The sequence below is a fragment of the Leptolyngbya sp. Heron Island J genome, assembly GCF_000482245.1.
Taxonomy (GTDB): Bacteria; Cyanobacteriota; Cyanobacteriia; order Phormidesmidales; family Phormidesmidaceae; genus Leptothoe.
On record NZ_AWNH01000049.1, the window covers coordinates 1 to 57,671 of the forward strand.

44 protein-coding genes (1 of these 44 running past the window's edge) are annotated in these 57,671 nt (G+C 49.1%); 27 read left to right on the forward strand and 17 right to left on the reverse strand.

Annotation, left to right across the window (positions count from 1 at the left end; genetic code table 11):
• The first annotated feature begins 71 nt into the window (after positions 1 to 71).
• Positions 72 to 1,721 (forward strand): IS1634 family transposase, encoded by a 1,650-nt coding sequence (locus N836_RS54045; RefSeq protein ID WP_031292849.1) that lies wholly within the window; start codon positions 72 to 74, stop codon positions 1,719 to 1,721.
• Here the strand turns inward: N836_RS54045 and N836_RS0138240 are convergent.
• The 3 genes from N836_RS0138240 to N836_RS54055 all read right to left on the reverse strand — a co-directional run bounded on the left by N836_RS0138240 (position 1,706) and on the right by N836_RS54055 (position 5,437).
• Positions 1,706 to 3,790: a tetratricopeptide repeat protein gene (locus tag N836_RS0138240; RefSeq protein ID WP_023073185.1), complete on the reverse strand. Its 2,085-nt coding sequence runs from the start codon at positions 3,788 to 3,790 to the stop codon at positions 1,706 to 1,708. The genes N836_RS54045 and N836_RS0138240 overlap by 16 nt on opposite strands.
• Before the next feature lie 113 nt (positions 3,791 to 3,903).
• Positions 3,904 to 4,473, reverse strand: a complete 570-nt coding sequence (locus tag N836_RS54050; protein WP_023073186.1) for a hypothetical protein — start codon at positions 4,471 to 4,473, stop codon at positions 3,904 to 3,906.
• 529 nt (positions 4,474 to 5,002) lie between these two features.
• On the reverse strand, positions 5,003 to 5,437 hold the full coding sequence (locus N836_RS54055; protein WP_023073187.1) for a ferritin-like domain-containing protein: 435 nt from the start codon (positions 5,435 to 5,437) through the stop codon (positions 5,003 to 5,005).
• Positions 5,438 to 5,896: 459 nt separating this feature from the next.
• On the opposite strand from N836_RS54055, the gene N836_RS54060 reads away from it, so the two are divergent.
• The 5 genes from N836_RS54060 to N836_RS0138245 all read left to right on the forward strand — a co-directional run bounded on the left by N836_RS54060 (position 5,897) and on the right by N836_RS0138245 (position 10,612).
• Positions 5,897 to 6,625: a phycobilisome rod-core linker polypeptide gene (locus N836_RS54060; protein ID WP_327058707.1), complete on the forward strand. Its 729-nt coding sequence runs from the start codon at positions 5,897 to 5,899 to the stop codon at positions 6,623 to 6,625.
• Between the two features lie 129 nt (positions 6,626 to 6,754).
• Positions 6,755 to 6,907 (forward strand): hypothetical protein, encoded by a 153-nt coding sequence (locus N836_RS76540; protein WP_161634974.1) that lies wholly within the window; start codon positions 6,755 to 6,757, stop codon positions 6,905 to 6,907.
• 65 nt (positions 6,908 to 6,972) lie between these two features.
• Complete coding sequence (locus tag N836_RS54065; protein WP_023073189.1) at positions 6,973 to 8,436, forward strand: chlorophyll a/b binding light-harvesting protein; 1,464 nt, start codon at positions 6,973 to 6,975, stop codon at positions 8,434 to 8,436.
• A 321-nt stretch (positions 8,437 to 8,757) separates the two neighbouring features.
• Positions 8,758 to 9,267: a flavodoxin FldA gene (gene fldA / locus N836_RS54070; RefSeq protein ID WP_023073190.1), complete on the forward strand. Its 510-nt coding sequence runs from the start codon at positions 8,758 to 8,760 to the stop codon at positions 9,265 to 9,267.
• A 649-nt stretch (positions 9,268 to 9,916) separates the two neighbouring features.
• Positions 9,917 to 10,612 carry a tetratricopeptide repeat protein gene (locus N836_RS0138245; RefSeq protein WP_023073191.1) on the forward strand — a complete coding sequence of 232 codons (696 nt, stop codon included), beginning with the start codon at positions 9,917 to 9,919 and terminating at the stop codon, positions 10,610 to 10,612.
• Between the two features lie 252 nt (positions 10,613 to 10,864).
• On the opposite strand, the gene N836_RS54075 is transcribed toward N836_RS0138245, so the two are convergent.
• The 3 genes from N836_RS54075 to N836_RS54085 all read right to left on the reverse strand — a co-directional run bounded on the left by N836_RS54075 (position 10,865) and on the right by N836_RS54085 (position 13,732).
• Positions 10,865 to 11,767, reverse strand: coding sequence for a pirin family protein (locus N836_RS54075; RefSeq protein WP_023073192.1), 903 nt, complete (start codon positions 11,765 to 11,767; stop codon positions 10,865 to 10,867).
• A gap of 142 nt (positions 11,768 to 11,909) precedes the next feature.
• Positions 11,910 to 12,491: an antibiotic biosynthesis monooxygenase gene (locus tag N836_RS54080; protein WP_023073193.1), complete on the reverse strand. Its 582-nt coding sequence runs from the start codon at positions 12,489 to 12,491 to the stop codon at positions 11,910 to 11,912.
• A 326-nt stretch (positions 12,492 to 12,817) separates the two neighbouring features.
• Positions 12,818 to 13,732 (reverse strand): LysR family transcriptional regulator, encoded by a 915-nt coding sequence (locus N836_RS54085; RefSeq protein ID WP_023073194.1) that lies wholly within the window; start codon positions 13,730 to 13,732, stop codon positions 12,818 to 12,820.
• A gap of 188 nt (positions 13,733 to 13,920) precedes the next feature.
• On the opposite strand from N836_RS54085, the gene N836_RS54090 reads away from it, so the two are divergent.
• Complete coding sequence (locus tag N836_RS54090; RefSeq protein WP_023073195.1) at positions 13,921 to 15,264, forward strand: beta-propeller fold lactonase family protein; 1,344 nt, start codon at positions 13,921 to 13,923, stop codon at positions 15,262 to 15,264.
• A 115-nt stretch (positions 15,265 to 15,379) separates the two neighbouring features.
• Entirely contained in the window at positions 15,380 to 15,823 is a 444-nt protein-coding gene (rsgA, locus tag N836_RS0138250; RefSeq protein WP_023073196.1) for a GTPase RsgA, read from the forward strand.
• 109 nt (positions 15,824 to 15,932) lie between these two features.
• Here the strand turns inward: rsgA and N836_RS54095 are convergent, their stop codons facing one another.
• Positions 15,933 to 16,136: a hypothetical protein gene (locus tag N836_RS54095; RefSeq protein ID WP_023073197.1), complete on the reverse strand. Its 204-nt coding sequence runs from the start codon at positions 16,134 to 16,136 to the stop codon at positions 15,933 to 15,935.
• A gap of 149 nt (positions 16,137 to 16,285) precedes the next feature.
• Entirely contained in the window at positions 16,286 to 17,152 is an 867-nt protein-coding gene (locus N836_RS54100; protein ID WP_023073198.1) for a LysR family transcriptional regulator, read from the reverse strand.
• Between the two features lie 113 nt (positions 17,153 to 17,265).
• Here N836_RS54100 and trpB point away from each other — a divergent pair, with 113 nt between their 5' ends.
• The 6 genes from trpB to N836_RS54130 all read left to right on the forward strand — a co-directional run bounded on the left by trpB (position 17,266) and on the right by N836_RS54130 (position 23,085).
• Entirely contained in the window at positions 17,266 to 18,513 is a 1,248-nt protein-coding gene (gene trpB, locus N836_RS54105) for a tryptophan synthase subunit beta (protein WP_023073199.1), read from the forward strand.
• A gap of 41 nt (positions 18,514 to 18,554) precedes the next feature.
• Positions 18,555 to 19,328: a tryptophan synthase subunit alpha gene (gene trpA, locus N836_RS54110; protein WP_023073200.1), complete on the forward strand. Its 774-nt coding sequence runs from the start codon at positions 18,555 to 18,557 to the stop codon at positions 19,326 to 19,328.
• Between the two features lie 419 nt (positions 19,329 to 19,747).
• Positions 19,748 to 20,200 carry a phosphate-starvation-inducible PsiE family protein gene (locus tag N836_RS54115; protein WP_023073202.1) on the forward strand — a complete coding sequence of 151 codons (453 nt, stop codon included), beginning with the start codon at positions 19,748 to 19,750 and terminating at the stop codon, positions 20,198 to 20,200.
• A 216-nt stretch (positions 20,201 to 20,416) separates the two neighbouring features.
• The gene (locus N836_RS76545) at positions 20,417 to 20,626 is read left to right on the forward strand and encodes a hypothetical protein (protein ID WP_023073203.1); all 210 of its coding nucleotides are present in this window, start codon (positions 20,417 to 20,419) and stop codon (positions 20,624 to 20,626) included.
• 88 nt (positions 20,627 to 20,714) lie between these two features.
• A complete protein-coding gene (locus tag N836_RS54125; RefSeq protein ID WP_023073204.1) occupies positions 20,715 to 22,271 on the forward strand; it encodes a hypothetical protein in 1,557 nt (518 codons plus the stop codon).
• Positions 22,272 to 22,743: 472 nt separating this feature from the next.
• Positions 22,744 to 23,085 carry a hypothetical protein gene (locus N836_RS54130; RefSeq protein ID WP_023073205.1) on the forward strand — a complete coding sequence of 114 codons (342 nt, stop codon included), beginning with the start codon at positions 22,744 to 22,746 and terminating at the stop codon, positions 23,083 to 23,085.
• Between the two features lie 249 nt (positions 23,086 to 23,334).
• Here the strand turns inward: N836_RS54130 and N836_RS54135 are convergent, their stop codons facing one another.
• The 5 genes from N836_RS54135 to N836_RS54155 all read right to left on the reverse strand — a co-directional run bounded on the left by N836_RS54135 (position 23,335) and on the right by N836_RS54155 (position 27,193).
• Positions 23,335 to 24,000, reverse strand: a complete 666-nt coding sequence (locus N836_RS54135; protein ID WP_031292891.1) for a DUF4033 domain-containing protein — start codon at positions 23,998 to 24,000, stop codon at positions 23,335 to 23,337.
• 116 nt (positions 24,001 to 24,116) lie between these two features.
• Positions 24,117 to 24,299: a hypothetical protein gene (locus N836_RS54140; protein WP_023073207.1), complete on the reverse strand. Its 183-nt coding sequence runs from the start codon at positions 24,297 to 24,299 to the stop codon at positions 24,117 to 24,119.
• A 269-nt stretch (positions 24,300 to 24,568) separates the two neighbouring features.
• Entirely contained in the window at positions 24,569 to 25,126 is a 558-nt protein-coding gene (locus N836_RS54145) for a hypothetical protein (RefSeq protein WP_023073208.1), read from the reverse strand.
• Positions 25,111 to 26,199: a chorismate synthase gene (gene aroC / locus N836_RS54150; RefSeq protein WP_023073209.1), complete on the reverse strand. Its 1,089-nt coding sequence runs from the start codon at positions 26,197 to 26,199 to the stop codon at positions 25,111 to 25,113. The genes N836_RS54145 and aroC overlap by 16 nt, the downstream gene beginning before the upstream one ends.
• Before the next feature lie 88 nt (positions 26,200 to 26,287).
• Positions 26,288 to 27,193: a M23 family metallopeptidase gene (locus N836_RS54155; protein WP_023073210.1), complete on the reverse strand. Its 906-nt coding sequence runs from the start codon at positions 27,191 to 27,193 to the stop codon at positions 26,288 to 26,290.
• Positions 27,194 to 27,668: 475 nt separating this feature from the next.
• Between N836_RS54155 and N836_RS54160 the strand changes: the two genes are divergently transcribed.
• The 4 genes from N836_RS54160 to N836_RS54175 all read left to right on the forward strand — a co-directional run bounded on the left by N836_RS54160 (position 27,669) and on the right by N836_RS54175 (position 36,258).
• Positions 27,669 to 28,469, forward strand: coding sequence for an MBL fold metallo-hydrolase (locus N836_RS54160; protein ID WP_023073211.1), 801 nt, complete (start codon positions 27,669 to 27,671; stop codon positions 28,467 to 28,469).
• Positions 28,470 to 28,482: 13 nt separating this feature from the next.
• Positions 28,483 to 28,932, forward strand: a complete 450-nt coding sequence (dut, locus tag N836_RS54165; RefSeq protein WP_023073212.1) for a dUTP diphosphatase — start codon at positions 28,483 to 28,485, stop codon at positions 28,930 to 28,932.
• 515 nt (positions 28,933 to 29,447) lie between these two features.
• Positions 29,448 to 31,994, forward strand: coding sequence for a two-partner secretion domain-containing protein (locus N836_RS54170; RefSeq protein ID WP_023073213.1), 2,547 nt, complete (start codon positions 29,448 to 29,450; stop codon positions 31,992 to 31,994).
• A gap of 4 nt (positions 31,995 to 31,998) precedes the next feature.
• Positions 31,999 to 36,258 (forward strand): two-partner secretion domain-containing protein, encoded by a 4,260-nt coding sequence (locus N836_RS54175; protein ID WP_023073214.1) that lies wholly within the window; start codon positions 31,999 to 32,001, stop codon positions 36,256 to 36,258.
• Here N836_RS54175 and N836_RS0138255 read toward each other — a convergent pair.
• On the reverse strand, positions 36,247 to 40,047 hold the full coding sequence (locus N836_RS0138255) for a hybrid sensor histidine kinase/response regulator (protein WP_023073215.1): 3,801 nt from the start codon (positions 40,045 to 40,047) through the stop codon (positions 36,247 to 36,249). The two genes, N836_RS54175 and N836_RS0138255, sit on opposite strands and share 12 nt — an antisense overlap.
• A 246-nt stretch (positions 40,048 to 40,293) precedes the next feature.
• On the opposite strand from N836_RS0138255, the gene N836_RS54180 reads away from it, so the two are divergent.
• From N836_RS54180 to N836_RS54195, 4 genes are all read left to right on the forward strand, one after another.
• Positions 40,294 to 42,942: a beta strand repeat-containing protein gene (locus tag N836_RS54180; RefSeq protein ID WP_161634975.1), complete on the forward strand. Its 2,649-nt coding sequence runs from the start codon at positions 40,294 to 40,296 to the stop codon at positions 42,940 to 42,942.
• Positions 42,943 to 43,033: 91 nt separating this feature from the next.
• Positions 43,034 to 45,559, forward strand: coding sequence for a CHAT domain-containing protein (locus tag N836_RS54185; protein WP_200867422.1), 2,526 nt, complete (start codon positions 43,034 to 43,036; stop codon positions 45,557 to 45,559).
• A gap of 104 nt (positions 45,560 to 45,663) precedes the next feature.
• Complete coding sequence (locus tag N836_RS54190; protein WP_023073218.1) at positions 45,664 to 46,422, forward strand: DUF928 domain-containing protein; 759 nt, start codon at positions 45,664 to 45,666, stop codon at positions 46,420 to 46,422.
• Between the two features lie 98 nt (positions 46,423 to 46,520).
• Entirely contained in the window at positions 46,521 to 49,088 is a 2,568-nt protein-coding gene (locus N836_RS54195; RefSeq protein WP_023073219.1) for a CHASE2 domain-containing protein, read from the forward strand.
• Positions 49,089 to 49,169: 81 nt separating this feature from the next.
• Here the strand turns inward: N836_RS54195 and N836_RS54200 are convergent, their stop codons facing one another.
• The 3 genes from N836_RS54200 to N836_RS54210 all read right to left on the reverse strand — a co-directional run bounded on the left by N836_RS54200 (position 49,170) and on the right by N836_RS54210 (position 52,247).
• A complete protein-coding gene (locus tag N836_RS54200) occupies positions 49,170 to 49,688 on the reverse strand; it encodes a hypothetical protein (RefSeq protein WP_023073220.1) in 519 nt (172 codons plus the stop codon).
• Complete coding sequence (locus N836_RS54205) at positions 49,681 to 50,796, reverse strand: ParM/StbA family protein (RefSeq protein WP_023073221.1); 1,116 nt, start codon at positions 50,794 to 50,796, stop codon at positions 49,681 to 49,683. The genes N836_RS54200 and N836_RS54205 overlap by 8 nt, the downstream gene beginning before the upstream one ends.
• A gap of 380 nt (positions 50,797 to 51,176) precedes the next feature.
• Positions 51,177 to 52,247 carry an HAF repeat-containing protein gene (locus tag N836_RS54210; protein ID WP_023073222.1) on the reverse strand — a complete coding sequence of 357 codons (1,071 nt, stop codon included), beginning with the start codon at positions 52,245 to 52,247 and terminating at the stop codon, positions 51,177 to 51,179.
• Positions 52,248 to 52,390: 143 nt separating this feature from the next.
• Here N836_RS54210 and folB point away from each other — a divergent pair, with 143 nt between their 5' ends.
• The 5 genes from folB to N836_RS54235 all read left to right on the forward strand — a co-directional run.
• The gene (gene folB, locus N836_RS54215) at positions 52,391 to 52,756 is read left to right on the forward strand and encodes a dihydroneopterin aldolase (protein ID WP_023073223.1); all 366 of its coding nucleotides are present in this window, start codon (positions 52,391 to 52,393) and stop codon (positions 52,754 to 52,756) included.
• A gap of 51 nt (positions 52,757 to 52,807) precedes the next feature.
• Positions 52,808 to 54,400: a glycosyltransferase family 39 protein gene (locus N836_RS54220; protein WP_031292897.1), complete on the forward strand. Its 1,593-nt coding sequence runs from the start codon at positions 52,808 to 52,810 to the stop codon at positions 54,398 to 54,400.
• Positions 54,401 to 54,556: 156 nt separating this feature from the next.
• A complete protein-coding gene (locus N836_RS54225) occupies positions 54,557 to 55,501 on the forward strand; it encodes a Sll0314/Alr1548 family TPR repeat-containing protein (protein ID WP_023073225.1) in 945 nt (314 codons plus the stop codon).
• 627 nt (positions 55,502 to 56,128) lie between these two features.
• Positions 56,129 to 57,508: an NAD-dependent succinate-semialdehyde dehydrogenase gene (locus N836_RS54230; protein ID WP_023073226.1), complete on the forward strand. Its 1,380-nt coding sequence runs from the start codon at positions 56,129 to 56,131 to the stop codon at positions 57,506 to 57,508.
• Positions 57,509 to 57,592: 84 nt separating this feature from the next.
• On the forward strand, positions 57,593 to 57,671 hold the start of the coding sequence (locus tag N836_RS54235; protein WP_023073227.1) for an acetolactate synthase large subunit. It continues 1,559 nt past the right edge of the window; 79 of the gene's 1,638 nt are visible here — the first part of the coding sequence; its start codon is at positions 57,593 to 57,595; its stop codon lies beyond the right edge, outside the window.

Genomic DNA, 57,671 nt, shown 5'->3' on the forward strand with positions numbered 1-57,671 from the left:
CCCTCTGGATTGTCACATTTGGAATAATGAGCGATGATACACGTCAACATCGTCGCAAAGGGTAGCCTCTTATCGATATCGTCGTCCAAACCGTAGACCATCTAGGCATCGTCGCGGGTATTGTCGATGAGCTGGGTGTGGTTGAGACCATCAATGAGTGTCTTGGCCAAGATCCGCATGAGCAGATCAGCGCCGGGATAGCAGTAAAAGCGATGATCTTGAATGGGTTGGGGTTTGTATCTGCCCCGTTGTATTTGTTCGAGCAGTTTTTCGAAAGCAAAGCCACCGAGCATCTGCTAGGCTCCGATGTCTTGCCTCAGTATCTGAATGATGATCGCTTAGGGCGTGTGTTAGATCGTCTCTATCAAACGGGCATCACATCTGTGTTTTTGGCCATTTGCCTGGAAGCCGTCAAGCGCTTTGACGTTAGCTGTGAGCGAGCCCACTTAGATGCCACGTCGATGAGTGTGTCTGGGGACTATGTACAATCGACTGATACGGGTTCCCTAGCCGCAACGGTGCCGATTCAAGTCTGCCATGGCTATTCGCGTGACCATCGCCCTGACTTGAAACAGTTTGTGATGAATCTGGTGTGCTGGGGAGATGGCGATATCCCAGCCTTCCTCGAACTGGCCGATGGGAATCAATCGGATAAAGCTCGCTTTGCCGGACTCCTCGGCGAGTTCCAGCAACAATGGGAGTTTGAAGGGGTCCATGTTGCCGATTCGGCGCTCTACAGTGCCGATAATGTGCAGCAATTGGGAAGCTTGCGGTGGATCTCTCGGGTACCGTTAACCCTGGCCCAAGCCAATGCCCTGATTGAAGACATCGACGACAGTGCTTTTCGTCCCAGTCAGCGCGACGGGTATCGCATCGCTGAGGTGTGTTGCACCTATGGCGATGTACAGCAACGGTGGATTGTGGTTGAATCGAGCCACCGTCAAGCCTCGGACTTGAAACAATGGGAGAAGCGGTGCGCCAAATCCACCCAACGCAAACAAACTGAGTTAGACCGTCTTAGCCATCAACCGTTTGCGTGTGAAGCGGATGCCCAGAAGGCAGTAGAGCGGTTTGAGAAGACCTTAAACTACCATCTCATCACGGACTCTAACATCGTTAAACAGGCTCACTATGGCCACCCCGGACGACCGGCCAAAACCGCCCCACCGACCTCCGTGAGCTATCACGTTCAGGCCACCTTGACACTCGACCCTGAGGCCGACGCCCTGCAACGGCGCAGAGCAGGACGATTTATCCTGGCCACCAATGTCTTGGCATCACCTGAGATCCCTCTGGAGGAGGCAGACACTGACTCAATCCACCTTTCAACCGATGAGATTCTCTCCGAATATAAGGCGCAACAGGGCACCGAGCGAGGGTTTCGGTTTCTAAAAGACCCATTATTTTTCACCTCCAGTGTCTTTCTTAAATCCCCTGAGCGCATCATGGCGTTGGGGATGATTATGGGCCTGTGTTTACTGGTCTATAATCTAGGCCAGCGACAACTTCGAAATGCTTTGAAAGTTGCCCATGAAACCCTGCCTAACCAACTTGGTAAACTGACTGAAACGCCGACGCTACGATGGGTCTTTCAATGTTTCATGGCCATTCATATGGTCAGTATTAATGGCCAACAGCAGATCGTAAATCTGACCGAAAATCACCGAAACATTCTGCGTTTCCTTGGCTCTGCTTCACAAGCCTACTACTTACTCTGTTGAGAAAACGCATTATTGTCAATGTGCCACTTAAGAGGGCGGAATGTCGGCTCTAATGTCACTGTTTGCGTTTGGCTGCGGAATTCACCACTGCGGCGAGCCAGGGTTGCTTCCAGTTGATCAATCTCAGCCTGGAGAGCCGCGATCATGCGTCTGTCATGTATTCCCCCTGTAAACCAGCGTCGGAAAAGCACATCCGATAGTTGGGAGCGCTTGGCCGTCAGCTGGTTGAGTAAGGATTGGTCTTCGGGGTTCAGGTTCTGGCGCAACGTTTGCAAACCATGGGTAACCGTATCGAGGATCAGACCTTTACGCCGCAGGATTGTAGTCAGCGCCAGACGAGCTGCCGCAGGATTCTCAGGCGCACCTTGGAGATGTAGTGAGACTGTTCCATTGAGGGTGCCAACCAGAGTTTCCAGATATGCGAGTTGTTGCGCTTCAGACCTGGCAGCCAGGATAATGGCGATATTTTTTTCATCAATGCTGATGGCCCGAGTCTCAACATCCATAGCCCGGTCTGCTTCTCCTTGAACCTGATAGAGCCTTGCCAAACTATGGAGGTTCATCGCCACATCTGGATGCTCGGTCCCAAGTGCCTGCTCTCGGATTTCTAAAGCCCGCTGCAGGTGAGACTCAGTTTTACGATAGTCTCCTAAAGCACTGTATAGCTCTGCCAAACTGTGGAGGTTAGTGGCCACCTCTGGAGACTCTGAGCCCAGCATTGTTTCTTGAATGTCCAGAGCCTTTCGTAGGAGTGGTTCGGCGTCACGGTAGTTGCCCTGGGCCTGATATAGCTCTGCCAAGCTACGGAGACTGCGGGCAATATCCGGGTGCTCGTCCCCCAGCGTTTCCTTTTGAATGTCCAGGGCCCGCTGCAGGAGTGGTTCGGCGTCACGGTAATTGCCCTGGGCCTGGTATAGCCCTGCCAGGCTACGGAGACTGCGGGCAACATCCGGGTGCTCGTCCCCCAATCTTGTTTCTTGAATGTTCAAGGCCCGCTGCACAAGTGGTTCTGCTGCATAATAATTACCCAAAGCACTATAGAGATCTGCCAGGGTTTGCAAACTAACAGCGACGTCCGGGTGCATGTTCCCCAACTCTTTTTCTTGGATTTCTAATACTTGCTGCAACAGCTGTTCGGCCTCACGGTAATTGCCCTGGGCCCTATGCAGTCCTGCCAGACTCCGCAGATCGGTCGCCACATCTGGAGATGTTGTCCCTTGTGCATTTTTCTGGATCTCTAAGGCCCGCTGATAGAGAGATTCTGCCTCGCGGTAGTTGCCCAAAGCACTATAGAGCTCTGCCAGTCTTTCGAGGCTGGTAGCGATATCCAGGTGCTCTGGTTCTAAAATAGTTTCCTTGATTGCCAGAGCACGCTCTGCCAGAGGCGTGGCAGCCAAGAAATTGCCTTGATCTTTGAGCCAGATCACCTCTTGCTCTAGCTGTTCCGCTTCTTTCCATTCCAGGTCCGTTGGGGTTGTTTTTTGCACAGTGAGCGTGTAACTGCCTGATTCGCCTGGTTGAGCAGAGGTCACAATAATTTTTTGGTCAAGATATGGGCTGAATTTGCCCTCTAAGCCTGCGAAGAAACCGCCGAAGCCCAGTATCATCCTCGCATTGTTGCCAATACCGCTATCGTTATCATCCATGACACGCAAAAAATCACCTCCTGAACAGGAAACTCCACCCCAAGGATCTGGAATGCAAATCAATGGGAATTCTGTTTCAAGAGAGAGATAGGTGTCAAACTCACTGCTACTCAAATCAACGGTAATCTGATCCCCAGATTCCGCTCCATCATAGATAAACTCGTCGTAATATTTACCGTCCCTCAAGGTCTTGTCACCATCATCCAGATTGCCGATAACAGTAAACTCAGTCAGATCGTCAGTATCTGCTGATTCGTCTTGTAGTACGGGAGCGGAATTGGTTGTCTCCTCTGATTCGTCTTGTTGTGTAGGAGTGGAGTTGGTTGTTTCTTCTTCGGCATAAGCAGTGAGCGTCTGGCCGATGACAAGTCTGGGTAACCCAGCCAAAACCCCGACAACCCCAACTATTAGTAGCTGAAGCATCCAACAATTGCCATGGGGCAGGCTACTTCCAGCTGGTCTTGATTGCTTAAGTTCAACGTTATGCATTTCAGCGTTTTGAGATGCATGCTTTTATTGACATGCGACCCACCCTCTTACTTCTCAATGTCAAGCATCATCAAAAATAAATCCTGAATGATTTCATCTCGATTTTCATGGCCATTGAAGCCAGCGATTTTCCAGCCTTCTGAATCTTCAAGCACCAGGAACTGCCAGAAGATTGGGCGGCTTTCGGTCAAGACTTTGACGTAAACTAGCTGTGTCCTGAACGGGGTTTCAGAACTTGTTAGCGAAATGGTCCCCAGCATTTCATAGGACTGCCAATCTCCAAAGGATTCGAAAATTGCGACAAATGCAGGCATTGCTGGGGAGTTCCGGATCTCGTCAGCAAGCTCGGGAATCATGGCGTCTAACCATTTCTCAAAGGCCTGTTCGACTTCACCAGATGAGAGTGCGGCGTCAAATCCTGCTTGAACTAGGCTTGAAGCAGTAGCATAGTCAGCATCTGAAAACCCTGGTGAGGCCTTCAGCGCTGCTAGTTCAGTAGTCGGAATAGTCGGTGGTGTTAGGGCTGTTGCTTGGGCAGGATAACTCCAACCAACCACAGTACCCATCAAAAGCGTAAAACTGGTTAGACAGGTCGTAATAGAGTGCAAAGGTTTCATGAATACCTCCTTGTCCTACTGCCCGATGCTCGGATTCATATAGGAAGCAAAAGATGCACCCGCTGCGATCGCTACCCTCAAGCAGACGGCACGCAGCTCAAATTCTCTACCCTCATTATCGCTCTATATCAAGCTGAAGAGATAAAACCATTACGAAGCGAAACTTCCAGTTTCCACCCCTGAGCTCTTGCTAAAGTCCTCAAAATCAACATTCTGTCATCAAGAGCTGCCCTACTGTATAGAGCGCCGAATCACCGCAAATTATGTTTTTTGTCGGAATCAACACACTATTGTTGCAGTCCCAATTCCTGGATTATTTGCGCCAGTATCTCTGGGTGCTTGGACGTGGTCAAATGCCCACCAGGCAGGCAATACTCGCATATCAACCGTATTCGTCCAAGCGTTCCCTGGCCTTCACAATCTGGTTTGGCTCAAACGGATCGCCTTCACTGCCCACGGGGTGAAACATTTCTAGCAAACCTAAAGCTCACACGTTTAATGCAATCTGTGTAGCGCCATTATGCAGCAATCAACTATAATCGCGCAGCATTTTTTTAATTTCGAGCGTGTGCATTTCTTCTTGTCCAATTTTGGTGCGGGTATATTCTTCTAAATAAATGCTGGCGTCTTGAACCACATCTAGCAGTTTTTTATACATATCTAAAGCCTTTTGTTCATGGTTGAGACTCTCTGATAAGAGGTCTCTAACTGAATGACGATTATTTTCTTCAATGGTCGAAATTTTCTGGTTAGGATGACCTTCTAACCCAGTGATGATCTCCCCAGCTTCTTGAGCATGGAGTAATGACTCATTGGCCTGAGCCTTAAAAAAATCTACAATCGGAATTCGATTAGGCCCAGTCGCCATTAATGAGCAGTGGGTGTAGCGCACCACACCAGCCAGCTCAAATTCCATAATTTGGTTGAGTAGCTCAATGGTTTGTTGAGTATCGAGATCTTTCATACAGGTATAGCAAGCATCAACGAATTCTGATTATAAGCGCGGAATCGGCGTTGGTAAATCGGGGGATGAATTAGGCTTGAACCCCCACCTCTCCAAACTTGAGATCTTTTGCAGGGCTTGAGTAGGGGAGCGTCGAAGTGGATGTCACTTAGCAGGTCAGAATTATGAAATTATTGAGAATTACTGTCATTATTGCTTTAATATTGTTATGACCCTAATCTAAAGCTGAACAGGTAGCCGTTAATCGCTGGTTAATCAGAACTTGGGGATGTCTCCAGGTTGTTTCATGTTTCTTCTAAATTCCTGTGCTGGCTGTTCTCTCAATCTACAGGTGTACCCTGGTGTAGCTTTATCCATTGATCCAAATTGAGATAGCAAGGATAGCAAAGCGTCAGAAATTTTATATCTGCTGCCAGCCGTTAAATGGCTTTTTCATAACACAATTACTTAGGAGATAAAATGATGCCTATTCCAGTATTGGACTATAATCCAACGTCTCAAAATATCAGAGTTTCAGCTCTAGATATTGGCAATGAAGAGAGCCCCAAGATTTATTCCACTAACAATTTATTGCAATCCCAAGAGATGGATGCGCTGATTTACGCAGCCTATCGACAAATATTTAATGAACAGCAGACAATTACCTATCATCGTCAGCGATTTTTGGAATCACAACTGAGAAGTAACCAGATTACAGTGTTGGAGTTTATTCGAGGACTGACCACAGCGGACAGTTTTCGTCGCTATGTTTATGACTGCAATAACAACTATCGGTTTGTTCAACTGTGTATTCAGCGTATTTTGGGTCGAGATATTTACAATCAGGCCGAAGCTCGATCCTGGTCGATTGTATTAGCAACTCAAGGTTTAACTGGGTTTATTGATGCTCTATTAGGCAGTGAGGAATATTTAGAGGCGTTTGGTGATGACATTGTGCCCTATCAACGGCGACGCATCTTACCTCAACGTGAGACTGGCGAATGGCCCTTTGCGCGTATGGCTCGTTATGGTTCTGACCATTTAGAGCAGTTAATTGAGCTAGGACATGACTATGTGTCAAAACCACGGGGACTCTACTGGTGGGAGTTTCCAAAAGCGCCTACGTCACCCTTAGCGTATGTAACAGCTAGTCTGGTGGCCTTTTCAGTACTCTACTTGATTGTGGTTGTTCCCATTGTTTCGCCGTAAAAGGTAGTACGTCACAAAAGTTAAAAAAGGAAGTGTTCTCAATAAGCTGAGGATCAATTAGAGTTTACTTGAGTCTTATTGACATTTAAAGTCAATAAGACTCACTTTTTGACTACAGGACTCATCACTATGACCACGTCTGTTGCAACTGACCGGGTGCCCTATTGGGTCAGCACATTATCGGTAGACGGTTGCTCATCACGGGAATGGCTAGCGAAGGCTCATTTCTGCCTAGGGCCAGGTGATCCAGGATGTGGGCGGTCGTGTGGCTGCACCAACTGAACAAGTGGCTATTAGCCAGTTAAAGGGCTAGGCATTTTTCCAATAAGCGAAATTAAAGGTAAATCATGACTGCAACTGCAATGAGTAGTCGGCCAGTTTCCCAGCGGGTGGGCTGGTGGGCTGGTAACGCTCGATTCGTCGATTTTTCTGGCAAACTTCTGGGAGCCCATGTGGCTCATGCTGGGCTCATCACCCTTTGGGCGGGAGCAATGACCTTATTTGAACTGTCTCGTTACAGTCCAGATGTGCCCATGTACGATCAGGGGCTGATCCTACTGCCACACCTGGCTACATATGGTTTGGGCATCGGTGAGGGCGGCATCATTGTCGATACCTATCCCTTTCTCGCCATTGGTATGTTCCACTTAGTGGCCTCAGCTGTGTTAGGCGCAGGGGGAATCTATCACTCATTTTTGGGACCAGATCAGTTAAAACAAGACGGGTCCTTTGCGGGGTTTTTTGGTTATGACTGGAAAGATGACCGCAAGATGACCACGATTATTGGGATTCACCTGGTGCTACTGGGGCTGGGTGCCTGGTTACTGGTAGCTCAAGCCATGTTTGGCGGAGGATTATATGACCCTGACTTAGGGGCTATGCGGGTGGTAGACAATCCCACCCTGGGTGCTGGGGAGATTTTTGGCTATTTGATCGGTTCCCATGGCGAAGCTGGCATGGCAGCAGTGGATAATCTGGAGGACATTGTCGGGGGCCATGTCTGGGTTGGCTTGATGTGCGTCCTGGGCGGGATCTGGCATATTGCCACCCGTCCCTTTGGCTGGGCTAAGCAAGTACTGGTCTACAGCGGCGAAGCCTATTTGTCTTACAGCTTGGGTGCGTTGGCCTACATGGGCATTTTTGCGGGTTACTTTGTCACGGTTAACGATACAGCCTATCCAGAAGTGTTCTATGGTCCCCTGGGCTTTCTAGGTAATGCCGATGTGGTTCCTGTGCGTACCTGGTTAGCCGCGTTTCACTTTGCCTTTGGGGGATTGTTGCTGGCAGGACATCTCTGGCACGCTGTGCGCGCCAGGGCTGAAGCTCAGGGCTATAACTTTGGCAAGGGTGACTTTGTGCTGAGCTACAATCCCGAGATGGGTAACATGAACACCCCCCTCAACAGTTCTGATTTGAGCTTGCTGTGGATCAATAATCTGCCCATTTATCGTCCGGGACTGTCCCCCTTTTCTCGGGGGCTAGAGGTGGGTATGGCCCATGGATATTTTCTGTTTGGTCCCTTTGCACTTTTGGGGCCTCTACGCAATACAGACTCAGCTGACTTAGCTGGATTATTATCGGCCTGTGGCTTGATAGTAATCCTCACTTTGGGGCTTTCCCTATATGGTAGAGCTGCCTTTGTGCCAAATCAGCCCGTAGCTGGCGAACTCCCTGAAAATTTGAAATCAGCCGAGGGTTGGAGTCAATTTGCCACCAGTTTTTTTGTGGGTGGTTCTGGTGGCGCATTGTTTGCCTATCTGCTGGTGAGTAATGGTGATTTGCTACTGACCATTCAGAGTTCGGTGGGCTAATGTGCCTGTCATTTAGGTATGGCGTTTAGCACCTGAGAACGTGATGTCAGCAAGCCTCCGGAGGGGGCTTGCTTCAAGTTTTGTCTGAGCTGATGCGCCGCTGGGTCTAGCAGGGGTAAATGCGTTAGCTCCTGGGGGAGAGTGTAGCAAATTGCCAACTCTGTTTAAAAAGAATAGTTCTCAATAACTTAATTCCATGTATACTCATCTAGAGGCAAGTCTAGTTGAATTTGATTATCAATTAGATGGGAATTCGTCAGGAGGCTATGACTCCGTCGCGTTATGGTCTCCACTTTCTTCAACTTGACTAAGGGAGTCGTTATGGCCAAAGTAGGTTTATTTTATGGGTCCACTACTGGGAAGACCGCTGATGCTGCTGAGCAAGTTCAAGCAGCACTGGGGGGTGACTCTGTAGTAGATCTAGTTGAAATTGAAGATGCAGATGCTCTAGCGGGTTATGAATATTTGATCATTGCCTGTCCCACCTGGAATATTGGTGAACTGCAGGATGATTGGGCAGCCGTGTTTGATGATTTAGATGATGTGGATTTTAGTGGCAAAACCGTAGCCTACCTGGGTACTGGAGACCAAGTTGGCTATGCTGACAATTTTATGGATGCCATGGGACAGCTAGAGGAGAAAATCTCTAGTCTAGGTGGTAAGACCGTTGGGTACTGGTCTGCAGATGGCTATGAGCACGAAGCGTCGCTGGCAATTCGCGATGGTAACAAGTTTTGTGGTCTGGCAATTGATGAAGACAATGAGTCTGAGAAGACCGAGAACCGCATTAAAACCTGGGCCACTCAGATTAAGCAAGAAATGTCGCTTTAAGCTACCTGGTTTTTCCTCTCTTTAGGTAGCTTTTTCTCTTCATGGTCGATGGGTTAGGGTATGTCAAATCCAGGACGCCCATGGTTAGCCAGAAAGCCATCGACCTTTTCTAATTCTTGTTAGGGATGATTGCATCAGCTCCTCCTTACCTTCCTATTATGAGACTACTATGGCCGGATTTACGACTGTTGTTGTCCTGGCATTTTCCATTGGATTAAACAGCTTTGTATAGTGCTCTCTCAACTATGGGTTCCTCTAGATCCATGCCAACTCATCTCTACTAAGTAGAGATGAGTCTTTTTTGGATTTTAGATACGTGTGAGGGCAAAATAGGTCTCAAAACGGGCAATATACTCCAATCGGTAGTTACAATACTAGTCTCGTCATAGAATCACAATCCCTAATTTAAGTAAGGCCGTGATTCATATCAGTGCTGTCAATAGGGATAGTCAACCTAGGGGGCAAGATTTTATCAGATCTAAAAATGTTGTCTGCAGAGGCGTTCTATGGAACGCCTGTAGGGCAAAAGATAGAACCTAATTGAATCCTCATTCCCTCGTAGATCAAGTATTGCAGCTATTAGTTTAAGCTTGAGAATCAATCTCAATAGTTGCTATGCTTAATGCTGTAGCTAGCGGACAATTGATCGATGTTTCTACGTAAATCTATTCCACTTTTGCTGCTATCTTTACTATTGAGTCCGCTACCGGCGATGGCGCAGTCTGCTGAAGAGCTTGCACAGCAAGGTTTAGAGGCATATCGTGCTGGGGAATATGAGGCGGCAGCCATGGCCTGGCAGCAGATGCTTGAAATTGATCCTCAAAATGCTGATGCCTATAACAATTTGGGGGCGACCCTGTATCAGCTTGGTAGGCCAGAAGAAGCGGCTGATGCCTACCGACAAGCCTTAGAAATCGATGGGGAGAGTGCAGATACGTACAATAACCTGGGTACGGTACTTGCCCTTCAAGAAGACTATGAAGAGGCGATTGCAGCCTATGAACGAGCTATCGAGTTGAATCCAGAATTACCTGAGGCCTATGTAAACTTAGGTAATCTTTTGCCAGCAGAGCAGGCCGTCGGCGTCTATGCCAAAGCTATAGAAATAAATCCTAACTATGTTCAGGCATACAATAACCTGGGCACTGTGCTTTTTGATCTAGAACGATATGAAGAAGCCGTTGTTGCCTATAGCCGAGCATTGGAACTTGCACCTGATTTTCAAGCAGCTCGCGATAACTTAGCGTTAGCGGAAGCTGCGCTTGAGAATAGCGAAGATGTATCTACAGAATCACCTGAGGAATCACCTGAAGAGGCAGCTGAAGAGGCTAATCCTGCGGAATAGCTCACCCAGGGCTGTAAACTAGCGAAAATAGTAGTGCTAACCAGGTAAAGATTCAGGTAGTCCCAAACGTGTCAGGATATTCAGTCGATAAGGGGATGCAATCAGCTAGTTCTATCAGCGCAGATAGGCGTGTTTCAATCTGAATTCTCTGGGTCTGCTGCTGTAGCCCTCTGCCCTCCCTGTCATATTATCGGCTAAAAAATTGAGAGAATTGATTTGTGAAAGCGAAGAGCAAACTGTCAGTATCTTGAGCTAATGCTGTTTATCAGCGGTAGTGAACCAATCGGCCTGATCCGGCAATGGGATGAACTCAGTTTCTTCAGGCACCTGACCAAACTGCCAATCTTGCCAGTCCTGTTTTGCTTGCTCAATTCGGTCTTGTCGGCTAGAAACAAAATTCCACCATTTATATCGTGTTCCTAGGGGTTCTCCACCGATGACCATACAGCGACCAGCAGTCCCTGAGGTGATTTCAATAGCTTGCTCAGGTGCTAACATCACCATACGATGCTGGTCTACGGGTTGTCCATCGACGGTCAGTCCCTCAGTAACAGTGTAAACAGCGCGTTCACTGTAGCCAGTGGTTAAGGTGAAGCTACCCCCGATCGGAAACTGTAGATCCAAATAAAGGATGGGTGAAAATGTTTTGACAGGAGAGATGCGATCGCAAGCTTCCCCTGCAATGAGCTTGATCGTCACACCCTCGGTTTCCCAGGTGGGAATATCGGTGGCTGGATGGTGATGAAACCAGGGGGTAGTTTCTTCTGATGCTTCTGGTAAGGCTACCCAGGTTTGGATGCCGTGGAGAGTGGATTGTGAGTTGCGATCGCACTCTGGCGATCGCTCCGAGTGCGAAATGCCCTTACCGGCAGTCATCCAATTGACTGCACCAGGATGAATCTCCTGAATTGTCCCTAAACTATCACGGTGGAGTAATGTCCCAGCAAACAGGTATGTCACCGTGGCCAGATTAATGTGAGGGTGAGGGCGCACGTCTACCCCCTTACCCGGTGGAAAAATTGCAGGTCCCAGATGATCAAAAAAGATAAAGGGGCCTACCATCGTACGCTCGTCACTGGGCAATAACCGTCGAGCACTAAACCCACCAAGGTCTTGCACATGGGGCTGAATGATCCTTTGGATGGACTTGGTCATAGGAGATTCTTCATAACATTGGGGTGGATAGTCAATTTGAACGATCAAGCTAGTCAGACTTTTGGCTTGAGAGATCGTTCTTACTATTAAATCTCTGAGCTAAAATGACTCAGCTGTATCTCATTACCGCAAGAAACAGGGACTAGTTAGCAAACAACCAGCCCTTAAACCATTGAGTCAAGCGAGGCATGATGACATAGGACAAAAGCGCGACTGTAATTGCCACATTAACAGCTATTTTGAGCAACCAGGGCAAGAAACTAAGCAACGGGGCAATCAAAGGGCTGACTCCTAACGATACAATCATGACGCCAACCCAAATTAAGATTGCCTGTTTATAGCGTTTGGGCGCTTGAGAGTTTTGCTGTTTGGGGAGCTGAAACCAGGACTCTAAACCGGACAAAACCTGAATGTTTTCTTGTTCTTGAATCAGAGGCTTCACCCGTTCGATCCAAGTATTACGAATATCTGATCCGAGCCAGGCGGTGAGGTGGTCACATGTCGCAAACTGCAGCACAATAACGTAGTCCAATGATGAGCCAGGCTGAGGTCGGAGGATGCTGACTCCTAAGTGTCCGGCAAACTCACGGGCAACGGCTGAAATACCCTTGATCCATTCTTCGTAACCGTCTTGTCGTCCTGCCTTAACTTGATGGGTAATAACAGCCGTAACATGCTGGTCAGGTGAGCTGACACATTCAGCATTACTCAAAGATGTATTCATAGTTCAGATACTTTCCTGATCAAGCTCAATATTAGGCAATAATACGACTTCTATTGTGGATTTACTCTTGCAAAAACACAATATTCTTTTATAGAAACATACTGTCTTTTTTGGGGAGACAATACAGCGCTGTTTATAACGGGGCTGGGTCTCCGGAGCTCACCAATGGCCCCATCATATACAGCCCATCATAAAATCACTGGTGTGACCAATACGTTTCCCGTTGCGTCCCAGCGAGCCATCAGCTCATGTGGAAAGTGCCAACCACAATGCTTGCGATCCCATAGATGACTTTCACCGCCTGCTGCCGATAGTTGCCTGGATCTTTACTTTTCTGCAGTCTCCCAATCATTAACAACTGTCAAAAAGGAGTCTAAAACAGGTGATTTTTGATCATCTTTCCAGGCCATGGCCAGTTGTAAGATCGGCGTTTCTTCCTGTAGCTTTCGGTATACCACACCAGGTCGACTAATCTTTTGCATTGAAGTGGCGACAAAGGCAATCCCAATACCGGCTGCTACTAGACCCACCATAGTCGGTTGGGGCGTTACTTCTTGCACCACCTTGGGTGTAAAACCAGCCTGGGTACACAGGGACAGAATCTGGCCGTAGAGATGAGGTCCTACCGTACGGGGAAAGAGAATAAAAGACTCGTAGGCCAGATCGTTGATCGAGAGAGTGGACCGAGCCGCTAGCGGGTGGTTTTCCGGCAGGGCGACTATCAGGGGCTCTTGTAAGACAGTTTGTAGTTTTACTGGGGCATCAATGGGGGGATGTAAAAAACCTACCTGGATCTCATCAGCCAAGAGGGCGGCTTCCTGCTGGGGGGTGCAGTTTTCCTGGAGGGTGAGTTCTACATTGGGATTGCGATCGCGAAATGTTCGCACAATCTCCGGTAACACGGTATAGAGAGCCGGGCCGGTATAACCAATCACCAGTTTGCCAAATTTACCCTGGGCGGCGCGGCGTACGGTTGCGATCGCGGTATCCGTCTGGGCCAGCACCTGGAGTACATCGGCAAGAAAAATACGGCCTGGCTCCGTTAGCTGCACCACCCGTTTGGTCCGGTAGAGTAGCTGCACCCCCAGTAGCGTTTCCAGCCGACGGATTTGGTCACTTAGCACCGGTTGGGTAATGCCTAAGCGCTCAGCCGCTCGCCCAAAGTGCAGCGTTTGAGCCACCGCGACAAAATATCGCAGGTGGCGTAGCTCAATAGAAGCCGTTGCCAGGTCAATCATCATTAATAGCTTCTGACTATTAATAGTCAGCTAAAAATCTATTGGACAAATTATAGCCAGGCTTTTTATGGTGGAGCTACGGCAAACATCCTGACGTATTCGGGCGTTTGTGCATCCTAGTAGCCTAATAGCCCTGGCAATATGGAGTGTCCTCACCCATAGGCTTGGTTTTACAGTCTTCAAATCACACTATGACCTTTAAATCTCTCATCCGATCTGCAATCATCGGTTTGCTGATGCTGCCCGCAACCGCTAGTTTGGCCCAGGACCGGGCTGCCCCCATGAACTTTCAAGGGCGTTATCTGGTGTCAATTTCAGATGCCGACATGGTAGCTTCAGCCTATGTGGATGGCCAGTTAGGCTCACGTGAAGGAGAGGATGCCCTAAGTGTGATTCCGCTCAATGGTCATATTCGAGATTTAGACGCTTATGAGACCAACGCCGGCAATTCGGTGGCGGGACCGCCAGTAGCCGTAGCCGTCACGCCAGATGGCCGCTATGCCCTTGTGATTGAAACCTTTACCCCCCGACCTGATGGAGCCGCGACAGGACAAACTTTTGCCGATCTGCGCCACAGCAATCGGCTACAGGTGTTTGATTTGGCAGACCCTACCCAGCCCCAGCGTATACAGGATGTAGCCATTGGTGAGCGTCCCGATTCAGTTAGCATCAATCGGGATGGCTCTCTGATTACTGTTTCCTTTCACCCCAGGGGCATTGGTCAGGAAACGCCGCTAACGCTGATTCCGTTTAACAATGGACAGCTGGGAGACCCTGTTTTTCCAGAGGTGCCTGGCTGGAGAGCTGGAGACCGCATGATTCACGCGGAATGGCACCCCACGGAAAATGTGCTGGCACTGGTGAACGAATCTAAAGCCGAAGTCTCTTTTGTACGGGTGAACACCCAAGGTGACAACGTTGATCTTCAGCCCTGGGGCAATGTTGTTCAAGCCGAAAAAGCGCCTTATATGGCTCGATTTACCTCTGATGGTCGCCATTTAATTGTTAATGGACTGTATTGGGGCGCAGATGTGGAGGGTCTTTGGAGTGAGGCTCCTAGAGGCAGTGTTGTCAGTATTCGTCTGGAGGCTGGCACACAAGCAGACGGGGCACCCCGCCACGCTCTTGTGTCACGGGCAATTACCGGCGTTAGTCCAGAAGGGATAGCCATTAGTCCCAACGATCGCTATGTGGTAACAACCAATCTAGAACGGAGCTATCTCCCTTATGATGACGAGCGGATTACCTGGTTCTCATCGCTGACGCTGATTACCCTCGATCCAGAAACAGGGCAGCTGAATCGAGTGGCCGACTATCCTTACGATGGCATCCTACCGGAAGCAGCCGCATTTGATGCCTCTGGTGAATTTTTAGCCGTCGCCAACTATGACCACTTTGACGATCGTATTACCGGTGGCTCCATTGATTTTTGGCGAATTGCGGTAGACCCGCTCAATCCTCAGCCCATGTTGGTGCAGACTCGCTATTCTGTGCCCGTCACCCGCGGTGCCCATTCGCTGGTGCTCGTTCGATAAACTAGGGAACACGGACAGAGATAGGCACAAGCTTGTAGCACAGTTGAGTGATATATAGCATGGCTTCATTGGTGACTGGGTTGTTATTCAGCCTGTAAGTGACACCAATCAGACCTTGATTGAAGCGGTGCTGCCCCGCAAAAGCCAATTTTCTCGTCAAGCAGCGGGCACACGAACAGCAGCACAAGTTGTTGCTGCCAATATTGATACGCTCTTTTTGGTCAGCGGTTTGGACCAGGATTTTAACCTGCGTCGAATTGAACGCTATTTAGTCATGGCCTGGGAGAGTGGAGCTAATCCAGTGATTGTGCTCAACAAAGCTGATATCTGTGAGGATCTAGACCAAAAGATGCTGGCGGTTGAAGACATTGCACTGGGTGTGCCCATTATTCCCCTGAGCGCACTACAACAAAATAATCTGGAGGCATTAACTGCCTATCTACAGCCAGGCCATACGATTGCTTTGTTGGGTTCTTCGGGGGTGGGAAAATCCACACTGACCAAGCCAGGATCGACAAGCCCAGCACAATTCCAAGGCTCGTTGGAAATCGATAACTAAAACATTCCGCCAGCAGTCAAAGTTAAATCGGCAGGATTAATCTAAACCTTGGCCACGTCTAAAACAATTGTTAGGCCGTGGCCAAGTTGATTCAACAGGAGGGGATGATTCATTCGCTTGGTTGCGTGCGTTCCCTGGCAATACGAACGGCTTCATCCAGCAGCTTTTCAGCCAGTCGTATACAGATGGTGCCATAGCCAGATTTAAACATTTTGAAGAGTTCGTCTACCGCCTGGTCTACCATTTCAGGTGGTAATCCCTCACCTTCTATGATTGATTGAAGGCTAGGGTCGTCTGGCTCACGTTCGCTCATACTTTTAGATACTCAAATTTTCGCATTTCTACAGCTCTAAGCGGCTGCGGACTTCGCTATACGGTTAATATACCTAAAATATGCACAGGGTACGGAGCTGCGATCGCAGCACCCCCGTCATACCAAACAACGGACAGAGGCATTGCCCATTAACCAATGGCCGTTTTTAGAAAGTGACTAAGGACGGGGCCAGGGGGTGTTGACGGCCAGGCCAGCAAGGTTTCGATCTCAAACGTCGGCTGCAGTTCTCGATACACGACTCCCCTACGCTGCAGATTTTTGATAGAGGCTGGCACTAGGGCAATGCCCATACCCGCCACTACCAGTCCCAGCACTGTCTGCAAAAAGCGTGCTTCTTGAATGACTTTTGGGATAAACCCATGGCCTTCACACAGCTTGAGAACTTGATAGTAAAAACTCTGCCCCAGCTTGGGAGGCGGCAAAATAAAGGTCTCATCAAGCAGCGCCTCAAGGCTCAAAACCGACTGACCAACCAGCCGATGACTGTCTGGCAAGGCAACCACTAAAGGCTCTTTGCAAAGGACATGATAATGAAACATTTCCCGCTGTTGTGAGTGTAAAAAACCACAGTCAATCTGACCATTAGCTAGCTGTTCAAGCTGGAGCTGAGAGTCTAGCTCACAGAGCTGGAGTTTCACCAATGGGAACTGGCGGCTAAAAGCTTTGAGGATGGCTGGCAACACAGTTTGCATGGCGGCACTATTAAACCCAATCACCAGCTGACCAACTTCGCCTCGGTTGGCCTGCTGGGCGATGCGGCTGGCTCGCTCGACCTGGGTGAGCACCCCATGGGCCTCTGGCAAAAAAGCTTGTCCGGCAGGGGTGAGTTGTAAGGGTCGTTGTTGGCGATTAAACAGTTTTACACCTAACTCTTTTTCCAATGCCCGAATCTGTTGACTAAGGGGAGGCTGAGCCATATTGAGCTGGACAGCAGCACGACTAAAGTTGAGAGTTTCGGCGACGGCGAGAAAATATCTAAGATGCCGAAGTTCCATAGGAGAGAGCGATACTATATTTTTCAGATATAGTATCGCTACTTAATCAATATTGGACATATACAATGTCGGCGCTTACGGTGGCAATAGAGATTCGCTAAGACAATCCAACCATGATCAAAGCTGCTGCTCCACTGATCAGCCAACAGGGCTATTACGGTGAATTTGGAGGTCGATTTATTCCTGAGATTTTGTATGAGACCTTTGTAGCCTTAACGGTGGCTTACCAGGAGGCACGCTGCAATCCGGCGTTTTGGCAACAATATGTGGCTACCTTAGCTAATTACTCCTGTCGACCCACACCGCTCACCTATGCTGAGGGCCTGACTCGACATTTTGGCGGGGCCAGAATCTACATTAAACGTGAGGATCTAAATCATACGGGCTCTCACAAACTCAATAATGTGTTGGGGCAAACCTTGTTAGCCCAACGCATGGGTAAACGTCGTATCATCGCCGAAACTGGCGCGGGACAACATGGGGTAGCCACAGCCACCATGGCCGCTAAGTTGGGGTTAGAGTGCCGGATTTATATGGGGGCAGAAGATGTTGAGCGCCAGTATCCTAATGTGTTTTGGATGCGTCAGCTGGGGGCGGAGGTGATTCCTGTTACCAGTGGTACTCAAACCCTCAAGGATGCGATGAATGAGGCCTTGCGAGACTGGTCTGCCAATATGACCACAACTCACTATCTAATTGGTACAGCCTGTGGTCCCCATCCGTTTCCAGAAATGGTGGCCTGGTTTCAATCAATTATTGGTCAGGAGGCGCGATCGCAAATCCTCACCCAAACCCAGCAGCTACCCAGGGCTGTCTATGCCTGTGTCGGCGGTGGTTCCAATGCAGTCGGTCTCTTCAGCGGTTTTCTAGACGATACAGCGGTTGAACTAGTGGGGGTAGAAGCTGGGGGACAAGGTATCCATACTACGCACCATGCAGCCCGTCTGGCCAGCAATGCTGCCTCAACGGGGATTGCCCAAGGCTATAAAACCCAGTTTTTACAAACCTCAGACGGACAAATGCAAGATACCCATTCTGTTGCAGCGGGACTTGACTATGTGGGGATTTCGCCAATTCTGGCCCATCTCACCCAAATTGGACGTATGCGGGTAGCCTTCGCCCTTGATACTGAGGTGCTGGCGGCTTTACGACTAACCCTACAAACAGAGGGCCTAATTCCTGCCCTAGAATCGGCCCATGGCTTTGTTCAAGCCTTTAAAGAAGCTCCTAATTACACCGCTCAAGATTGCATCATTATCAACCAATCAGGCCGAGGAGATAAGGATATTTTTACCATTGCCGAGGCGTTGCAGGAGCCTGAGTGGCAGAGATTTTTACAACAACGCGCAGTTCAATCATGAACAGTCTGTGTCCATAACGTCTAAACCTCATATCTATTACCATGCATCTTGATCAATTTATTCATCAACAACGGCAACAGAAAGACATCCTACTGATGTCTCACACTGTCTTAGGCTACCCTGCTTGGGAAGATAACCGCAAAGCCATTGCAGCCATGGTCCAGGCGGGGGTTGAACTGATTGAGCTACAGTTTCCTTTTTCTGAACCGATTGCTGACGGACCCATTTTGTTGGCTGCTAACCATGGGGCCATCCAAACAGGCACATCTATTCAGGACTGTTTTCACTTTGCAGCAGAGATCACTCAACGCTATCCCCAAACCCGGTTTGTGATCATGACCTATGTCAATATTCTGTTTAAGTACGGCATCCGTAATTTTGTTACAACTGCTGCCCAAAGTGGAATTGCCGGTTGCATCATTCCCGATTTACCCCCCGAGCAGGCAGCAGCCTACATTACGATCTGCCGAGAGCAATCATTGGCAACGATCTTTTTGGTCACTCCTGAAAATAGTCTGCAGCGCATCCAGCAAATTATCGACTACACTAGCGGCCTGATCTACTGCGTAGCTCGACCGGGCGTGACCGGCCAGCAGACGCTATTCTCTACACAATTGCATCAATATTTATATAGGGTTCATGCCATGACCTCACTGCCCATAGCAGTTGGCTTTGGCATTCAATCTGCCGATGATGTCCAGGATTTAATTGGTTCTGCCGATATCGCCACCGTCGGCACCTATGCCGTCCAGTACTATTGTGAGCATGGAGCCGATGCTCTCCAACGGTTGATGCAAGGTCTCAGAACAGGGTAAATTAATCCACGCTGCGAGTAGCCAGGGAACTGTTTTCTTGAGACTCAGCTTCCCAGTCGTTAAACTGATAATCCATAAAGATCAGCCCCGAGAAAACTGTCAGAAATAGCCCTAACATCATCGCCTTCTACAGTATTCTTACGTAAAGAACACTACTCCTGTCTAACAACATCAAGCAGATAGATTTGATTCCCTAATTCCTAGCTCGCAAACGGTCTATACCGTTAATTACCCGCTAATAGTACATTTTAATTATTGCCAATCATAATTTTCATGGCTAGGCCGACTCAAGCCAATGACAAGTAAATTAATATAGATTTTTACTTCTAGACAAACGGTATCTGCTCCGGTCCGCAGATCACTAAATATTTTGCGAGAGATTTAGTCTAAATTATGCAAGAGGTTTAGTCTAAAAATCTATGCTGAAACGATTTAAGCGTTATATTCGCTGGCGTTCAACCGATGAAGGATTTACAACAGGCATCAGCCAATTTGAAAGCTTAGTCTCAAAGTTACTGTCAATTGCAATGTTGATTGTGATTATGGTCATCATGGTCGATCTTGCTTTATTTTTAGCCTCAGCCTTATTTAATCCCAGCCCAAAAGGATTTTTTGTGGCTACACTAACGGATATTTTTGGTCTGTTCCTAAGTGTTTTGATTGCGCTTGAAATTCTTGAAAATATTACGGCTTATTTGCAAAAACATGTAGTGCAAGTAGAACTGGTAATTGTCACTTCATTGATTGCAGTCGCCCGAAAAATTATTATTCTGGATTTAGAAAAAGTATCAGGGATAAGTTTAATTGGCCTTGCGATCGCAATTCTATCGCTATCCCTCAGCTACTGGATCATCCACAACATTCACCGATAGCCTAACAATGCGCTCAAGCAATGTGCTCAAGCAATGCACTCAAGGAATTTAAGTGACTTTTTAGGCGATACCACTGTTCTGTAGTGAGTCCTATCAACAGTGAAACCAGGGTTTCTCACACCAGAACTTACAGGCATTGAAATACCGACTTTTGGGCAAACTACTCTGGCTCTATTCGACAGAAAAATTCCAGGTTCCGCCACCAATTAACCTTATATGCTTAACGTTCACATCGTTTTAATTTTTGCAGTTTTGGTGACCTCACTCATTGCTAGCTATGGTCTAGGGCGGCTGATATGGACTCGTCTGGCTGGGGCAGAAGCAGGAAAACGGTTTACAGATGTTGGCTGGGCTGGAGGGTTGTTGTCGGGTAGCCTTTTGACCCTCCTGGTTTATCGCATCACCAGCAATAGCTGCCGCACCTGAGCGGGCGGCAGCTATTGCTGGTGATGAAGTGTTGAATGGGGTACTTCCGTTTGCGTTGATAGGAACCTTTTTGGGAACACAGCTGACCATGGGGTTAAATATCATGCTGCGATCGCAATATCGAGCCAACGTCCAACAGCTGAGCCGGCCATCAAGTTCTACGGAACGCCTTTCTTTAGGCAACTGGCCCCCCAGTTTAGTCTGGAGTTTGTTAGCAATGCCTCTGTGGACAGTCTGGTTTTGGCGATTTATTCGTACTCCAAAATATTTGTGGGCCTATGGGCTGCATCGTCGCATCGGCAGCTCCCTGTTGGTCACCAATCTTGCCAATACGCACTTTTGGCTTGGTATCGTCTATGGCGGAGCCGCCATAGGTCTGGTCTATGCACTGCTCTGGCAGAGCGTCTGGCAGCGACCCGTTTGGGCAGACCAGTCATCCTCACATCAGTCGTCGGCAAACCAGGAAAAGAGATTATTGTTAGCTGCGACCGTTGGTGGGGCGCTGTGGTTTTTCCTGTTTACCAGCTTTGGGTTTTTGATTCCTTTAATTGATCACCCTAGCAACCTTGAGCTCATAGAAAAGTGGCCGTTGTGGGCCTGGAGCTATCTTGTCTTACATTTAACCGTTCTTAGCATCAGTACCGGACCTATTTTAGGTTTGCTGCTGCTCCTGAAACCGTGGACCAAGCTACAAAAAACCATACTAGGAGCGATTTGGGGAGCGTTGGCGCTCACCGCAGCAACCGGAATAGCCGATGACAATGTCTTAGGTGCTTACCAAATCACGCCCCTGCCTTTAGGATTACGCTTTACCGTTTCTATTCTATTAATTAGCTTTTGTTTAGGACTATACAGCTGGTATTGCTACCGCCGTCAGGTGAATGGGCTGTGGTTAGCCAGTCTCGGTCTAGGACTGGTCACACTTTTGAGTTTGGGACTGAGTGCTCAACTAACGCTGTCGCCTGCTTTATCACAGGGAGCAAACCTGTGGTTGACCAAGACGATCCCCATGGCACAGCCAAATCCGTCGTGGCAAAAGTGGACGCTGCTGCAAAATGTGTGGCGGGTTGTTACTCCCCTTCGGTATACGTTTTTGTGGGGAGCATTTTTGGGAAGTTTAATTGCTCTGGGAAGCTCATGGCTACCGCTACGACAATTGCCAGTATCCACTCAGAACAATCAAGCTCACACCACATCTTCTAGCTGGGGAGGGCTGTTTAAAGCGTTGTTACAAGTGTGGCCTAACCATTCAAGGGTGTGGTGGTGGATGGCGATCTGGAGTGGGGGCTGGTTAGCCATTTTGTCTTTTTTAGTCCCCTGGAGCAATCCATTGGTGCTGTGGCCTCAGCCTGCTTTTTTGTTCGTTAAAATCCTTTCTCGATCTGGAAGAGAACAGATTTTAGATTTTGGTAGCTTTAGCCCCTATACGATTTTAGAGGTAGTCGCGATCTCAACCTTTTTAGGAGGACTAGTGGGACTTGTCTGGCAAACCACCCGGCAGCGGCAGCTGTTTGAGACACATTTACAAACCTGGGAGGCGTCACAGCGCTTTAGTGCTGGGGTATTTGCCACGGCATTCTGTGGCGGAAGGACTGACTCAGTTTATCCAAACGGGACTGTGACGGCTGCAACCCCAAGGCATTGAGCAGGTGAGACTGATCGGTAAACAACAAGATAGCCAGACCCCCGCCTGGCAAGTCCGGTTTTCTCTAAATCCATGATCAATGGCAGCCTGTTTGTTTTGATGGTGTTTTGGGTCTTGGTAGAGGAATCAGATTGTTCAATGGTTCTGCAAAGTACTAACGTTTTCCCAAGACTGGCAGCCCACCTAACAACTGATTAGCCATCGCCCCAAACACAGCTCAGTCATCCACACCTGGGCCTTTATTTCTGTGCAGTCCCCGAACCTATTTATGCCTGGCACTCATAAATTCCTCAAACTTTTGTTCGATCATTAAGATACTGACGAAAATGGGGGAATCTGCGTTCAAAAAGCTACCCGCGCAGGTGATTAAGTAAACCGATATCTGACTCATGTCTGGAAGAGTTACTGGGCCTTAGAGACAAGACAGGTTGCATGCGCGAAAGCTGATCGTCTGATTCCTGGGAGGTGCCCCATGGCTTGGAAATGGTACGAAATCACATCCTATAAGGCTTCAATAGGAGGAGACACCGATGATTACTACGCATCCGTTCAGCTCTTTGGCGAGCAATTTTACGCACTATTAACGTTCCATAAAGAGGGGCCTCTCCCTGAGGCGTCGGCCCCCACTACCTATGGACAACGCTTCTATGGACATATGGATTACCAGCAAATGCAGGGAGTCGTCGATCTATTACGCAATGAGAAACCTGTCCGTTTTGGCTGGAATGATAAAAATCCCAATCTCTTTCACCTGATGACTAGAGAAGAGCCTGTGGGTGAAGGCGATGGGTTGCTTGCTGTAGATATTGCCTAACATTTAGGCAGCATATGCATTGACAGAACACTGTATCGAAGCTCGGGGACAGCTTGACTAGTTGGTTAGCGTCGACCTGATCTATGCTTTGGTCGCAGACCTGACTCAGTATCAGATGTTCTAGCCCATAGCTATGGCAATTATCAATTGACGATATAAATAAAACAATATGTAGGCTGCTTGTTTTTCCTGTTCTTTTACTGAGCTGGGCTGATGCAAGGGACTGTTATGTTACCGCCGAAATCAACCTCAAGTTCTAACCTTAGGACAGACTGGAGCTTCACTAGCCACCGCACACGCCTGTAAACAGGGTTGCTGATAGGCTGCTTCCGTTTCTAACGGCGGCGGCATTTGACCAAAGACCATATCACAGCTGAGATCCTCAAAGTTTGGCGTCATCGTTAAAGGAATGCCAAACTTTTCAGTAAAAAACTGCTGGGTAGGCAGTTTGCACATGTTGACACACATGCCAACACAGCCACTTTGTTCCAAATAGCGACACTTTTCAATATGAACAGCGCTCTTCTGCTGACGGACTTGTCCAGACTCAGTTGTTACTTCGGCAGATTCTACACGGCAAGGCCCCACCAGCCATTCAAACAGTTGGGTAGCAAACCAGGCATTGAGTTCACACACCAGTTGGGTCGGTGAGAAAAACGTACGAATTCCCCACAGGACAGGCGCTGGTACGAGTGATTGTAAAACGATAGCAACAAGCTGCTGCTGCTGCTGCGAGTTACGACCTTGCATAATCTTTTGCGAAAGCTCGACAAAACCGTCATAGCCAGACTGATGGTTACGTTCGCCGACGGCATTGGACATTTTCCGCGCAAACAGACGAATAAAAAGCTGATCAAAAAAAGAATCGTGGTAGGTCGTTTTTTCCACTGTTGAGTTTTGTCTTAGGTTAGCCACTTGTCTAGTAATAGCAAACAACCACCGCCGCTGTCCTAGCAAGAGATGGTTGTTTTAGTGAGCTATAACGTTTACTCTATGGCATGCCTTGGGAATTAGCGCTGTCAGCCACAATGCTAGCTCTTATCACGCACTCCACGATTGTGGCGTAGCAGATCATGGAAAGTAGCATCCTCAGATAGTTCTGCAGGTGTTGATACCTGATGGTTAGGGCCAAACCCTGCCCGTGCCTGGGCAGCGGAAGTAACAGCAGTTGTTGCCACTAGAACGGTCAAAACAGACAAAAGATAGCGTTTCATAAGTCAAGATCCTTATAAGTTGAGAGATGCGTTACTCATGATTAATGGGATTGAGTCATCCGCTTAATTAGCAACGACATCATTTGATTTATGGGCTTGACTACAGGATGCTCACTGAATCTGAATTATTCCTGATACGGATCTGAATAGGATTTAAGCGTTGCATTAGCTAACTGAGTATGCTGAGTGCTAAGGATCACTTGCTTGGCCCTGCCCACCCCCCTCAGACATTGCCAATGCCCCTACAATTTGAACTAGCTAGGGAAAATCTATGGACTTTCGCCCCCATCTGCCACTGCGGCTGCGTTGGTAGATAAGTACTTGATGGTCAGATATGTCAAAACCATCCCTAACAACAGCAAGGCAACAACTGGGCGAAATTTATCGGCTTGCCATAGGGTGATTAAGCCAAGGGCTATTGTATTGGCGATTAGAACAGGACTGCGTTCTTTAATTTCCAAGGGTTGTATGGGGTCTACACTGCCGGGATAGAGCTGAATTTTGGCAGCGGTATTGAAAAATATCTGGCTCATGAGTACTAAAGCTGTGCCCACCCCCAGCTTGATCCAGGCGAGGAAAAAGCCAACAAGCTCAAGTACGATCGCAATCACCGTCACCTGATAAAACTGGCTAACCCGCTGATCATCCAGACCCACCTGGCGGATATGACTGAGATCCACCAGCGCCATGCGCCCCTGATCAACACAGAGGAACGTCAGCGCTAGGGCAATGCCTAAGTGATCAAGGGGCCAAAAGTTCCAACCAAGTATGCCAATAACTGCGATCGCAAATAGCCCCCCAATCCCCCGGTCTACAGCAGCTCGCATTGGCCGTGGTGACGGAGTAAATGATCGCACAGTACCAGCGCCATCATGGCTTCTACCATCGGCACCGCCCGAGGTAGCACACAGGGGTCATGACGACCGCGACCGGACAGTATGGTTTCATTCCCCTGCTGATCGACTGTTTTTTGCTCCTTGAGAATTGTGGCCGTTGGCTTAAAGGCGACGCGAATGATAATGTTTTCGCCGTTAGAAATCCCCCCCTGGGTGCCACCAGAACGATTAGTCCGGGTGCGAATCGTGCCATCCCCATCGGTGTAAAACTCATCATTGTGCTGACTGCCGGTCAGGAATGTGCCCGCAAACCCGGAACCCAGCTCAAACCCTTTACTGGCAGGTAAAGACATCATGCCTTTAGCCAGGTCGGCTTCTAGCTTATCAAAGACAGGTGAGCCCAACCCTTTGGGGACTTTACGAGCCACACACTCAACCACCCCACCAATGGAATCACCCTGCTTGCGCACCTGATCGATGCGGGCAATCATTTCATTGGCAAAGTCTGGATTGGGACAGCGGACAATATTGCTTTCCACCTGCTCCAGGGTGACGCTGCCCGGATCAATAGGCGCTTCCATATCCTGAATGCGTTTGACGTAGGCAACAATGTCAACACCAGCCACCTGCCGCAGAATTTTTTTTGCGATCGCGCCAGCCGCGACCCGCCCAATGGTTTCCCGCGCCGAGGACCGACCACCGCCTTGATAATTGCGGATACCATACTTGGCGTCGTAAGTCGCATCCGCATGGGAAGGTCGATACTTGGTTGCCATTTCCCCATAGTCCTGGGGGCGTTGATCCTTATTGCGTACCAAAACCGTAATCGGTGTACCCAACGTCTGTCCCTGAAACACCCCAGAAACAATCTCACAGGTATCCGTTTCCTTACGCGGTGTTGTAATCTTGCTCTGCCCCGGTCGTCGTCGGTCTAGATCCACCTGAATCTCCTCAGCCGAAATCTCTAACTGAGGCGGACAACCATCAATAACAACGCCAACACCGCCGCCGTGGGATTCGCCAAACGTGGTGATGCGAAACAGGTGACCGAAGGTATTGCCCATAATCTTTTAACAGGATGGTTGAAAACCTTTCAATCGTACCGTAGGACGAGGCGGAAGATTTCATCACCCAGGGTCGATGCTCAACAACCTACCGCAACCGCCAATAGTCCACCACGGTCATATCGTGATCCATCTTCATGACAGTGCGAGGATTAATAGCATCTCCCTTGTAATAAACGCCATAGTGCAGGTGAGGTCCAGAAGACCGACCAGTATTGCCTAAATAGCCCACTACATCACCGCGCTTGACCCGAGCACCGGATGCCACCGCCACCTCAGACATATGGGCATATAGGGTTTCATAGCCATAGCCATGTTTGAGGGTCACGGTATTGCCATAGCCGCCGTAGTAATCAGCCCGGCCCACAACACCATCGGCAGTAGCTATAATCGGCGTACCGTAGGGACCAACAAAATCAGTGCCCTCGTGGTTTTCATAGGAAGAGCCACCAAAGGGATTACGCCGCAAGCCAAATTCAGAGGAGATATCAATGGGGCCACCAATGGGCATGCCATCGGGGTAAGCCGCACTCTTCGCTTCTTCAGCCGCCAGGGTTTCTTCTAGAGCTGGTTTAACACTGTCGTCTAACAGATCGCTGAGCTCAGGTAACTTTTCACTAGCTTCTTCATAAAGCTCCAGACCGCTGGCTATTATAGCCACCCCGCCCCGAGGCGTATCTTCTTCGGCAGAGCCATTGGGGACACCTAGATCAGACAACCCGGCCCGTTCTCTTAAGTTTTCAATTTCAGAATCCAGGGTATCTAGATCCGTCAGGACTTTATGGGCCTGATCGGTCAGCTGTTGATTTTCATCCGCTAGCTGAACATTACTTTGAAATAGGGAAAAAATAATGGCTCCGAGCCAACCTAAGGGCACACCCAGCAGAACAAACGCAGCGATAATTCCAGCCAGTGGGGTGAACGTAATGGTGACAGGGGTCTGTCCGGAACGGGTAACTAAAACTGTGTAGCTTTTCAGCAATTGCCGACGCATAAGCACTGAATTCAAGCGTTTCAGCTGAGAAATCTCGACCAGATAGCCGATATCTCAAAACGCTAGACAAATCTATACATTTAGACCAGACCGATTATACGGGGATCGCTTCAATAAAATGAAAAATTATTTGAAGAACCGTATGAAGTGCCACAAAATCATAAGCAAAACTTAATATCTAAGTGAATTCACCTCGCTATTTTTGTCCGGACTAACGACTGTTTTGCCGTGATTTAGGCTCAGCTCGGTTCAATTCGTTTTAGGGCCGTACATAAGTAAAGACTATCAGACACCTTAAAAAATTGCCCTGAAACCCATTGCCCTGAAACCCCCTGGGGCAGGGGCTAGTCTGTCCAGGTCCAACTTCTGCGTTAGGTTAATAGCCTTGAACTCTAGTTGTTTCTACCATGGGGTATGGATAGTTTGCCGTTGGCATTAGAAATAACGGTGCTTTTTGCTTTTTAAGAGGATAGCCATGTCGGAAGCGGGATTAGGCAGCATTACTTGGTTGGATGTCAATAGTTGGCAATTTGATTTAGCGGGGCGTTCCATTCTGGTGGACCCCTGGTTAGTGGGTGATCTTGTATTTGGCAATGCCAGTTGGCTGATTCGAGGGGTGAGGCCACAGCCTGTGCCCATCCCTGAACAGGTGGATCTGTTGCTACTCTCCCAGGGGCTAGCCGACCATGCCCATCCGCAGACCCTGGATGCTTTGGATAAATCAATTCCAGTGGTGGCTTCAGCGGCAGCGGCTAAGGTAGCTACTGAGAAAGGTTTTACTGATGTGACGGCGCTTAATCCGGGTGCAAGCTATCGTCTGGGGGATGATGTGCTGATCGAGGCGATCCCAGGGGCTCCCATTGGTCCGCTGGCCAAGGAAAATGCATATATTTTGACGTTGCTTAAAACCAGACTGCGGCTTTACTATGAGCCCCACGGCTACCCAGATAGTGAATTAGCGCAACGGCCACCAGTAGATGTGGCGATTACGCCCCTGGTGAGTCTAATGCTGCCCGTATTGGGGCCGGTGATTCGGGGTGGAGAGGGAGCGCTGGAACTGGCTCAAAAGGCAAAACCCCAGTGGTTACTGCCAACGGCCGATGGGGGGGATGTCACCTATGAGGGGCTGATAGCTAAGTTTTTACAGGCTAGCGGCGGGGCGGAAGCGGTGCGATCGCAACTTGCGGACGCCAACCTGACCACCGAAGTTAAAACCCTACGCCCCATGGAAACCCTGCCCCTGGATCTGATTCCCCAGGCAACTGCCTCTGTCTAGCCGCCATCCCTCCATGCCCATCCCCATTATCAAATTCAAAAAGCTCTCCCCCCAAGCCATCATCCCCAGTTATGCCCATCCCGGCGATGCTGGCGCTGATTTGGTCGCCATGGATGCTCATACCCTTGAACCACTGCAACGTCTGGCCATTCCCACTGGTTTGGCCGTCGAACTGCCCCAGGGATATGAACTACAAGTGCGCCCCAAAAGCAGTTTGGCCCTCAAACATGGCATTACGGTGCTGAATACACCAGGGACCGTCGACGCAGGCTATCGGGGAGAAATTAAAGTAATCTTAATCAACCTTGGCCAATCAACCTTTGAAATCAACCCAGGACAACGGATTGCCCAAATTGTTATTGCCCCAGTGATTCAGGCAGAATTTATGCTCGTAGATAGCCTGGGAGCTTCTCAACGGGGAGAGGGAGGCTTTGGTTCAACAGGGAAAACCTATGCCCAGTAGGGACTTGACTGGCAAAGATATTTCTGACAACCCTTGCCTGATAGGAATGTTGTAATTAAGCCATAGAGCACCCACCGCAGGCGGTTACATCCCTGAAGATAGAGCAGCTGTGATACTCTTTGGTTGACTAAGAGGCCATAGTCACTATGGGCATGGTCAGTTAATTTAGCTCTCTAAAAATTTAATTAAACCCATAGTCAACGCAACTCAGGAATGAGGATTTAATTAGGTCCTATCTTTTGCCGTACAGGCGTTCCATGGAACACCTCTGCAGACAACATTTTAGATCTTATAAAACCCTGATCCCTAACTTTAACCGTCACTCTATACTGTCGACTACAACCATCATTAAAATACCGTCAAGAGTTTTCAACTGTTGATACTGCTGAAATGCGCCCATGAAATCTGTTCTGTCTCCGCAACCGTTACGGCAAAGACAATGTCTTGGGCTTGCAGGCGCAGTTATAAAATTGAGACTACAGCCGTTCGCTACAGTTCTACTCAGCGTGGGAGTAATGGCACTCGGTTTTCAGGGGAGCGCTCAGACTCAAATTATCTCCGATGGCACCCTCTCCACCCGTGTTACCTCAGCCGACAACCAAAACTTTGTCATTGAAAATGGCGATCGCACTGGCAATAATCTTTTCCATAGCTTTTCAGAGTTTTCTATTCCCACCAACGGCTCTGCTGTTTTCAATAATGCCACCACCCTTGAAAATATCTTTGGTCGTATTACTGGCAATAACGTTTCTAATATAGACGGCTTAATCCAGGCCAATGGTATAGCGAATGTCTTTTTGCTCAATCCCCATGGCATTGTCTTTGGTGAAAATGCATCGCTGAATATCGGAGGCTCCTTTGTAGCCAGCACGGCTGAGACTATTCTCTTTAGCGACACTGTTGAATTCCATGTCACCGATGCGGCTACCGCACCGCTACTAGCGGTATCGACTCCAGTGGGGCTAGGCTTAGGTGATAATCCTGGCCCAATTGCAGTGTTAGGCCCTGGTCACGGCCTAACAACTGACTTTATTGCATTTTCACCAGTGATTCGTCGAGATAATCGCCCAATGGGTCTACAAGTCAACGCTGGCGAGACTTTAGCCCTAATCGGTGGAGATATTTTGCTTGAGGGCGGTAATTTGACAGCTAACCAAGGTCGCATCGAACTTGGTAGTGTGGCTCAATCAGGTATGGTTTCACTGATTCCTGCAACCAATGGATTTACATTAGGCTATGCAACCATAGACAGCTTTGGCGATCTCACATTTACCCAAGCAGCGTCAGTTGATGTAAGCGGAGAGGGCAGTGGGAACCTTCATTTTCAAGCAGGTAACCTAGCTATTCTTGAGGCTTCAGCCATTATCAGTTATGTGTTGGGCGCAGAGCAGGGTGGGGACGTTCGAGTCCGAGCCTCTGAATCGGTGGAAATTCGTGGCAGTCAGACTGGGGTATTCCCCAGTGGTTTTTTCAATCAAGGGGAATTGGGAAGTACAGGCAACGTTGGTAACCTATTGATTGAAACAGGAAGATTAGAAATCGCTGAAATTGCCGTTATCTCCAACCGTATTGCAGGGGGCGGCAACGGTGGAAGCTTGACCATTATTGCCAATGAAGTGGACCTAAAAAACGATACGCCCTTTTCAGGAAGATTCGTCACCAGCTTGTCTACCCAGGTTTTACCCAATGGCACTGGGCAAGGAGGAGACCTAGTTATTAATGCTGGGACGTTTCGTAATTTTGGAGAAAGAATCTTTATTGAGAGTAGCACACTTGGACAGGGAGATGCGGGAAACATCTCCATTCAAGTAGATATGCTTGAGATGATAGGAGAAGTTTCAGCCATAACTGCAGCTTCAACAGCTGAAGGAAAAGCCGGAGCCATTAATCTACAGGTCGATACACTGCGACTTGTTAATGGAGGTCAGTTTAACAGTGTTGCATTTGGTCAGGGAGATGGGGGAAACATCACTATTCAAGCCAACAACGTAGAACTAGCCGGATTTGCTTCTGGCATATTTGCTGTAACCGCACCTGATGCACAGGGAAATGGCGGGACCATTGATTTACAGATTGAGAATCGATTACAAATTGAGGCTGGAGCACAGATCTCGACCACGTCATTTGGCACTGGAGAGGCTGGAGATATTCTGCTCCAGGCAAATGAGATTGAAGTGCGTGGAGCTACTGACTTTGTTGGGCCACCTGCTCTTACTAGTAGTCAGATTAGCGCCATCAGCAATTCAGCGTTTCCTGCTGGCAACATTGACATTACAGTCGAAGAACTGCGGGTAGAGGATGAGGGACTGATCAGCGTCAGCAGTCTGGGACTAGGGGATGCCAGCAACCTTACGATTGTGGCAGACCAGATTCTCCTGAGAGATGGTGGCATGTTACAAGCAGAGGTAGCCGCTGGTAATCAGGGGAATATTTTCCTAAACGCCGATAGTCTCCTGTTCATGGATGGAGGAGCGCTGATTTCAACAAATGCTACGAATCAGGCCACGGGTGGCAATATTACCATTGAGTCTCCCGTAATTCTAGGACTAAACAACAGTGATATTGTCGCGAATGCGGTGCAAGGAGACGGAGGCAACATTGAGATTACCACACAGGCTCTCCTAGGACTAAAATTTCGAGATTTTTTGACTCCTAAGAGTGACATCACGGCCAGTTCTCAGTTTGGGTTGGATGGCATTGTCCAAATCGATACTTCGACTCTTGAGCCGAATCAGGGACTAGCTGAATTGCCCAGCGATGTGGCCGACCCAAGCAATCAAATCTTTACCGGCTGTTTGGTCGCAGCAGACAGTTCACTAACGGTCAGCGGACGCAGCAGTTTGCCAGATTCGCCAAACATTCCCAATAGTTCAGCAGTTTGGGAAGATTGGCGTCCGTTAGAGACTGAGGAAGGAACAGCAACGCTCTCAAAACCTGTTGAAAATGCTCCTCTTACAGAGGCAACAAACGTGGTGATAGCGGCGAATGGACATGTGGAGTTTGTTTCTCCATCAGAGACATTAATGAATCCAAATCAGCTGAGCTGTGGAGGCAGGAGTTAACGCTATGCACAATAAGCACTCCTATTTGGTTAGCATGGCAGGTTTAATGGTTAGTTTGGGTGCGATCGCGCCAGCGCTGACTTGTCAGTTCATACCCCCAGCCCACGCCCAAATCATTCCCGATGGTACCCTGTCTACGACTGTCACATCATCCGACAACCAAAACTTTGTCATTGAAAATGGCGATCGCACCGGCAATAATCTTTTCCACAGCTTTGATACGTTCTCTATTCCTACCAACGGCTCTGCTGTTTTTAATAACCCCACCGATATTGAAAACATCTTCAGCCGAGTCACTGGACTCAGCCTCTCTAATATCGACGGTTTACTACAGACCATTGGTACAACTAATCTCTTTTTGCTAAATCCTAATGGCATTATTTTAGGACCGAATGCGCAACTAGATATTGCCGGGTCGTTTACAGCCAGTACAGCAAATAGCCTGGTCTTTGCCGATGGTGCTGAATTTAGCGCTATAGCGCCTGAACCATCGCTGCTGAGCATTAGCGTGCCGCTGGGACTGCAGTTAAACACTCAGCCCCAGGGGGATATCGAAAGTCGGGGGCAGCTGGAAGCCGGTCAGGATCTGACGCTACTAGGCCAGAACCTCTATCTGGAAGGTGAGATTATTGCCGGTAATGATCTCACTCTACAGGCCCAAGACACTGTCACCATGAAGGATACGCTTGTATACTCAGGCAATGATCTGACTGTGCAGGGAGGACAGGGCATCGATATTTTGGCCCTGAACCGTCTAGAGCCGGTACCATTTGCCAGTGGCGGTAACTTGACGCTGATCAGTGACGGAAACATTTCCGCCGACACCCATTTTGAAAGTGGAGGCAATTTCCAGTTTCTGATGCTAGCAGGCACACCTGCCACTGTTGTTAGCTTCTATGACCCAATCATTTTGGCGGATGGGAATGTAGTCTTAGGGGACTACACTGGTGTGGCCCTCAAGTTAGAGGCTAAGGGCAGTATCGATGCTGGCGATATTGTGATTACTGGCCCAGATACCACACTGAGTGCCGATGGCTCGGGCTCCGATGTTAATTTATTAGCTAGCAGCCGGGCCGCCATTTTGCGAGCAGGGGTAAATGCTGACCCTGGACAGCCCCCCGGCAGTATTACGGTCAGCAGCATCAACACTTCGGATGTGACCGGGGGCGATGGTGGCCCCATTATTCTTGAGGCGGCAGGGGATATTACCGCAAACGGCTTTTTCCTGGGGCCGCTGGACATACCTATCACGCTGGGCTCATTCTCGTTCGCAGACGGAGAGGATAGTGGCACTGGCGGAGCCATTACGATTTCCTCGGGTTCAGGCAATATTTCCCTACAGGGGAACCGACAATCGACTTTCCCGTTCAACGGTTTCGCAAATGGTCCTATCACCGTGGGTTCTTTCTCCCTATCGGCGCGGAATGATAGTGGCAGGGGTGGACCCATCAGGATTACGGCTGATGCTGGCAAAATCGACATTGTGGGCGACCTAAATACTCAATCGTATGCGTTCCAGAATGATGACAGTTCTTTACCGGCTGGGGACAGTAGTACCGGAGGAGATATTACCCTTGTATCTAATATTGGCGACATCACGATTGATGGCCTTCTGACCACTTTATCGGGATCGTTTGGATCATTTCCAGGTTCTTCCCCTGCGGGCAATAGTAGAGATGCGGGTAATATTTTCCTCTCCTCAGGGTCAGGCGATATCCGACTGGTCAATAACCAGGGTGGGCGCATCCTGGATACGACTTCAAAATCACAAGCACTTGGCTCTATTGCTGGCGACAGTGGTGATGGCGGCAATATAACTGTTTCATCCACCACAGGCGACATCGTGACTGACGGGGCTTTTGTGGTTGCAGGCTCTTCTTCCGAGGCGTTTGCACCCACGGCTGCTAGCTCCAGTGGTAACAGTGGTAATGGCGGTAATATTATTTTTTCATCTACCTCCGGCAACATCACCATTAACAGTGTTTTGCAATCAAGCGCCGGCTCAGGTGGAAATTCGTCAGTGTCCCACACCTCTGGCAGCAGTGGAGATGGGGGCAATATTTCGATCACGTCAGATTCAGGAACTATCACTCTGAATCCCCCAGACACAGAATTTTTTCGCCTGTTTCCTGAATCTGCCTTTATCTCTTCGATAGCAAGGTCTTCGGGCGGATTAAATACTGAGGTTCAGATATCTGAATCTGTGACTATTTCCTCTGGCAATAGTGGTAACGGCGGCGATATTGCTGTTGCCTCGAACTCCGGCGATATCACCATTAACACCAACTTGCGGTCGGAATCGTCCTCAGTAGTAACGTCAAGACTTGAATCCTCTGACGATAGTGGTAACGGCAGCAATATTACTCTTACCGCTGGCGACAGTGGTAACGGCGGCGATATTACGGTTTCCTCGAATTCTGGCGAGATCATCGTCAATGCTGGCCTGAGTTCGAAATCGTCCTCGAGCTCACAGCCAGCCACTGATTCATTCAGCGGCGGTATTGCTTTTTTCTCTGGCGACAGTGGTAATGGCGGCGATATTGTTGTTTCCTCGAATGTTAACGATATTACCATCAACGCTAGCTTGAGTTCGGCTTCGTCCACAAGCGCAACGGCAAACTCTAATTCCTTAGGAGATACGGGCAATGCAGCAGGTGGGGGAGGCATTACGATCTCCACCCGCTCAGGCAATATCCAAGTCAATGAGGATTTGCTAACATTATCAAATGCAACGTCCGGCACGGCTGGACGGGGAGGGGGAATTGCCTTATCCAGCCGTGGGGGAGCGGTGGTCGGCAATGACAACAGTCTAATTGTTGTCTCCATTGGAGAACAACCTGAAGCCACGGGGGCAGGTGGGGCCGTCACCCTAGAAGCCCATCAGGCTATCTCTGGCCTGAATATTCTCACCTTTGCGAATACTGGTCCCTCTGGCAATGTGGATATTAATGGATTGGGAGAGCAATTAACGGTGAGTGATGTCGCCCTCATCGTTGCGCTGCAGGACTCATTTGTTTCACCCATTGGTGACTTGCAAGAGATTACTCTGGATAATGAGACCAACTTCACCTCCGGCCAAACGGTAATCGCAAGTCTTGGCGACCTAACCCTCAATAATGTTTCTATTGCAGCCAGTGCCAACAGCACTCAACCGTCAGGTAACGTCACGCTCATCAGCCCCGATCAGGTGACGATCCTCAACAGCCAAATCAACAGCAATGCCAGTAATACAGGACTAGCTGGTAACATTGAGATCAACGCTGAAAGTCTCACCCTGGTAGATACCAGCCTATCCACATCTACAACGGGGCCGGGCCGGGCCGGGGATATCAGACTAAATCTATCGGATATCCTAATCCTTGATGGCAGTACCCTGACGTCCAGCACTGAACTGGACTCAACAGGCCAGGGGGGCAACATTGAGGTGAACGCTACGGTTCCAAACCTTGAGGCCACGCTGCGCAATGGTGCCCAACTGGCGGTCAACTCTGCAGGTCAGGGCGAAGGGGGGAATATCAGCGTCACCGCCCAACGGCTCACCCTCGACGATGCCAGCCAAATTAATGCCACCACCCTCAGCAGCGATGGTGGCAATGTAACCCTGATGCTTGGAGATTTGCTACTGTTGCGCAATGGCAGCGAGATTTCCACAACCGCCGGAATCGCTGAGGCTGGTGGCGATGGCGGTGACATCTCAATTACGTTAGCAGATGGCTTGATTGTGGCCCTGCCAAACGAAAACAGTGACATTACGGCCAATGCCTTTGAGGGGGACGGCGGCAATATTCAGATTACGGCTGACGGCATTGTCGGACTGCAGTTCCGGCCTGAGCTAACACCGTTGAGTGACATTACCGCCAGTTCTCAGTTTGGGGTGGATGGTATTGTCCAAATCCAAACCCCAGACCTGGACGCCAGCCAGGGCACTGTCGAGTTACCCAGCGACCTGACGGATCCAAGCCGCCAAATCTCTACAGGATGTTTGGTGGCAGTCGACAACTCACTTGTAATCACTGGACGGAGCGGCTTGCCAGAAAATCCAAATATCCTAGATAACCCTGCAATCTGGGAAGATTGGCGTCCGTTAGAAACTGAAAGTGAGATGAGGTCAGCTATACCGACTGTATTGATGCCGACTCTCCCCACTGCCCTTAGAGAGGCAACAGAAATGGTTAGGAACACCAATGGCCAGGTCCAGTTTGTCGCGACCCGACCAGATACGAACATAGGTCCGACCAATACCCACTGTCTCTCATTGGGTTAACAATTTTTGGATTGATAGAACTAACTGTTTGAGTTTAACCGGTTTACTGAGATACAGGTTAGCCCCAGCCTCTAAACAACGCTTTCGATCTTCTGTCATGGCAAGTGCTGTCAGTGCAATGATAGGGATTTCAGCCAGAGCAGGTAATTGACGGATGTGTTGGATGGCCGTTAAACCATTCATGTCAGGCATATGGATGTCCATGAGAATAATATTGGGTAGTTCAGCCTGCGCTAACGTAATGGTAGCTTGACCACTTTTTGCCACTTGCAGACGATAGCCTTTAGCACGCAGATAACTGGAGAAGGTGAGGATATTAGCCTCATTGTCTTCTGCCAATAGGATGAGGGGAACTGCGGTGGATTGTCCGCTTTCAGGAGTTGCTGGACTGGACTCTGGCACAATTTGAGAGCTGGGATCACTAAGCTCAGAGATGATATAGGGCAGCTCAATAGCAAAACAGCTACCTACACCAACTTCACTAGTGACAGCGACTTGTCCTCCATGGAGTTCAACAATCCGTTTTACCAGAGCTAGACCCAGTCCAGTGCCTTCATATTGTCGATTGAGGTTACTTTCAATCTGGACAAAGGGTTGAAACAGTTTTTTCAGATTGTCTGGAGTAATGCCAATACCTGTATCGGTCACGGTAAAGCGTAGATATTTTTGGTTGCGGTTCTCGTCTGATGGTAATGGCTCCACTTCGAGGGTGATGTGTCCCCCTGCTAGGGTAAATTTCACAGCGTTGTTCAACAGATTAATCAAAACCTGACGAATCCGCCGTTCATCAACCACTATATCCGGTAAGTTTGAGGGGACTTTCTGGTGAAGCTGGATACTTTTTTTCAGGGACTGTTCTTCGATAAAGGCCAAACTAGACTTACAGAGGTATGTCACCGCAACCGGAGCATATTCTAGCTCGATTAGCCCTGACTCAACCTTGGCTAAGTTGAGAATGTCGTTGATCAGTTCCAGCAGATGCGATCCACTCCGTTCAATAGTCTGTAACGCTTGCAGTTGTTGCCCATTAATCTGACCGACAACCTTCTCTTGTAGCACCTCCGTCATCCCCAGAATCGCATTCAGTGGTGTACGTAGCTCGTGGCTCATATTGGCCAAGAAAGTACTCTTGGCCTCGTTGGCAGCTTCAGCTTGTTCTTTGGCAACTTTCAGCTCATAAGCCCCGGCTTCGGCCTGTTCTTTGGCAATTTTCAACTCATAGGTTCGTTTTGTCACTTGAGCTGCGAGTTGGCGATTATAACTTTCGATTGCTTGAACTCGCCAGCGATAAATTCCTGTGATTAATCCTAATCCTGACACCACTAACAGACTGCGAAACCAAATGGTCTGCCACCAGGGTGGTGTAATCGTAATTTGTAGGGCTCTACCGTTTTCATTCCAATAGCCATCGCTGTTACTGGCTTTGACCCGGAAGGTATAGGTACCCGGATTGAGGTTAGTGTAGGTAGCAAAGCGACGACGACTGTCGACCCAGGTCCAATCTTGATCAAAGCCCTCCATCTTATAGGCATATTGATTGTGTTCAGGAAACCAGTAGCTCAACGCCGCAAAGGCAATGCTAAAGACTGACTGATTATGGCTCAGGGTAATTTGATTGGTAACACTGATGTCCTGGGTTAATGGGGACCCCTGCTGACCAAGAGAGATCGACTGGTTGAATAGTTGAAAGTCGGTGAACACGACCGGCGGTGCAAAACTATCCTCGATTAATTGATTTGGGTAAAACGTATTAAAACCAGCAGTGCCGCCAAAAAACATCTCTCCCGCTGGGCTTTTGTGATGAGCACTGGCAGCAAATTCTTGACCTTGTAAGCCGTCATGGATACCATAATTTCTAAACGTGAGCCCCCTGGGGTCAAATTTGGAGAGCCCTCGATTCGTGCTCACCCACAGATAGCCTTGGTCATCCTCCAGGATGCCGCGAATATTCCCACTGGGTAAACCGTCTTTCTCTCGATAATTGGTAAATGTGCCCGTGGTTGGCTCTAATCGACTTAACCCGGCGGATGTCCCAATCCATAATGTGCCGGTGGCATCTTCGTGAATCGAATATATAGTATTGCTTGCCAGGCTGTTCTGAAGGTCGTTTGGATTGTGCTGATACCGAGTGAACTGTTCGGTCTGGGGGTCAAATCGAGTCAAGCCTTTGTGCCAGCTGCCGAGCCATAGAATACCGGACGGGCTAATGTGAATAACTCGAACATTATTATCACTCAGACTGTTGGCATCATCGGGGTCGTGGCGGTAAGCGCGAAACGTTTCTGTAATCGGATCAAAATGATTGAGACCACCCGCTCGGGTTCCCACCCAAATGCTGCCGTCGCCGTCAACCTGAATGGATAGGACACTATCATCTGGATCGCTTAAGCTGTTGACATCCTCTGGATCGTGCCGGTAGGTAGTAAACCACCCCGTGGTTCGGTCCAAACGATTCAATCCTGTGTGGCCAGCCCCACCCACCCAGAGATTACCTGCCGCATCTTCATCAATGGCGAGAAATTCTGTACCAGCCCCCAGGCTGTGAGGGTTAGTCGGTTCATGCAAGTAATGGGTAAATTGTCCTGACTGGCGGTCCACTTTTTCCAGACCGCTCTCAGTACCCAACCACAGTAAGCCGTCGCTGGTTTCATGAATAGCCTGAATAGAAGGGTGGTTCAGTAACTTCGGATTAATGGGATTGTGCTTATAGTGGGTGAACTTGGCAGGAGATGGATTAAATATATTCACCCCGCAACACCAACTCCCGACCCAGATGATGCCGGAACGATCTTGATACGTCGTGATCTTGTCGCTAGCACTGATGGTGGATGCATCCAGCGGATTGTTTACCAAATGGGTCCATTGCTCCTGATTGGGCTCACGCCTGGCAAAACCGTGTCTACCATTTACCCACATCGTTCCTGTCTGATCGACTAGGATGCCTCTGAGTTCAGGATCGAGGACAGTAGGAGCCGCATAAGGCTGGCGGGTGAAGCGTTCTGTTTCTGGATCTAGGGTATACAGTCCCGATTTGGCAGTGAACCAGAGCAAACCCGAGGCATCTTCATAAAAGTTCTGGTTATTGCCCCAGTCGGCGTTCAAGCTTTGCTCCGTTTTAGGATCGACTGGGTAACGGGTAAACTGCCCCGTGGCTGGATCAAGGCGGTTAAGTCCCGAATGAAACGTGCTTACCCAAAACTGACCCTCCCTATCTTCATAAATGCCGACGACTTTGTCGCCACTGAGGCTGGTAGGGTCATTGGGGTCATGCTGGTAGCGGGTGACGTGACCTGTATCTGGATTAAAGCGGTTGAGCCCACCACCCCAGGTGCCAACCCACATAGTCCCAGCCCGATCTTGGTAGACACTAACAATATCATCGCTACTTAAACTGTTGGCATTGTCAGGGGCATGACGATGATGAGTAAATGTTTGGCGAGTGTGATCAAAGCGATTAAGACCGCCTCCGAGAGTGCCGACCCAGAGAAAGCCCTGCTGATCGATGGTGAGCGTACTTACAAGGTTGTGACTCAAACTGTTAGGGTCGTCCACGTCATTTTTATAGATCACCGTGGTACCGCCGTCGTAGCGGGTCAACCCATCCCAGTGGCCAAACCACATAAAGCCCTGGTTATCTTGCACAATTGCCCGCACTCGATTGCCCGCCAGGCCGTCTTCTTGGGTTAAGTGATTAAACTTGACGTCATCAGGTCTGTGAGCAAAGGAAGGAGATACCGCATTCAAAACAAACCCAAGGGTGGTGATTAAAACGGCAATCCTTTTTAACATAACGGGTGTGGAACAGCATCGGGATAGTGCTTGCCGACACTAACTTTTTCTAGGCCTTTCTCTAATAAACTTTTCTAATCATAACTTTACTGCTTTAATTTCAAAACCTCGAATTCCTGAAAAAATTAAATCTTTAAAGAGAAAATACAAGGTTCTTGCGTAGCGGCAGGTACCCGTCCTAAGAAAATAAAGATATCTTCTATGTATAGGACAAAAACAACACACGCTGATGATATCTGGATGCTCATGAAGACTGTATCTTGCCAAACGCTGCTTCAGCAGATGCAACATCTTGTCATCGTTTTAGCAAGAATGCGTCCCCAGTTACAGCAGCCATCTAGAAGCCTTTATCTACCTATTTTTACTCTCTGTGCGATCGCGCCAGCCTTGACTTGTCAGTTCGCACCCCCAACCCACGCCCAAGTCATTGCCGATGGTACCTTCTCCACCAATGTTGCTTCATCTGACAACCAAAATTTTGTGATTGACGCTGGCGATCGCGCTGGCAATAATCTCTTCCATAGTTTTGACACATTTTCTATTCCCACCAACGGTTCAGCCATTTTCAACAATGCCATCGATATTAAACATATCGTCAGCCGGGTTACAGGTATCAACACATCTGATATCGATGGGCTAATTCAGGCCAATGGTACAGCTAACCTCTTTTTACTCAATCCCAATGGCATCCTCTTTGGCGAGAATGCTTCGCTGGATATCGGTGGTTCTTTTTTGGCCACCACGGCTGAGAGTATTCTCTTTAGCGATAATGTTGAATTTAGTACCACCGATGTGACTTCGGCCTCTTTACTCACGATATCGACTCCCATGAGGTTGCAATTTGCCGCTAATCCCAGCCCAATTACGGTAGAAGGTACCGGACATAACCTGACATTGGACTTAAATACATCTTCACCGATTCGTGACAATCGCCCAGTGGGATTACAGGTTCCTTCTGGACAAACCTTAGCCTTCATTGGAGGGGACATCTTGATTGAGGGTGGTCATCTCACAGCGAATCAAGGTCGTATTGAATTAGGAAGTGTGGCCCAATCGGGCTCAGTTTCTCTCATGCCCACATCCGATGGATTTACTCTAGACTATGCGGCCATAGATAACTTTGGCGATCTCAGATTCACCCAAGCTGCTTCAGTCGAAGTGAGTGGCGAGGGTAGTGGTAATTTGCACTTCCAAGGCAGAAATATTTCTGTCTTAGAGACTTCAGCCATTATCAGCAACGTCCTGGGTGCAGACTCAGGTGGGGAGATTCGTGTTCGAGCTTCTGAATCAGTTGACATTATTGGCATTCAGACCGAAGACTTTCCCAGTGCTTTTTTTAATCAAGGGGAAGCGGTCAGTACTGGTAATGTTGGTAATTTATCGATTCAAACAGGACGGTTGCAGGTAGTCGATGGTTTTGTTTCCAATGCTATTTCTGGTGCTGGGAATGGCGGAAACTTAACGATAAAGGCCAATGACATCACGTTAATTGGTAACAATGTTTTCCAAGGAAACTATAACACGGGACTATTGGCGCAGGTTTTCTCAAGCGGGACAGGACAGGGAGGAGCATTGAGCATTGATGCTGATAATCTCTACATGCAAAGCTCATTGATCTCTAATGCTACCCTCGCAGAGGGTAATGCCGGGAACACTGTCTTACAAGTCGATACGTTGCGACTGACAGAGAGTTCACAAATTTTTTCTGGGACAATAGGCCAGGGGAATGGTGGGAACATTTCCATTGACGCAAACGAGATCACAATAACGAGTACAGAGAAAGACGCTCCGTTTTTGGCTGGCATATACACTACTTCATTAGAAGACGGTAATGCTGGAAACATTGATATACAAGTCAATAATCGTCTACAGCTTACGGGGGCAGCACGAATCTCCTCCTTGACTAGAACGGCTGGAACGGCTGGAAATATCATGCTCCAAGCGGGTGAGATTGAGGTGAATGGAGCTGGAGCTACCGGAGGGGGTGGCATTTCTGACGATGGACAGTTGACCAGTCGGATTACTGCCTTCAGTGAAACAGACTTTGCAGCTGGCAAAATCGACATTACGGTCGAGACATTGCGAGTCACTAATCAAGGGCTGATTAGTGTCAGCAACCTTGAGGGGGGAGATGCCAGCGACCTGTCCATTAGGGCAGACCAGATTCTACTAACCGATGGCGGAACATTGCAAGCAGAAGTGGCTGCTGGTAATCAGGGCAACATTCTCCTCATGGCTGACAGCCTCCTGTTCCTGAAGAGGGGGGGACTCATTTCCACTAATGCCACCAATAGAGCTACTGGCGGCAACATTGTCATTGAGGCCCCAGTGATCTTAGGGTTAAACAACAGCGACATTGTTGCCAATGCTGTACAAGGAGATGGCGGCAATATTGCAATTACCACCCAGGCCTTATTGGGTCTCCAATTTCGCAATTTTCGCACATCTGAGAGTGACATTACCGCCAGTTCTCAGTTTGGGTTAGATGGCATTGTCCAAATCGATACCCCCGATCTTGAACCCAATCAGGGGCTGGTTGAGCTACCTAGCGAGCTGACTGATTCAAGTAACCAAATTTCTACAGGCTGTTTGGTTGCAGCGGATAACTCATTAACGCTCAGCGGACGTGGTGGTTTGCCAGACGCGCCAGACACCCTCAACAGCTTGGCAGTCTGGGAAGATTGGCGTCCCTTGGAAACGGAAGCAAGGACAGCAACTGCACCCAGAGATATTGCTCGTACTTCTTTTAGAGAGGCAACAGCAATGGTGATCGATGTGAACGGTCGGGTTCAGTTTGTGGCCTCAACAACTGAGAGGTTGAAGCCACCTATGGCAGCGAATCCTTTGATTCGCTGTGGTTCTAGAGACAATGTATGGGGACAGGAGAATGAATAGATTGAGACAATCAAACACCTGGTCAATCTATCGAACCCTCTGTTGGTTCGGCTTGGGTCTCTGGTTGGCCATAGCCCCAACCATGCTCCCCATGAGCGCGGCCACCCTGCATGCAAATTCTCAAAACCCAGCCCAGCTCAGCTCATCTACGACTGATAAAATCAGCCTGATTGAACAAGGGAGACATTATTACCAATCAGGCCGGTTTGCTGAAGCCCTTGGCCTCTGGCAACAAGCAGCGCAAACTTACCAGGCCCAAGGAAACCTAACAAACCAGGCCTTGAGTCTGAGCTACCTGGCCTCAGCCTATAAGGAGCTGGGGCAATGGCAGGCGGCAGAAACGGCTATTGCCCAAAGCTTAGAGCTGCTACAACAGGCTAATACCGACGCTCAAATCACCACAAACGCGGCCATCATTCTGGCCCAAGCCTGGAACACCCAGGGCAGTCTGCAACTGACCATGGGTAATCCGGAAGCAGCACTGACTAGTTGGCAACAGGCTGAGGCCATTTACGCTGACAATGATGATGCCCAGGGTCAGTTGGGCAGTCAACTTAATCAAGCCCAGGCCTTACAAAGCTTAGGGCTATATCGACAGGCCCGCACTCGACTGGAAGAGATGAATCAGCAGCTCCAGTCTCAACCCAGCTCACAGCTCAAAGCAAAAGCGTTGCAAAACCTGGGTGTAACGTTACAACGAGTAGGCGCATTTTCGGACTCGCTCAATACGTTGCAACAAAGCCTGGCGATGACCCAGCAGTTAGGGGCAGATACGAGTGCAGTGTTATTGGGGCTAGGGCATACCTGGCAGGGATTAGCGGAAAACGATAAGGCATTGGATACCTATGGGCAGGCAGCGGCTGTGGCCACAACTGCGATCGCAAAAACCCAAGCCCAACTCAGCCAGCTCAGTCTGCTCCTGGAAACTAACCAAATCACTGCTGCCCAGACACTTGTGCCCCAGATTCGAGCCCAGCTGCCGGATTTACCCGCTAGCCGCTCAGCCATTTATGCCCGCGTTAACCTGGCCCAAAGTTTGCTCAAGCTAGCCGAGCAAGCCCCATCTGGCGGCTCTGAGATGGTCCAGGTGCTGTCCACCGCCATCCAGCAGGCCCAGGAACTCAACGATGTCCGGGCAGAATCCTATGCCCTGGGCCAATTAGGCCAGATTTATGAACAAGCGGGTCAATGGGCCGATGCCCAATTACTAACCGAAAAAGCCCTGGCCATAATCCGAGGACTTCATGCCTCAGAAATTGCCTATCAGTGGCAGTGGCAGCTGGGACGGATTTTGTGTCAGGGGGATATTGCCTGCACTAAGACAGACAAGCGTAGGAGTGCGATCGCAGCTTATACAGAAGCCATTAGTCAGCTAGAACTTTTGCGCACTGATTTAGTCGCTAACGCCCAGATCCAATTCTCCTTTCGCGAGCAAGTAGAGCCTGTCTATCGCGAGTTTGTCACATTGTTACTAACGCCATCGTCCGGCCAAACCGAGATCAGCCAGAATCATCTCAAAAAGGCCCGCGACATCATTGAAGCCCTGCAGCTAGCCGAGTTAGACAACTACTTCCAATCCGCCTGTCTCGATGTAGAATCCCAGCCCATTGACCAAATCGATCGGGCCGCCGCTGTCCTATACCCCATCGTCCTACCCGACCGACTTGCCGTTATACTCGCCTTACAAGACCAGCCCTTGCATTACTATGAAACCGTTCTACCCCAGGCTGAAGTCGAAAGCAGTCTCAGCCAGATGCGGCAGTCCCTGAGCCTGGCCTTTCCCAATCAGCTGCGGCTACAAGTTTCACAGCAGCTTTATGACTGGCTGATCAGACCAGCCGAAGCTTACTTTACCGACCACGAGATCCAAACCCTTGTCTTGGTTCCAGATGGGCTGCTACGTAGCTTACCCATCGCAGCTCTCCACGATGGTCACCACTATCTGATTGAGCAATATAGCATTGCCATTAATTCTGGTTTACAGCTACTGGAAACCCCAACCTTAGACCCCGAGGGATTTAAACTCTTGCTGGGGGGGCTAACGGAAGCACGTCAAGGCTTTTCTGCTTTACCTGCCGCTGCCCTTGAAATAGAAAAGATTAGCGCTCAAGTGGCATCTCAGCTATTTCTTAACCAAGAATTTACTCAAAAAAATTTACAAACACAGCTGCAACAGTCTAATTCCTCTGTAGTACACCTAATCACCCATGGCCAGTTTAGTTCTAATCAGAATGACACCTTTCTTCTGGCCTGGGATCAGAAGATTAAAACCCCAGACTTGAGTAAGGCCCTGCAAACCAGACAGCTCAGTGCCACCAATCCCATCGAACTATTGGTGCTCAGCGCCTGCCAGACGGCGACGGGAGACAATCGCGCCGGGTTAGGGCTGGCGGGCTTGGCCCTCCGCTCCGGTGCTCGCAGTACCCTGGCTAGCCTGTGGTCTGTGGATGATCGATCAACGGCTGAGCTGATGGTTAAGTTCTATAACGCACTCAAGCAGCCAGGCACCCCCAAAGCCGCCGCACTACAACAGGCTCAACTGGCTGTATTACAGCAAGAAGACTACGATCACCCATTTTTTTGGGCGGCCTTTGTCATGGTAGGAAATTGGCTTTAATGGCTAAAAACAGCAATAGTGACTGTAAAGGAATTTAATTCCTCAGCAATATACTAAACAGGTGTCAAAAAGCGTAGTTAGTTGTCAAAATCGATGCATTCATCATGCTATCTATCCCTCTAAAGCTAGGAACCGTTGTTACTGCCATTGGGTTCCTTAGCCTGCTGGGTGGCACAGTTGAGGCTTTCTCCTATCAGACTGCCCCCTCACAGCTGTTAGCCCTGGACCCCCAAAGTTTTGAATTTATCCCCCCAGAGGATGATGGTCAGCCTCGTACCAATCGAGCCAGCGGCAGACGCGATCAGCTCTGTAATAACTCAGCATCTGGCTTAGCCCTGACGTTACTGATTCCACCTAGCAATCAGGGAATAACCACGGCAGCTCATCCCATATTTCTGGCCTATTTACCTCAGACCTCAGCGCAACAAGCTTTCCTCACCCTAGAGGGTGAGAATAATGATTACCTTTATCACACCCTGGTTGATCTACCTGAAACAGCTGGGATTGTTAGTTTTGCGATTCCTGAGACCGCACCAGTTCTAGAACCTGATCAACATTACAAGTTTTCCCTAGGGATGATCTACGGTCAAACCCTTGACCCCAATGACCCGGTCATCGAGGGCTGGATTCAACGGATTACCCCCGATACTGTTGCTGAATCTCAGCCATCCCAGGAGGCATCGTTTGAGCTGGGGGCCTGGTACGCCAGAAATGGCATTTGGTTTGATGCCTTAGCATTATTGGCTGATTTGCGTGCCACAGAACCGGATAATTTAGATGCGATCGCAGCCTGGGAAGAACTACTCCAGTCCGTCGGGCTTGACAGGGTGGGAACTGCACCACTGCTAAATCCTGTCGACTAATGTGTATTCCAGGGTGATACGATCCATCCGCACTACCGCAGACGTGGGCCTATCTCTACCGCCAGGAGCAACGTTCAAACTTACGGCATACTCAATTTATGTGGTCTAAGCAGGGACAGAGAATTTGGAAATGGCGGCTTTCTATCTTATCTGCCTGCAGCATTACCGGTCTGATTTTGGGTCTAAAATTCCTGGGAGCCTTTCAGTTACTAGAATGGGCGGCCCTTGATAGCTGGTTCCGATTACGCCCCGTGGAGGAAAGCGATTCGCGCATTGTAATTATTGGCATTAATGAGCAAGACATTACCGGAGACACTCAATGGCCCCTCACCGATGCCCAGCTAGCCGAACTAATCGATCAGGTAGCCGCTCAGAGCCCTAGAGCCATTGGTCTAGACCTTTACCGAGATGTTCCCCTAGATCCCGGTCATCAAGACCTGGTACGGGTGATGGCATCAACACCACAGCTGATCGGTGTGGAGAAAGTTTTAGGCATTCCTGTAGCACCGCCACCTAGTCTGGAGCAAAAAGAGCAGGTCGGCATTGCTGATTTTGTATTAGATGCGGATGGCAAGGTCCGTCGAGGACTCCTTTCAACTCGTACACCGGATAATCAAATCAAAGTGAGTTTGGGGGCAAGGCTGGCACTCACCTATTTAGCCGCCGAAGGGATCTCACTTAAAGGGCTCAATGAACCTTCCGAAAGCTACCAGCTAGGTAAAGCCGTCTTTCAACGCTTTGAAACCAATGATGGCGGCTATGTAGGAGCAGATGCCGCTGGCTATCAACTCTTAATCAACTTTAGAGCGGGCAGCTGTACCGATACTACCCCAAACTGCCCTTTTGAAATGATCTCTATGGGGGAGTTTTTATCCGGCCAGGTGCCTCCCGATTTATTACAAGATCGGATTGTTTTGATCGGTGTAACAGCCCCCAGTCTGCAAAACCACTTTTACAATCCCTATAGCTATGGTGAAGCGATCTCCATCTCCGGGGTTGAAGTCCATGCCCACCTGACCAGTCAGATTATCAGCGCCACATTAGATGGACGAGCTTTAATTCAAACATGGCCTGACCCCCTTGAATGCCTGTGGATTTTTCTGTGGTCCAGCGGTGGCACCCTGTTGGGTATCCTGTGCCTTAATCGACGACGCATTACTGTCGGTCTTGTGTGGTTGGTAGGAACTCTTATACTCCTTCTCAGTAGCCTGGTCATCGGAGCCTATGTAGCTTTTTTAGCCGGATGGTGGATTCCTGTTGTCCCGCCCCTCTTAGCCCTAACAGGAACTGCTGTTATCAGCACCACCCACTTATTCTGGAAGAATCTAAAGGACTCTTACCACAAACTAGAACAAGCTCACCAACAGTTAGCCGACTATTCTCAAACCCTAGAATACAAAGTCAAAGAACGCACCGTTGATCTTCTGGCTGCGAAAGAAGCGGCTGATCGAGCGAATCGTGCTAAAAATGACTTTTTAGCAAACATGAGTCATGAGCTGCGCACCCCGCTCAACACTATTCTGGGGATGACCCAAGCCCTGGAAGAACAAATTTTAGGTGAGCTCAACCCCAAACAGACAAAAGCATTACGGGCAACTGAACGCAGTGCTCACCATCTGCTAGAGCTGATCAACGACATTCTAGACTTAGCTCGGGTTGAGTCAGGAATGTTAGAGCTAGATTATGCGCCAACAGCTGTTGTCCCTCTGTGTCATTTTTGTCTAACCGTCGTCAAACAACAGGCACACCAAAAGGGCATACAGCTCGACTCTAAGCTATCCCATACGCTGCCAGCCTTTGTTATGGATGAACGGCGAATGCGTGAAGTACTGATCAATCTCTTGAGCAATGCAGTTAAGTTTACACCGGCTGGAGGACGCGTCACCCTAGAAGTTGTTTATCAACAGCAATCCTCTCTTTTAGATCAGACAGATATATCAGAGACTCCCCCCCGCGATACCTTGAGATTTATTGTCAGCGATACTGGCATTGGTATTAAGCCAGGCTATATCGATCGATTATTTAAACCATTTGTCCAAATTGATAGTGCCCTCAACCGCCAATACACAGGTACGGGCCTGGGGCTGGCTTTGGTTAAACGGCTTACCGATCTCCATGGCGGTACCGTCACCGTCACGAGTAAAGTGGATGTCGGCAGCACCTTTACCGTCGAAATTCCCTGTAAAGCAGTGAGCCCACCTGCATCTAGTGGGAGGAGCCGACAAGATTCTGCCCAGGGCAACCTTAATTCTCTGGCTAGTGAGCCACGGGAAACTATCCTATTGGTTGAAGATGATCCCGATAATATTACTGTTCTCAAAAGTTATCTCACCGCCAAAGGCTATTCTGTCTGTGTTGCTAACAATGGTCGTCAGGCAATCTCGGCCATATTAACCACTGAGCCTGATTTGGTCTTGATGGATATACAAATGCCGGGAATGGATGGCCTAGAAGCCATGCAACGCATTCGACGTGAGCCGACATTGACCAATATCCCCATCATTGCGGTTACAGCATTAGCCATGAAAGGGGATCGAGAGCGATGTTTGGCGGCAGGTGCAAATGACTACCTGAGCAAACCGGTGAACTTAGGCCAACTAGTCATCACTATTCAGCGACTTTTAGCGGAGCGGGAGCCTTCAATACAAAGTCACCATTTTTTCTAGTGGGCGTTACTCAAATTCCAGGGGATAGCTGTTAGGGACCTAACGCCTAACTTTCAAGTAATGGCAAAGCTTGTGACTGATTCAAAAGTCATCTAAAACATCTGGGTCAATATCCTCATCCTCAAGCATGTCAGACAGCGAGGTGGGATTTGTATCCACCGGCTTGGGAGGGATAATTTTCTCAAACATCATGCTTTGAGAAAGGGAAGAGTGACCGTTGCCCCCATGGCCATTGGTGCCGGTAGCGCCATGACCGTTGGTCGCACTGCTACCGCCCAGGGATTCACTCAGTTTAGGACCATAGGGTTCGCCTGCCAAAAAATGTCGTCGGATTTGAAAAATTCTAAACTCTAGTTCATCAATGGCATTACGAGCCAGCACCTGAGCTTCTTCTTTAGAGACAGTATCCTCATAGGCCCATGGCAGATAGTAGGCTTTCAAAGCTCGAATCACCGACTCGCGCATATTCACCAGTTTGTTGTCACGCAGATAATCGATTATCCGCCCTTCAATCGTGTCAGGATCGGAGCTAATGCTAAATGAAACCCGTTTTCTAGTACTAGGAGTATCTTTTTTAGACGAATCTTTCTTCTTAACCACGACTCCTCCCAGCAGCAAGTTTTTGGAATTTTAGGGCCAGCCACTTGGCACCACCATAGCAGTCACAAAAGCGCAGCTGATCAATGTCCGATTCTAGCTCTAGATTGGCCGCTACTTCGTCTTGTAAGTCTTCTAACCAATTGACCGTACAAAATGTTGACCGCTCTTCAAAGTACTCTTCCAAATAATCTCGCAGCTGGGTCGCGGTCCCTCCGCTGATCAGTACCTCATAGTTAGGTACACTAACCGAAGCCAGCCACTCATTCAGGCGATATTTCACCAGCTCCCAATAGTAAACGGTGGCCTTTTCGCGACGCTCAGCCAGGGGATAGCCTTTGCGGGGACGGTTAGGAAATACAACCCGCGCTGAGTTGTTGATCAAGGCGTCATAGAGAAACGGATCATCTGAATTGCAGGGTAAGTCTTGAGCCACAGCCTTCAGCAACTGCTGATAGCCCAGGTGCTCGGTACTGCTGGGTTCACCCTGGGGCGGTCGCCCGCCGTTAAATAGCAAAAAGCTCAGGTCTCGATGGCCAAACATGAGCACAACAAATGTCCTAGTTGAACGTTCTTTTTGTTGCGATCGCTGCACTTTACGCCACTGCACCAGCCCTGCCGCCTCGGGCAGCACCTTCACATGGCCAAAGTCTAGAAAAACATCCCGACCGCGATAGGTAAACATCTTGTGTCCCAAGATCTCACCCGTCAGCGCCCTATAGTCAGTCAGATACTCATTAAACGGCAGCGCAATCCCCACATCCAGTGTCAGCCTCTCTAGATCATGCTGATGGGCAAATTCACCCATCACCCCCAAGGCTCGAATGTGTGCCAAAGCACTTTTGGGTAGGCTGCTCGTAGCTTTGTTAGGACGCCCCTGGGCATCAATCCCCAGAGCATAGGCTGGCGTCTCCGGGTCCAGCTGCAAATAGCTGACTGACTCCAAGCCAGAACCGATTTGTTCACCCTGAGCTTCAATAATAGTTAGCTCCGAGGGCGGCATATCCGCCACCAGCGGTGGACACTGATAGGAATAGAACCGCTCACCATCATTGAGAACAGCCTTGGTGCCGGAGCTACCTAAGTCGATAAAACACTGATATTTGGCCATGGGGATATGGGCAGACAGCTGCCAATTAGTACATTAGTACGATTTTCTGGTGAATCTATTCTAGTCCAACAGGCGTTGACAATATATCGCAGAGAATACGTTTTATTGCTAGATTGCCCTAACCCACAAACGTATCGGTATGCATTCAGCTAAACCGCATGACGACATTAATCAGGAATCTAGACTAACTCTCTAGACTCACCGCTACATATAGCGCTCAGTCTAATGTTGAAATACTAAAAGGCATTATGGTACCTGTTAAAGGTATTTTTGGGAAGTGATTTTCTGCTCTATCGTCCTTAGAACGCAAATCGCCACTATTGAATACACCTGGTGAGGGTTAGGTGTAACTGGCATACAAGACGTTACCCACTTTTTCTCTAATCCAGATTTGCGATCCAGGCTTCTTGTTGGCCTTGGGGATTAAAGCCGGTCCCGACGATAGTTGACCCATCGGCGGAAATACTTCTGGCTTCGGCCAAGGTCCAGCCGGTGAGATTTAATCCATAGTCGTTGGTCAGTACGGCTTTTAGAGAACGGATACCTCGCTGGGATGTCCAAATAAAGGCTTCTTGGCTTTGATCTCCAAAAAGTGCGAAGGAAGTAAAAGGTTGACCCGCATTACTAGTACTGGCTCCCACGACAACAGAAGCATCGTCTGACAGATCGTACGCAATGCTAATTCCAGTGCCATTTTGCAAGTCACCCAAGCCAATACCCTGTTGATCGCTCCAGAGAAAGGCTTCGCCATTGGCATCAGTATTCGGGCTACCTGCCATACCAACAATAAATCGACCATTGGCCGAAATTGCCGCCGCCGCTCCAAAAACGCCAGAGGTCCTACCGCCAATCCCGAGTCTGGTCACTCCAGTGGACTGAGTCCAACGAAAGGGGGCCAATGCACCGGTGGCATCATCGGTGGAGTAGCCGACAACAACCTGGCCACTGTCTGATATACCAACAGCTCCATTCCAGCGAGAACTACTTGTACCCAGTGCGACCAAGCCCTCGGCGGCTGTCCAGCGAAAGGCAGCGTCATTGCCCGCTCGATTGCTAACAAACCCAACAACAACGGTGCCATCAGCAGAAATACCCTCAGCAATCCCCGTAGGGCCAGCAGCTACTGCTGTCGCCCCTCCGGCCGCAGTCCATCGTAGAATTCCTCTGTTAACACCACCGTTGCCCACAACAACCTGGCCATTGTCGGAGATAGCAGTGGCGGCAAACCTATCTACTGGAATTTGGGTCATCCCCCTAGCCGCTGTCCACAAAAAAGACGCTGTGGCGTCTTTTTGACTGATGCCCACAACAACGGTGCCATCAGCTGATATGTCTACGGCCCTGCTGCGCTCATTCAATCCAGGTAAAAAGCCTAACCCCTGGAATGAAGCAGCATCTGCGGTTGGGTGGCCAAGGGTGAGTGTGGAGAAACTCAAAGTGGCGAACGCCATGAGAAATTGTCTTGTGTGCATTTTAGTGACTTCTTTTAACGGACTCTTGGTAGAGAGGGGACCTGACAGCCGCCAATCTTGATGTTTGAGAGCAGATGTTAGGATGATGGCCTGTTTGTGTTTTGATTAAATTCACACTATAGATGACCGACTGTATCAATGTTTCAGGCATTCGTGCCTATGGCTATATTGGGGCATTACCTGAAGAGAACATATTGGGTCAGTGGTTTGAAGTAGATCTGACACTGTGGATGGATTTATCGGTGGCAGGTCAGTCGGACAGTCTGGCGGATACTCATAATTATGCCGATATTATTCAGCAAACCCAGGGCATCATCCAGACGAAAAAATTTAAGCTGATTGAACGGCTAGCAGATGCGATCGCAACTCAGGCCTTGGATAACGAGCCCCGACTGGACAAAGTTCAGGTGACAGTCACCAAACTGACTGCTCCGGTCCCAAACTTTGATGGCCGAGTGGCAGTAACAATAGTAAGAGGCCGTTCCTGACTCTAACCAATCCGTTACTATGCTGAAGGCAGTATTAGTGAGAGTCCCCCCTTGCCAAAGCTAAGGCTAAGTATCCCACCACAATTGCCGCTAATTTTGCTACTGGCAGCAATGCTGCGGCTGTGGCGTCTAGCGGCCAAACCCCTATGGGTGGATGAACTGTACACCGCATTTAACAGTCTTGGCAAAAGCCTAGATGAGATTCCTGTCGGTCGCTTATTACCTGTGGGGGACTACTGGGCGCTACTGGGGAATCCAGGCTCTATCTGGCAGGCGGCTCAGACCGTCACTACATCCAGTAATCACCCGCCGCTATTTTTTATCATGATGAACGGCTGGCTGCATCAGGTGGGCACCTCGGTTTGGAGCCTGCGGGCATTGGCGGTGCTGTGGGGAGTGGTCGCCGTCGCCGGTATGTTTTACCTGGGGCAGCGTCTTAGCAACCCACGGGTCGGGGCATTGGCGGCGCTGCTGATGGCAGTGTCTCCCTATGGTATTTATCTATCCCAGGAATCAAGACACTATAGCTTGGCAATTGCGATCGCACTCTTGGCCCTGATTAACTGGAGTGCCCTTCTTCAAGGCGAGCGTGCCCTCTGGCGCTGGCTGAGCTGGATCGGCTTAAACGCCCTGGGTGTCTATATCCATTACTTTTACGGCTTTAGCATCATCGCCCAATGGTTGGTCACCATCAGTCGCATCATCTGGCGACGCGACCGTCGTAATCAGGCATTCCCCTGGCTGCTAGCCATGGGGTGTACGGCTCTACTTTACCTACCGTGGCTGCCTACGGCCTGGACCCATTTTTACAGTGAAGGTGGCACTAACTGGCTGAGCCAATCCGCCCCGCTGTGGCAGTCATTGCTATTGCCCTGGCTCCAATCCTTAGTGGCTGGTGTGTTTATGTTAATTTTGCTGCCTGTGGAGCAGGTGCCCCTGGCAGTCACCATTGTATCGGCCCTGATCATGCTGAGCGTATTTGGCATTGTGCTCAATCAGCTGATCCGGGGCTGGCAGCAAGAGACCCAGCTAGATTTGACGGCCCCCATAGTTAGCTATGGGCTGATTGTCTTCGGCATCATGATGGCGATTACCTATGGTCTGGCTAAGGATCTCACCCTGGCCCCGCGCTACTTTTTTATGCTGTATCCAGCCATAACCTTGGTGATGGCCCAGGCATTAGCCCGTCGCAAACGCTGGGTGATAATAACTGCGATCGCTGCCGGTATCCTCAGTCAGCTATTAATCAGCTACGACATTGCCCTCCTCAAACCATACCTGCCTGGTCAGATTGGCCGTCGACTGGGGGCAGCCTCCCAACCAACAATTGTGCTGATAGCGCCTCAACGCGATGGCTATCGCGCCCGTGCCCTCAGCTATGTCTTGGCCATGCCGCCGGATAACCCCAATACCCAGGTAGCCTTTACAGACCCCGCTGGTGTCAAATCATGGCAGCCAGTGCTCAGCGGTGATATCCCCACCCAAGATCTAACACTTTGGCTAGTGGAACCTCAGCGCAAAGTCCCCTTTCCCCCAGTCGTGCAGCTATCACAACAGGTTTGTTTTCCGACCGGGGAACGGATTAATACCGAAGGCACCCGTCAACAGCAATATCAATGCAGTGCCATGGGGCCAGACAGTTAGCATCAGTAATCCCCCACGAGCGGTATGACAGCTTAAAGAGTTTCATAGATTACCTATGATTACCACCACCACTCGCTATACTCATTGCTTGAACGCGCCCAGTAAAGCGTCCAGTAAAGCGCCCAGTAAAGCGCCAAATTCATAGGAATAGGCACCATGACGTTTCGAGCTTTATACTCTTTCCTACGTCCAAAAAGCTACGTAAAGTTCTTTGGACTATTAACAGCAGCGGCATTAACCGTAGTTGCTACCCCTGTATGGGCAGGTGATCCATTTCGCTCCAACAGCGAGCATAATATTGGTCCCCATGCCGAAACTGCATTTGAATCCTTCTTTCGCGCAGGCGACTATGTGAGTGCGCGTGCAGCTCTGGAACTCGCCAAAGCCTCTGAAGCTGACGACCCCTTAGTCCACAGTATGGCAGCCTCCATGGCCTATCTGGATGAAGACTGGGATGCCCTGGACGCAGAAGTTGCCTTAACCCGGTCTACAGCGGAGACTTTACTTGAAACCGACCCGCTACGGGGACATATCTACTCAGCAGTTGGCATTTTTATGGAAGGTGCTCACATGATGCGCACCCAGGGAGTTGCCCGCAGTACACCAGCAGCATTGGCTATGCTACAACAGGTTTTTGGCCATATTGGCGAAGCCGAAAAGATTGACAGTACTGACCCAGAACTCAATTTGGTCAAAGGGTTTATGGATTTAATGCTGGCGGTTAACTTACCCTTTTCTGATCCAGAGAAAGCCATTGAACGCCTATCACAGTACGGCAACCCTGAATATATAGCCTATCGAGGCATTGCCCTGGGCTATCGCGATTTGGGACAGATGGATGATGCCATGACGGCGGTAGAGCAAGCCTTAGAAACAGCGCCTGAAAATCCAGAACTGTTTTATCTCAAGGCACAGCTTCACCGACGACAACAAGAGACTGATGATAGTGTCGCTATGTTTGAAAAAGCATTGGAGTATGCAGCCCAGCTGCCACCCAATCTGGCTCGCAAAATCTACAAGGAAAAATGTCGCACCCTGGGAGGATCTCACGAGACCTGTGGGATCGAAGCTAGAGACTTTGTTGATGACCTAGAAAAATAATCTACAGTGAAAAATACTCTGTAGTTAGAAAACATCCAGGCGCTGGTAGTAATTAAAGTCTAGCGCCTGGATTGTATTTTGCCGATATTGCATCTTTAAATATTGTATTCAGCTCATAATTACCATTGATTAATCTCAAGCAGGATTTCGAAATGTAAACTGCAACCTGATGATGATTAATGCCTATGAAGAGAACTGATTTATCCTGACGCTAAATGGGGTTTAAAAAAGTAGCAGCCCCGCTGATAAACTAGCCAGTGAAGGCTGCAACGAGGCTGAAGACGCAGTTAGGAGGTATCTTGACTACTACAATAGCGGTCAAATTTCGTCGTTGGTAGTTAACTTAATAAGTTCTTAACTGTCGCCAGATAAAAAGCCAACTGCATTTATTTAAATTTATTTCATAAAGTAAATAATCAATGCAAAAACCGTGTCTATATAGACAGAAATTGTCACAGTAGAGATATTCTTTGGGTTTGGGTTAGTTTTCGACGACCGCCAGATCGCAATTCAAATCAGGAAAGTTACTCAGTCGCCCTCAGGCATTGACTGGTTCGGCTACATCTGACCTACCCAGGGTAACGGCCCATAACAAGGCTAGCTGAAAAGACCTACGGGAGGTCAGAGATGGCAATTAAAAGTGTTAACCCGGCCACTGGCAAAGTTTATAAAACCTATACCCCCCTGACATCAGAAGAGATTGAGCAACGATTAGCAATAGGGGCAAATCAATATCAACAATATCGCTGGACATCATTTAGTGATCGCAGCAATTGGCTACAGGCTGCTGCCGATTATTTAGAAGACCATACCGAGGTGCTCGGGCGAATTATGACCCAGGAAATGGGTAAACCCGTGGGAGCTGCGATCGCAGAAGTTAAAAAGTGTGCCTGGGTCTGTCGTCATTATGCCGAACACGGGGCCGATTACCTGGCCGATGAGCGCTCAGATATCGGTTACGTACGCTATCAGCCCCTGGGGATCATTCTGGCGGTAATGCCCTGGAATTACCCCCTCTGGCAAGTGTTTCGACTGGCAGCTCCAGCCTTGATGGCAGGCAATGTCATCGTGCTAAAACATGCCTCAAACGTACCCAAGTGCGCACTATCCATAGAACAAGTTTTTCGCAAGGCAGGCTTTCCTGACGGTGCTTTCCAAACGTTGCTGATTAGTGCTGAGCAAACGGCAGCGGTGATTGCTGATGAACGAGTGCGTGGCGTCAGTCTGACCGGTAGCGGACCCGCTGGAGCCGAGGTAGCGGCTTTGGCAGGACAGCACCTTAAAAAAGTGGTGCTAGAGCTAGGGGGGAGCGATCCCTTTATTGTGTTGCCCAGTGCCGACTTAGATCAGGCTGTTGAAACAGCGGTCACTGCCCGTTTACAAAACAATGGCCAGTCTTGCATTGCCGCCAAACGCTTTATCTTAGTCGGCAACATTGCCGATGAGTTTGAAGCCCGTCTGATGGATAAATTTAATGGCCTCACCGTTGGTGATCCGATGCAACCTGAGACCGATATTGGTCCCCTGGCTACACCGTCGATTTTGCGAGCCATTCACAAACAGGTCCACGATTGTCTCATTGCTGGGGCCAAGGTACTGGTGGGCGGCAATTTAGAAAAACTCAAAGCCTCATTACCCTCTGAGTTAGAGCTGGGGAATTTTTATCCGCCAACCATTCTTAGCCATATTCCCCCTGGTACTCCTGCTGACCAAGAAGAATTCTTTGGTCCGGTGGCCCTGATTTTCCGGGTGCAGGATTTAGACACTGCGATTCAACTGGCCAACTCCACCCCATTTGGTTTAGGTGCGAGCGGTTGGACGCAAGACTCAGTAGAACAACAACGCCTGATCAATGAGATTGACGCCGGAGCTATTTTTATCAACAGTATGGTGAAATCCGACCCGCGTTTGCCCTTTGGTGGCATCAAACAGTCAGGTATTGGTCGTGAATTAGGCCGACATGGCATTTTAGAATTTATGAATGCCAAGACGGTTTGCGTGAGTTAGGGAATTTTGTTGCCCTGTAGGGGTGTATGAAACACCCCTACAGATAGTTTTTGACGTTGTGTTGGCCATCTCCTAGGTATCTTTATGAACACTGCAGAACTTTTGATCCGCTGCCTTGAAAATGAGGGGGTGGAGTATATCTTTGGCGTGCCTGGAGAAGAAA

Coding starts and splice junctions, on each gene's coding strand:
- N836_RS0138240 (WP_023073185.1), bottom strand. CDS start 3,790: ATGCTTCAGCTACTAATAGTTGGGGTTGTCGGGGTTTTGGCTGGGTTA.
- N836_RS54050 (WP_023073186.1), bottom strand. CDS start 4,473: ATGAAACCTTTGCACTCTATTACGACCTGTCTAACCAGTTTTACGCTT.
- N836_RS54055 (WP_023073187.1), bottom strand. CDS start 5,437: ATGAAAGATCTCGATACTCAACAAACCATTGAGCTACTCAACCAAATT.
- N836_RS54060 (WP_327058707.1), top strand. CDS start 5,897: ATGATGCCTATTCCAGTATTGGACTATAATCCAACGTCTCAAAATATC.
- N836_RS76540 (WP_161634974.1), top strand. CDS start 6,755: ATGACCACGTCTGTTGCAACTGACCGGGTGCCCTATTGGGTCAGCACA.
- N836_RS54065 (WP_023073189.1), top strand. CDS start 6,973: ATGACTGCAACTGCAATGAGTAGTCGGCCAGTTTCCCAGCGGGTGGGC.
- fldA (WP_023073190.1), top strand. CDS start 8,758: ATGGCCAAAGTAGGTTTATTTTATGGGTCCACTACTGGGAAGACCGCT.
- N836_RS0138245 (WP_023073191.1), top strand. CDS start 9,917: ATGTTTCTACGTAAATCTATTCCACTTTTGCTGCTATCTTTACTATTG.
- N836_RS54075 (WP_023073192.1), bottom strand. CDS start 11,767: ATGACCAAGTCCATCCAAAGGATCATTCAGCCCCATGTGCAAGACCTT.
- N836_RS54080 (WP_023073193.1), bottom strand. CDS start 12,491: ATGAATACATCTTTGAGTAATGCTGAATGTGTCAGCTCACCTGACCAG.
- N836_RS54085 (WP_023073194.1), bottom strand. CDS start 13,732: ATGATGATTGACCTGGCAACGGCTTCTATTGAGCTACGCCACCTGCGA.
- N836_RS54090 (WP_023073195.1), top strand. CDS start 13,921: ATGACCTTTAAATCTCTCATCCGATCTGCAATCATCGGTTTGCTGATG.
- N836_RS54095 (WP_023073197.1), bottom strand. CDS start 16,136: ATGAGCGAACGTGAGCCAGACGACCCTAGCCTTCAATCAATCATAGAA.
- N836_RS54100 (WP_023073198.1), bottom strand. CDS start 17,152: ATGGAACTTCGGCATCTTAGATATTTTCTCGCCGTCGCCGAAACTCTC.
- trpB (WP_023073199.1), top strand. CDS start 17,266: ATGATCAAAGCTGCTGCTCCACTGATCAGCCAACAGGGCTATTACGGT.
- trpA (WP_023073200.1), top strand. CDS start 18,555: ATGCATCTTGATCAATTTATTCATCAACAACGGCAACAGAAAGACATC.
- N836_RS54115 (WP_023073202.1), top strand. CDS start 19,748: ATGCTGAAACGATTTAAGCGTTATATTCGCTGGCGTTCAACCGATGAA.
- N836_RS76545 (WP_023073203.1), top strand. CDS start 20,417: ATGCTTAACGTTCACATCGTTTTAATTTTTGCAGTTTTGGTGACCTCA.
- N836_RS54125 (WP_023073204.1), top strand. CDS start 20,715: ATGGGGTTAAATATCATGCTGCGATCGCAATATCGAGCCAACGTCCAA.
- N836_RS54130 (WP_023073205.1), top strand. CDS start 22,744: ATGGCTTGGAAATGGTACGAAATCACATCCTATAAGGCTTCAATAGGA.
- N836_RS54140 (WP_023073207.1), bottom strand. CDS start 24,299: ATGAAACGCTATCTTTTGTCTGTTTTGACCGTTCTAGTGGCAACAACT.
- N836_RS54145 (WP_023073208.1), bottom strand. CDS start 25,126: ATGCGAGCTGCTGTAGACCGGGGGATTGGGGGGCTATTTGCGATCGCA.
- aroC (WP_023073209.1), bottom strand. CDS start 26,199: ATGGGCAATACCTTCGGTCACCTGTTTCGCATCACCACGTTTGGCGAA.
- N836_RS54155 (WP_023073210.1), bottom strand. CDS start 27,193: ATGCGTCGGCAATTGCTGAAAAGCTACACAGTTTTAGTTACCCGTTCC.
- N836_RS54160 (WP_023073211.1), top strand. CDS start 27,669: ATGTCGGAAGCGGGATTAGGCAGCATTACTTGGTTGGATGTCAATAGT.
- dut (WP_023073212.1), top strand. CDS start 28,483: ATGCCCATCCCCATTATCAAATTCAAAAAGCTCTCCCCCCAAGCCATC.
- N836_RS54170 (WP_023073213.1), top strand. CDS start 29,448: ATGGCACTCGGTTTTCAGGGGAGCGCTCAGACTCAAATTATCTCCGAT.
- N836_RS54175 (WP_023073214.1), top strand. CDS start 31,999: ATGCACAATAAGCACTCCTATTTGGTTAGCATGGCAGGTTTAATGGTT.
- N836_RS0138255 (WP_023073215.1), bottom strand. CDS start 40,047: ATGTTAAAAAGGATTGCCGTTTTAATCACCACCCTTGGGTTTGTTTTG.
- N836_RS54180 (WP_161634975.1), top strand. CDS start 40,294: ATGAAGACTGTATCTTGCCAAACGCTGCTTCAGCAGATGCAACATCTT.
- N836_RS54185 (WP_200867422.1), top strand. CDS start 43,034: ATGAGCGCGGCCACCCTGCATGCAAATTCTCAAAACCCAGCCCAGCTC.
- N836_RS54190 (WP_023073218.1), top strand. CDS start 45,664: ATGCTATCTATCCCTCTAAAGCTAGGAACCGTTGTTACTGCCATTGGG.
- N836_RS54195 (WP_023073219.1), top strand. CDS start 46,521: ATGTGGTCTAAGCAGGGACAGAGAATTTGGAAATGGCGGCTTTCTATC.
- N836_RS54205 (WP_023073221.1), bottom strand. CDS start 50,796: ATGGCCAAATATCAGTGTTTTATCGACTTAGGTAGCTCCGGCACCAAG.
- N836_RS54210 (WP_023073222.1), bottom strand. CDS start 52,247: ATGGCGTTCGCCACTTTGAGTTTCTCCACACTCACCCTTGGCCACCCA.
- folB (WP_023073223.1), top strand. CDS start 52,391: ATGACCGACTGTATCAATGTTTCAGGCATTCGTGCCTATGGCTATATT.
- N836_RS54225 (WP_023073225.1), top strand. CDS start 54,557: ATGACGTTTCGAGCTTTATACTCTTTCCTACGTCCAAAAAGCTACGTA.
- N836_RS54230 (WP_023073226.1), top strand. CDS start 56,129: ATGGCAATTAAAAGTGTTAACCCGGCCACTGGCAAAGTTTATAAAACC.